This window comes from Halorussus lipolyticus, from assembly GCF_029338375.1.
Lineage (GTDB): Archaea > Halobacteriota > Halobacteria > Halobacteriales > Haladaptataceae > Halorussus > Halorussus lipolyticus.
The window spans coordinates 57,672-102,607 of sequence record NZ_CP119807.1; the positions used below are offsets into that span (position 1 = coordinate 57,672).

The 44,936-nt window shown below is 63.5% G+C and carries 30 protein-coding genes (1 of these 30 only partly in view); 16 read left to right on the forward strand and 14 right to left on the reverse strand.

What is annotated here, in order from left to right; all coding sequences use genetic code 11:
• Window positions 1-2,042 carry the 5' portion of a hypothetical protein gene (locus P2T57_RS19655; RefSeq protein ID WP_276302612.1) on the reverse strand. 1,957 nt of this gene lie to the left of the window's left edge, so 2,042 of the gene's 3,999 nt are visible here — the first part of the coding sequence; the start codon lies at window positions 2,040-2,042; its stop codon lies beyond the left edge, outside the window.
• On the opposite strand from P2T57_RS19655, the gene P2T57_RS19660 reads away from it, so the two are divergent.
• Entirely contained in the window at window positions 2,022-2,942 is a 921-nt protein-coding gene (locus P2T57_RS19660; RefSeq protein ID WP_276302613.1) for a hypothetical protein, read from the forward strand. The genes P2T57_RS19655 and P2T57_RS19660 overlap by 21 nt on opposite strands.
• Window positions 2,943-3,249: 307 nt before the next feature.
• Window positions 3,250-5,052: an SLC13 family permease gene (locus P2T57_RS19665; protein WP_276302669.1), complete on the forward strand. Its 1,803-nt coding sequence runs from the start codon at window positions 3,250-3,252 to the stop codon at window positions 5,050-5,052.
• Window positions 5,053-5,095: 43 nt separating this feature from the next.
• Here P2T57_RS19665 and P2T57_RS19670 read toward each other — a convergent pair whose 3' ends face one another.
• Window positions 5,096-5,278, reverse strand: a complete 183-nt coding sequence (locus tag P2T57_RS19670; RefSeq protein WP_276302614.1) for a hypothetical protein — start codon at window positions 5,276-5,278, stop codon at window positions 5,096-5,098.
• A 423-nt stretch (window positions 5,279-5,701) separates the two neighbouring features.
• Between P2T57_RS19670 and P2T57_RS19675 the strand changes: the two genes are divergently transcribed.
• Entirely contained in the window at window positions 5,702-6,115 is a 414-nt protein-coding gene (locus P2T57_RS19675) for an SRPBCC family protein (RefSeq protein ID WP_276302615.1), read from the forward strand.
• Window positions 6,116-6,396: 281 nt separating this feature from the next.
• Entirely contained in the window at window positions 6,397-7,644 is a 1,248-nt protein-coding gene (locus P2T57_RS19680; RefSeq protein WP_276302616.1) for an FAD-dependent oxidoreductase, read from the forward strand.
• 114 nt (window positions 7,645-7,758) lie between these two features.
• Here P2T57_RS19680 and P2T57_RS19685 read toward each other — a convergent pair whose 3' ends face one another.
• Together P2T57_RS19685 and P2T57_RS19690 are read right to left on the reverse strand one after the other, a co-directional pair.
• On the reverse strand, window positions 7,759-8,949 hold the full coding sequence (locus P2T57_RS19685) for an orc1/cdc6 family replication initiation protein (protein WP_276302617.1): 1,191 nt from the start codon (window positions 8,947-8,949) through the stop codon (window positions 7,759-7,761).
• A gap of 1,240 nt (window positions 8,950-10,189) precedes the next feature.
• Complete coding sequence (locus P2T57_RS19690; RefSeq protein WP_276302670.1) at window positions 10,190-11,158, reverse strand: transcription initiation factor IIB; 969 nt, start codon at window positions 11,156-11,158, stop codon at window positions 10,190-10,192.
• A gap of 261 nt (window positions 11,159-11,419) precedes the next feature.
• Here P2T57_RS19690 and P2T57_RS19695 point away from each other — a divergent pair, with 261 nt between their 5' ends.
• The 3 genes from P2T57_RS19695 to P2T57_RS19705 are packed head-to-tail and all read left to right on the forward strand — an operon-like array spanning window position 11,420 to window position 13,774.
• Window positions 11,420-11,614, forward strand: a complete 195-nt coding sequence (locus P2T57_RS19695) for a hypothetical protein (RefSeq protein WP_276302618.1) — start codon at window positions 11,420-11,422, stop codon at window positions 11,612-11,614.
• On the forward strand, window positions 11,607-13,061 hold the full coding sequence (locus tag P2T57_RS19700) for an APC family permease (protein ID WP_276302619.1): 1,455 nt from the start codon (window positions 11,607-11,609) through the stop codon (window positions 13,059-13,061). Before P2T57_RS19695 ends, P2T57_RS19700 begins: the two co-directional genes overlap by 8 nt.
• A gap of 59 nt (window positions 13,062-13,120) precedes the next feature.
• Entirely contained in the window at window positions 13,121-13,774 is a 654-nt protein-coding gene (locus P2T57_RS19705; protein WP_276302620.1) for a potassium channel family protein, read from the forward strand.
• Window positions 13,775-13,790: 16 nt separating this feature from the next.
• Here P2T57_RS19705 and P2T57_RS19710 read toward each other — a convergent pair whose 3' ends face one another.
• Window positions 13,791-14,543, reverse strand: coding sequence for an alpha/beta hydrolase (locus P2T57_RS19710; RefSeq protein ID WP_276302621.1), 753 nt, complete (start codon window positions 14,541-14,543; stop codon window positions 13,791-13,793).
• A 73-nt stretch (window positions 14,544-14,616) separates the two neighbouring features.
• On the reverse strand, window positions 14,617-15,906 hold the full coding sequence (locus tag P2T57_RS19715; RefSeq protein WP_276302622.1) for a YncE family protein: 1,290 nt from the start codon (window positions 15,904-15,906) through the stop codon (window positions 14,617-14,619).
• A gap of 534 nt (window positions 15,907-16,440) precedes the next feature.
• On the opposite strand from P2T57_RS19715, the gene P2T57_RS19720 reads away from it, so the two are divergent.
• From P2T57_RS19720 to P2T57_RS19730, 3 genes are all read left to right on the forward strand, one after another.
• A complete protein-coding gene (locus P2T57_RS19720) occupies window positions 16,441-18,792 on the forward strand; it encodes an AAA domain-containing protein (RefSeq protein ID WP_276302623.1) in 2,352 nt (783 codons plus the stop codon).
• Between the two features lie 273 nt (window positions 18,793-19,065).
• Entirely contained in the window at window positions 19,066-22,506 is a 3,441-nt protein-coding gene (locus tag P2T57_RS19725) for a glycoside hydrolase family 97 N-terminal domain-containing protein (protein ID WP_276302624.1), read from the forward strand.
• A gap of 237 nt (window positions 22,507-22,743) precedes the next feature.
• Window positions 22,744-23,361: a class I SAM-dependent methyltransferase gene (locus P2T57_RS19730; RefSeq protein WP_276302671.1), complete on the forward strand. Its 618-nt coding sequence runs from the start codon at window positions 22,744-22,746 to the stop codon at window positions 23,359-23,361.
• Between the two features lie 19 nt (window positions 23,362-23,380).
• Here the strand turns inward: P2T57_RS19730 and P2T57_RS19735 are convergent, their stop codons facing one another.
• From P2T57_RS19735 to P2T57_RS19745, 3 genes are all read right to left on the reverse strand, one after another.
• On the reverse strand, window positions 23,381-24,571 hold the full coding sequence (locus P2T57_RS19735) for a coiled-coil domain-containing protein (RefSeq protein WP_276302625.1): 1,191 nt from the start codon (window positions 24,569-24,571) through the stop codon (window positions 23,381-23,383).
• Complete coding sequence (locus tag P2T57_RS19740; protein ID WP_276302626.1) at window positions 24,564-26,321, reverse strand: DEAD/DEAH box helicase; 1,758 nt, start codon at window positions 26,319-26,321, stop codon at window positions 24,564-24,566. The genes P2T57_RS19735 and P2T57_RS19740 overlap by 8 nt, the downstream gene beginning before the upstream one ends.
• 180 nt (window positions 26,322-26,501) lie before the next feature.
• Window positions 26,502-29,252, reverse strand: coding sequence for a DUF1156 domain-containing protein (locus tag P2T57_RS19745; protein WP_276302627.1), 2,751 nt, complete (start codon window positions 29,250-29,252; stop codon window positions 26,502-26,504).
• Between the two features lie 172 nt (window positions 29,253-29,424).
• Here P2T57_RS19745 and P2T57_RS19750 point away from each other — a divergent pair, with 172 nt between their 5' ends.
• Complete coding sequence (locus tag P2T57_RS19750) at window positions 29,425-30,660, forward strand: AAA family ATPase (RefSeq protein WP_276302628.1); 1,236 nt, start codon at window positions 29,425-29,427, stop codon at window positions 30,658-30,660.
• Window positions 30,653-32,452, forward strand: a complete 1,800-nt coding sequence (locus tag P2T57_RS19755; protein WP_276302629.1) for a 5-methylcytosine restriction system specificity protein McrC — start codon at window positions 30,653-30,655, stop codon at window positions 32,450-32,452. Before P2T57_RS19750 ends, P2T57_RS19755 begins: the two co-directional genes overlap by 8 nt.
• Window positions 32,453-32,456: 4 nt before the next feature.
• Here P2T57_RS19755 and P2T57_RS19760 read toward each other — a convergent pair whose 3' ends face one another.
• From P2T57_RS19760 to P2T57_RS19770, 3 genes are read right to left on the reverse strand one after another with little or no spacing between them, the layout of a single operon-like run.
• Entirely contained in the window at window positions 32,457-32,852 is a 396-nt protein-coding gene (locus tag P2T57_RS19760) for a DUF8076 family protein (protein ID WP_276302630.1), read from the reverse strand.
• A 35-nt stretch (window positions 32,853-32,887) separates the two neighbouring features.
• Window positions 32,888-35,515 (reverse strand): DUF1156 domain-containing protein, encoded by a 2,628-nt coding sequence (locus tag P2T57_RS19765; RefSeq protein WP_276302631.1) that lies wholly within the window; start codon window positions 35,513-35,515, stop codon window positions 32,888-32,890.
• A gap of 39 nt (window positions 35,516-35,554) precedes the next feature.
• Entirely contained in the window at window positions 35,555-38,785 is a 3,231-nt protein-coding gene (locus P2T57_RS19770) for a DUF499 domain-containing protein (protein WP_276302632.1), read from the reverse strand.
• 28 nt (window positions 38,786-38,813) lie between these two features.
• On the opposite strand from P2T57_RS19770, the gene P2T57_RS19775 reads away from it, so the two are divergent.
• Window positions 38,814-39,062: a hypothetical protein gene (locus tag P2T57_RS19775; protein WP_276302633.1), complete on the forward strand. Its 249-nt coding sequence runs from the start codon at window positions 38,814-38,816 to the stop codon at window positions 39,060-39,062.
• Here P2T57_RS19775 and P2T57_RS19780 read toward each other — a convergent pair.
• Complete coding sequence (locus P2T57_RS19780; protein ID WP_276302634.1) at window positions 39,011-41,680, reverse strand: DUF1156 domain-containing protein; 2,670 nt, start codon at window positions 41,678-41,680, stop codon at window positions 39,011-39,013. The genes P2T57_RS19775 and P2T57_RS19780 overlap by 52 nt on opposite strands.
• A 403-nt stretch (window positions 41,681-42,083) precedes the next feature.
• On the opposite strand from P2T57_RS19780, the gene P2T57_RS19785 reads away from it, so the two are divergent.
• Together P2T57_RS19785 and P2T57_RS19790 are read left to right on the forward strand one after the other, a co-directional pair.
• Entirely contained in the window at window positions 42,084-42,995 is a 912-nt protein-coding gene (locus P2T57_RS19785) for a hypothetical protein (protein WP_276302635.1), read from the forward strand.
• Between the two features lie 153 nt (window positions 42,996-43,148).
• Window positions 43,149-44,159, forward strand: a complete 1,011-nt coding sequence (locus P2T57_RS19790; protein ID WP_276302672.1) for an aldo/keto reductase — start codon at window positions 43,149-43,151, stop codon at window positions 44,157-44,159.
• A 30-nt stretch (window positions 44,160-44,189) separates the two neighbouring features.
• Here the strand turns inward: P2T57_RS19790 and P2T57_RS19795 are convergent, their stop codons facing one another.
• The gene (locus P2T57_RS19795) at window positions 44,190-44,618 is read right to left on the reverse strand and encodes an OsmC family protein (protein ID WP_276302636.1); all 429 of its coding nucleotides are present in this window, start codon (window positions 44,616-44,618) and stop codon (window positions 44,190-44,192) included.
• Window positions 44,619-44,680: 62 nt separating this feature from the next.
• Between P2T57_RS19795 and P2T57_RS19800 the strand changes: the two genes are divergently transcribed.
• Window positions 44,681-44,848 (forward strand): hypothetical protein, encoded by a 168-nt coding sequence (locus P2T57_RS19800; RefSeq protein WP_276302637.1) that lies wholly within the window; start codon window positions 44,681-44,683, stop codon window positions 44,846-44,848.
• Window positions 44,849-44,936: the final 88 nt, after the last annotated feature.

Genomic DNA, 44,936 nt, shown 5'->3' on the forward strand with positions numbered 1-44,936 from the left:
CTCGACTTCGTATATCTGACAGTCCGCTTTTCGTTCGTTTCCTCGTAGTCGTCAAGTCCATCACCGTCAGAGTCCACCTCGGTCGGGTCGCTCTCCAACTCGAAATACCCGCCATCCACGTAGTGGGCGATGTGATCCGCAACTTCTTTCCCGTCTGAAATCCCGTCACCATCGGTGTCAGCATCGTACGGGTCGGTGTACACTCGGTCGCCATCACCGGTCTTGATACCCAACTTCTCCAACTCGTTCGTCAGGCCGTCGCCGTCGCTATCGCGCTTCGTCTCGACGTCGAGATACGGCAGGCTCGCGCCAGCAAGATTCTCCTTGTGTATCCAAACTTCTACCGTGCCGCCCGTCGGATTCTCGAACCTCTCGTCGATGTAGGTACTCCCGAACTTCCGCTCGCCGTCTTTGCCGTTGAGTTCGAGGACTCGACGCGTCTCACCACCGACTCGAACCGCGACGGTGACGCTCGCGTTGCTCTCCTCGGCGAACGCCGAGACTGGCCCTGTCACGGTCAGTTCGACTGTATCGGCGGGTATCGTCAGCGACTTACTGAGATTAGCAGAGTCGAGCGATGGCGGCGGAGACGGCGTCGATGAACCGTCATCGTCGTCGCTCTCGTTGTTGTCATCGTCGTCACTTTCGTCACCGTCGTCGTCACCACCGCTTCCGTTCCCCGGACAGTCGCCGGGATCAAACTCCTGTCTTATAATCGGCCCACTGCACTCGGCATCGGCCTCGTCGGAGAAGAACGCCGAGGAGTTCTGGCCGACTACCACCCGACCCTCGCCGGTCGAACAGTCGCCAGTGCAGTTCCAGCCGCCGAGGTCCGCGAACGACTCGTTCAGCGCGAACCGCGGTTTCGGCTTGGCCCGCGACTCCATGTACGCCTGCCACTCGCTTTTGTTCAACACCACGAACGTCGAGAAGTGCGGCGTCGTTCCTGTTACCGAGTCGTTCTCGGCATCCACCTCTGAGGGAAGTTTGCGGTACGTCTGGAGTTTCGGGTCGTAGGTGTAGACCGCCAGCGCCGACTCGTTTTCGACCTGCGTCTCGTCGTAGTCGATCGAGAGGTTCGCCTCCTCAAACTCGGCATCGGCCTCGAAGTTCAGAACCGCGGATGCCGAGGCGTTCGAGACGGTCTCGGTCTGAATCTGGTCGTTCGTCTCGTTCTGAATCGTGACGGTGTCGGCGACGTTGCCTTTGCCCGAGATGTTGACCGCCGCGCCCACCGTCTCGTTTTTCGTCTCCGTCGAGAACGTCTCGTTGCCGTCCAGCACCCCGTCTCCGTCGGTGTCGGCCACGGTTGGGTCCGTTCCGACCTCGTACTCGTCGGGGTCTGTGAGGCCGTCGCTATCGGTGTCGGGCGCGAGCGAGTCCGTCCCGTTCGCCAACTCCTCCGAGTCGTTCAGTCCGTCGAGGTCGGTGTCGGCCCGGACGGGGTTCGTACTCGCGTTCTGTTCACGGAGGTTCGACAGCGTGTCGTTATCCAAGTCCTCCGCGGCGTCTGAGACGGAATCGTTGTCGGTATCGTTGTTTGCGGGATTGATGCCTTGGAACTGTAATTCGAAGCCGTCGAGCAGACGGTCGCCATCGGTATCGTTGGCGAGTGGGTCGAGGCCGAAGCGGTAGGCCTCGTAGACGGTTTCGCCGTCGTTGTCGAGGTCCTCCGCGCCGTCCCTAACGTTGTTCGCAGACTCGTTTCGAGCAGTCTGGGTCGCGTTGCTGTCGGGATTGAGTGGGTCGGTCCCGATAACGTTCTCTTCGTAGGTGTCGGGCAGACCGTCACCGTCTAGGAGCAAACGACCTTCGCCAGTTGTCGCGTTCGCGTCTGGAGAGTCGGGTGCCCAGCGCCGATTCGGGTCGGTCGCCCTGACCTCGATGGTATTGATTTGCTGAGTTAGCGTGAGGTTAGTCTGGAAGGTGGCGACCTTGCCGGGCGTCGTCTCGGGCGTGGCATTCACGTCCAGCGCAAGCGTGCGGTTCGCGCCGTTCAGCGAAACGACCGCGGTGAGTTCGTGGCCGCGAACGTCGAACACTCGGCCCCGGAGTTCGTAGGTGATGTTCTCCTCGACTGCGGATTCATTGAACGAGACGTTTCGCTCGCGGAGCGTCTCCCGGACGCGCTCGGCGTCGGCGATGGCGGTCGCGGCGAGTTGTTCGTCGGAGCGCACGAGGAGTTTCGTGACGTTCGGCGCGAACTGCGGCGGGGTGCTGGCTTCTTTGTCGTGTTCGAAGAGGACTGCCGATGTGGTGCGGTTCGCGTCAAAGACGTGCTGGAGAGACTTGTTGAGGGCTTTGAGCGCGGCGGTTCGGTGGCGCTCGGCCGACCGACCCGGCCCGTAGAAGTCGGCCTGTTGGAGCGCGGCGATGGCGGCGAGGCGGTAGTCGGCGGCCGAGGCCTCATCTTGGACGGTGACGTTGACCGAGGCGTTAGCGAGGGGCTTGCTCTTGTTGGCGAGCGCCGAGCGATTGTGCGCGACGCTTGGCGGCGTCTCCGGGTTCTGCGCCCACTCAGGTGGACCGCGGTCTTCGGGCGGCCCCGCATCTTCGGGTGGGCCGCCGCCGCGGTCCTCTGGTGGGCCTCGGTCTTCAGGTGGCCCTTGCGTCTTGTTCCCCGGCGGTCCCGGATCTTCGGGCGGGCCTCGCGTTTTGTTGCCCGGTGGACCGGGGTCTTCAGGTGGCCCTTGCGTCTTATTTCCGGGTGGGTCTTGCGTTTTGTTCTCGGGCGGGCCCTGCGTTTTGTTGCGGGTGGTCGTTGGCGGGCCTTTTGGTGGTTTTGCAGTGGTGGTTTCGGGCGGTGTCGTGGTGGCTGTAGTCGCCGTCTGCGAGGTGTTTTTGCCCTTTCCGTTGCCGTTCCCATTTCCGTTGCCTGCGCCGAGTATCGCGGGAAATCCGTCGAACTCGGCGAGGGAATTCGTAACCGAGTCGGTGAGTGAACTGTCGGTCTGCGAGTGGTTCGGCGGGGAGAGAGTGGCGCTGGCAGGAGTAAGTGTGGGGTCGAGGTCGTCGATGATACTCGAATCGAACGACTCGTGATTCGAGAGGCACAGGAAATACAGGAGACGGACGACGAGTGAACTTCCTCGGGACTCCACCCCAAGGCAGTGCATGAAGTATCGCTCTAATCAACTCGCTCGTGTACATACCAGTCCTTATCCCGCGTCAGCGTCTCTGTTTAGTGTGGTCCTCTCTACCGTTTCGTTGGCAGTCCAGGGTCTCGGCTTCCCGTCAGTAACGGCCGAGATGCTCGTCGTCTTCGCCCTCATTCTGCTCGCGCTCGTGTTGTTCGCCACTGAGTGGTTTCCAATCGACGTCACCGCCATCTTGGTAATGGTGTTGTTGATGGTACTCGAACCGTGGACACAGATCTCTCCACGAGAGGGAATCTCGGGATTTGCGAATCCAGCCACGATCACCGTCCTTGCGATGCTCATCCTGAGTACGGGAATCAATCGAACCGGCATCGTCCAGTTGCTCGGTCGGAAGATGGCCGCGTTCGCGGGGGCCAACCGATCCAAGCAACTCGCGGCGACGATTGGCATCACCGGCCCCATCTCGGGCCTCGTCAACAACACGCCGGTCGTCGCGATTCTGGTCCCGGTGATTAACGACCTCGCACACAACGGGAAGACCTCACCGTCGAAATTACTGATGCCGCTGTCGTTCGCCTCGATGCTCGGCGGCACGTTGACACTCATCGGGACGTCGACGAACATCCTCGCGAGCGATATCGCAGCCCAACTCGGGGCGGAGTCTCCCGAACTTGGTCTGCACGCATTCGGGATGTTCGAGTTCACCAAACTCGGTCTCGTCGTGTTCGCGGTCGGCTCCCTCTATCTGATGACGGTTGGCGTTCGACTGCTCCCCGAACGGATTCCCGCCGACGAGGACCTCGTCGAAGAGTACGCCCTCCAAGAGTACCTCGCAGACGTCGCCGTGCCAGCGAACTCGTCGTTGATCGGGCAGACAGTCGAGGAGGCACTGGGAGACAACGAACTCGACATCGACGTGTTACAGCTGATCCGATACGGTGAGCGCTTTTCAGAACCGCTCGCTCGTAAGGAGATCCGCGAGAGCGACACGCTCCGACTCAGGACGAACCGGGAGACACTCGAACGAATCATGGACACGGAAGGCCTCACATTGTCTGGCGGTCCACGAACCGAAGACGACCTGCACCCCGGTGAGGAAGAACCGGTCCTCGTCGAGGTCGTTATCCCGTCGGGGTCGTTCCTCGTCGGCGAAACCCTCGCGAGTTCAACCTTCCGACAGCGCTACGACGCGAACGTCCTCGCCTTTCGAACCCGTGGTGACGTCGTCCGCGACCGATTCGAGGACATCCGTATCCGGGTCGGTGACACGCTCCTCGTGCAGGCACCGCCCGACAGTCTCACCCGCCTCGTCGAGAACGAGGACTTCATCGTCGCCCACGAGTTCGACGAGGTGACCTATCGGAGCGACAAGATTCCCTTCGCGGTCGGAATCATCGCCGGCGTCGTCGCACTCCCCGCACTGAACATTCTCCCAATCGTCGTCTCTGCGTTAGCAGGGGTCGTGGCGATGGTCTTCACTGGCGTCCTGAAACCGACCGAACTCTACTCGTCGGTCGAGTGGAACGTGATCTTCCTGCTCGCAGGCGTCATCCCGCTCGGTATCGCCCTGCAACAAACCGGGGCTGCGGCGCTACTCGGCGATGCCGTGGCTTCGACAGCGGTATTCCTGCCGCCAATCGGGGTCCTCTGGGTGTTCTACCTCGCGACCGGGTTGTTGACGAGCGTCATCAGTAATAATGCGAGCGTCGTGTTGATGATTCCGGTGGCTGCCAGCGCGGCCCAGTCGATCGGTGCGAACGCGTTCGCGTTCGTGCTCGCCGTGACGTTCGCCGCCTCGACGGCGTTCATGACGCCGGTCGGCTACCAGACGAACCTCTTTGTCTACGGGCCCGGCGGGTACACGTTCTCGGACTTCATTCGCGTCGGTGCGCCGTTACAGTTGCTCCTGTCGGTGGTCACCGTCCTCGGGATCGCGTTCTTCTGGGGAGTGTGAAATCCACAGATTCTGATTCCAGAGCGTTCTCTTCACCGTGTGACTACTCGTCTGTTATGACGTGCGGATCGTTCATCTGCACCGAATAGACGCGTTCTCTCGGGATGTACGTGAACTCATCGTCGCCGTGATGAATCTGCCAGTGGTCCTCCCGATAGTTCAGTTGCTCGTCGTCGACATCCTCCGAGACAGTGTCATCAACGCCTCGGTAGACAATTATTGCCATGACCTATTGTAGTTCGGTCAGGTGCATAACGTGGAGGGCCACCTTCACTAGAGAGCGTCGTGAATTGAAGCGTTCCTTCCGCCGACTGAGAAGCCATTGCTCCCGTCATACTCTGTTCAAGAGCGCGTGTCACGAGTCTACTATCATAGATCCTGCGGATAGCAATCGAACGGTCAGCTGTGTACCTAACGTAGACTCGTCGTCATCGTACTTGTCGCTCTGGTCCACCGTAGGAACGTTGATTGACCTGTCCGTCCCTCTAGAACTATGGCCGAGTTCCCAGACGAACGCCAACTCGTACTACGGGCGCGTTCCCAGTTGGACCAGTGGATTCGTCATCACGATAGACGAAACGACGTCCAGAGGACCACCGAACGACGACACGTCGAAGCGCTCATCCCGGTTCCACTCGGAACTTGAAGTATGGAAAGGGTAACGGTCACGCGGAATATCGAAGCATCTCCCGAGGCCCTCAAAGAACGTATCGAGGACGTGGAACCGTTCATGCGTTCCGCGGGATTCGACGAGGTGGAAGTAGAGGGCGATACCATCCACCTCGCAAACGCGGTGGGACTGTTCTTCGAAATCGAGTTGACGCTCGAAATCGTCGAGGACGACGACGCAATCCTCGCGTACGAACAGCGAGACGGTATCTTCGAGGAGATGACGACGAGGTACACCCTGCGAGAACACGACGGGCAGACGACGGTGAGGGCGACGACGGAGTTCGCAATCGACGTGGCGTACCTCGGACCCGCGTTCGACGCGACGGTCGTCACGCGCCAGCGCCGGGTAGAGCTAACTAAACAATTCGATTACCTCGAATCTGAATTGTGAGAGAAACATAATTATTTTGTAAAAGATTGTAGACGAGTCTGAAGCGCGAGCGACCGACTTCGCGGGCCAGCAGGCGAGACGGACGGTCAGACGCCGAGGCGGAAGATGCCGGTCGCGGCCTTTAGTCCAATATCGCGGAGTCGAGGACTCAGCGTCGGAAAGGCGAGGACTCATCTCATCATTGGGAAGCCAAGCACTGCGCGCGGAGCGGGGCCTCCGAAAGCGGCCGACAGCGACTCACGCCACCGTCAAGAACTTGTGTATGTACTCGAACCAACGGTATGGAGACGACCGTTCTCGTCGTCGGTGGCGGTGCGACCGGGGCCGGAGTCGCCCGTGACCTCGCGCTTCGCGGCGTAGACGTCACGCTCGTTGACCGAGGAGGCCTCGCCAGCGGAACGTCCGGCCGCTCGCACGGACTGTTGCACAGCGGCGCACGCTACGCCGAGGCCGACCGAATCGGGGCCGAGGAGTGCATCCGGGAGAATCGCGTCCTCAAGCGAATCGCCGGAGAGTGCGTCCGCGACACCGGCGGGTTGTTCGTCCAACTCGCCGGCGACGACCCCGCGTACTTCGAGGAGAAGCGCGAGGCCTGCGAGGAGGTCGGTATTCCCACGACTCTCCTCGACGGCGACGACGCCAGAGCGGTCGTCCCCGACCTCTCGGAGAGCGTCGAGCGTGCGCTCCGGGTCCCCGACGCCGTGGTCTACCCCTCCCGACTGGTCGCCGCCAACGCGGCCGACGCCCGCGACCACGGCGGGCAAATCCACCCCCACGCACCGGTCGAGGGGATGACCGTGGACGACGGGAAAATCGCCGCGGTGAAGGTCGGCGGGTCGATAGACGGCCGAATCGAACCCGAGTTCGTCGTCAACGCGACCGGCGCGTGGGCCGAGAAGGTCGCCGCGATGGCGGGCGTCGGCGTCGAGATGCGACCGACGCGAGGCGTGATGGTTTCGGTCGAGTACGACGGTCTCGGCCCGGTCCTGAACCGATGTCGCGCGCCGGACGACGGCGACATCGTGGTACCCCACGACTCGGAGGTCGTCCTCGGAACCACCAGCGTCGAAGTCGCGGACCCTGACGACTACGCGACCGAATCGTGGGAAGTCTCGGAGACGGTCGCCGAGTGCGCTGTGATGCTCCCGCCGGTCGCCGACGCGCCGGACGTTCGGACGTGGTGGGGCGTCAGGCCGCTGTACGGTCCCGACGAGAGAGAGCGGCAGGACTCAGATGGGGAGACTTCCGGCGGGCGCGGCATCTCGCGGGGCTTTTTCGTCCTCGACCACGCCGACGAGGGCGTCGAGAACTTCGCCAGCGTCGTCGGCGGGAAGTTGACGACCTACCGCCAGATGGCGGAAGCGACCGCGAATCTCGTCTGCGACCGACTGGGCGTCACCGCCGAGTGTTCGACCGCGGACCGGCGACTCCTCGGCGCGGACGACCCCGAGCGACTCGATTCCCTTGTCGCCGAGTTCGACGGGCAGGGCGAGACGGACGCCGACGTGGTTGTCGATTCCACGCCGTGAGACCGTTCGCTGACCCACGGCCTCGGTGGGTCGCACACCTCGTTTCCAGTGAAACGGACGGCGTGGTTCCAGTGAAACCGAGCAGGTGCTGGTCGAAAAACGCCTGCGGTGGGGTTACTCGTCGCCGAGGACGGCCATCACGACTGCGGGGTCCTCGACCAAGCGGTGTTCAGTGTAGTTTCCGTCCGCGCTCCCGCCGCTCCGGTCGGCCTGTTCGATAACGTCCAAGAACGCGTGTTCTCTGAGGAGGTCCCGGACGCGCCGCGCCGACAGCGGGTCGGTCCCCGCTCGGTCACAGATTCGCTCGTAGGCTTGATAGACCCGAGAGGTCCGATACGCGTCGTCGTCGTGTTTCATCGAGAGCATTGCGAGGGCGCGCAGGGTCCGCTTCGAGTGGGGCGTCGCGCCGCGGATGAGTTCCCGGAACCGGTCGTTCTCGGCCCGGTCGCGCGCCTGTTCGACGTACTCCTCGCGGACCTTCGCGTCGCCTTCCGACTGGGCGATTTCGCCGGCGTACCGCAGGATGTCGATGGCCTTCCGAGCGTCGCCGTGTTCTTGGGCGGCTTGGGCCGCCGCGAGGGGAATGGTTCCCGGTTCGAGGACGTCCTCTTTGAACGCGTCGTCGCGGGCGGCCATGATGTCGCGCAATTGGTTGGCGTTGTACGGTGGGAAGACAAACTCTCGTTCGCAGAGGCTAGATTTGACGCGCTCGTCCATCCGGTCTTTGTACTTGATTTTGTTGCTGATGCCGATGGTCCCGAGTTTACAGTGGTCGAGTTTCCCGGCCTCGCCGGCACGCGAGAGTTGCATCAGAATCTCGTCGTTCTCGAGTTTGTCGATTTCGTCCAGCATGATGATTACGACGTCGTATTCGGCGTCGAGGATTCGCCAGAGGCGTTTGTAGTACGTCGAGGTCGAGATGCCTTTGTCGGGGATGGAGATGTCGGTCGCTGGCGTATTGACCTCGCTGGCGATGGTCTGGACGGCTTGCGTCTCGGTGGTGTCTTGGGCACAATCGACGTAGGCGCGGCCGACGGCGACGCCTTCCGAGTCGGCCTCGCGGACGAGCTGGCGGGAGACGTGCTTGGCGCAGAGCGATTTGCCCGTACCGGTCTTCCCGTAGAGGAGGACGTTGCTCGGGGATTGGGCAAAGAGGGCAGGGTTGAGTGCGTTAGCGAGCGACTGAATCTCGTCGTCCCGGCCGACGATTCGACCGTCGTCGGGGAGGTGGTTGATTTCGAGGAGTTCCTTGTCGGCGAAGATGGGGTCGTCTCTGGAAAAGAGACTGTCGTTGGTGTCGCTCATCGACACCACGTTTCCAGTGAAAATCACTTAGTCCTGTCGCTGGGAGGTTTACCGCTCCAATTCTCGACGGGGGTGCTGTTCGATTGGTGAGACACACACACCACGTTTCCAGTGAAAGCGGTTTTTGGAGGGGTGGGGTGCAGACGAAGCGGGGGTCGAAGATTCGATAATGGTTGATTATCGGACCTTTGATGACGGGGTTCGATAGTAGTCGATGTCGATTCGATAGTAGTCGATGTCGGGATTTGGTACTGGGGTTCGATAGTTTTCGACGCCGAGAGCCGTTTGAAACACGGTGTCTCCTCAAGACGTAGTAAACGGTACCGAGACGCAGAATATTGGACCGAGACACAGAACAACCTCGTCTGGCTGAGTCGGGCGAGAGTGTCACTGAATCGGGCGAGAGTGTCACTGAATCGGGCGAGAGTGTCACTGAGTCGGGGCCAAGTCAGACAAGAGTTTTGCTGAATCGGAGGAGAGTACTTGTCGAACAGACGGAAGAACCGCTGAAACCACCGTTTCGAGTGAAACGAGCTGTAGCAGAGCTACAGCTATAGGAAATTAAAATCTATTCAATGGACTTTGACGAAAGACAGAATAATAAATCTATGGGAATAGTACGACAAATAGACGCAACTGACCACCGCTCAACCCCGCTACCCACTACCTCTCCCACCCACTACCTCTCCTACCCACTACCCCTCCCACCCACTACTCACGCGTTTCACTGGAAACGTGGTGTGTGTCCGACCCGGTATTTGGTTCCCCACAACCTCCAACGTTTCCGTCACCCCGTCACTTTCGTTACCTCCCTCGCCTTCATCGACCTATCTTCTCCGTCGTCCCTATCGTTCCGCTGTTCTCGTTGCCTCGTCTCTGTCGGCCCACCGTCCCTATCTCCCCACCGTCCCTGTCAGCCCGCCGTTCCTATCTCCCCACCGTCCCTGTCAGCCCGCCGTTCCTATCTCCCCGCCCTCCCCGTCCCCCACCATCCTTCCCGTTTCACTGGAAACGTGGTGTGTGTCTCTGAGAAAATATCGACAAACATCACTCACGATAGAACCGACCTCGGCGAAAAACGCTAGTTCGATAATCGCAATCAACCGCACACCGGTCGCAATCAACCCGAACGTTCACCGAGATTGGAACGTTCACCGAGATTGGAACGTTCACCGAGATTGGAACGTTCACAGAAACTGATGCACATCCGGCCCTGCGACGAATACCGGTCGTCCGAGCCTCAGTAGATGCCCATCGCTTCGATTTGCTCTTGGTACCGGTTGCGAATCGTCACCTCGGTCACCTGTGCGACCTCGGCGACCTCGCGCTGAGTTTTCTTCTCGTTACAGAGGAGCGACGCGGCGTAGATTGCCGCCGCGGCGTAGCCGGTTGGCGACTTGCCCGACAGCAGGCCCTGTTCTGCGGTCTCGTCGATAATCTGGTTGGCCTGCATCTTGACCTCCTCGCTCACGCCGAGTTCGGAACTGAACCGGGGCACGTACTCCTTGGGGTCTACCGGTTCCATCTCGAGGCTCAACTCCTTGGCGACGTACCGGTAGGTCCGCCCGATTTCCTTGCGTTCGACTCGGGAGACCTCCGAGACCTCCTCGAGGCTTCGGGGGATGCCCTCTTGGCGACACCCGGCGTAGAGACAACTCGTCGCAACCCCTTCGATGGAGCGTCCGCGGATGAGGTCCTCCTTGAGCGCCCGCCGGTAGATGACCGACGAGACCTCTCGGACCGACCGCGGGACCCCGAGTGCCGAGGCCATCCGGTCGATTTCCGAGAGCGCGAACTGGAGGTTGCGCTCGCCCGCGTCCTTGGTTCGGATGCGCTCCTGCCACTTGCGCAGGCGGTGCATCTGGCTTCGCTTCTTCGAGGAGATAGACCGGCCGTAGGCGTCCTTGTCCTTCCAGTCGATTTGCGTCGTCAACCCCTTGTCGTGCATCGTCTGGGTCGTCGGCGCGCCGACCCGACTCTTGTTCTGTCGTTCGTTGTGATTGAACGCGCGCCACTCCGGCCCGCGGTCGATAGTCTGTTCCTCGATGACGAGCCCGCAGTCCTCGCAGACGATTTCGTTACTGTCGCCGCTGGTAACGAGGTTGTCTGACTCGCATTCCGGGCACTGCTGGCCCTCTTTCTCGTCTTCTTGCGCTTCTTTCGCTTCTTGCGTACCGTCCCGTTCGCGCTGGCGATTTGGCCGGACCATCGAGTGAGTCATACCTAAGAGTTTGATTGTCTAATAAGCATGGTTCTGCGCGAGCGAGAATCGAGGCCGAAACGACCGGTCGCCGGGCGGTCGAAAATCCCGGTACGCCATCGGCAATACTCGATAGCGAGCGCCCAGCGACCAACGACACGGGCGAATAGACGAACGAAACGGACGAATAGACGAACAAGACGGACCAATAGTTGTCAGAATTTGGGAACGTCCCGAGGGTTTAACATCGACAACGGATTTTTTCGTCGTATGGAGACGGTGGAGAACAACGAGTCACGACGAGTGGCCTGCCTCGCGTCGCCGGGCATCACCGCCGGTGGAAGCGCACGGAAGGGCGTTACCGTCGGTGAAAGCGCACAGAACCCGGAGTACCACACCCGAGACAGCAACCGACGCGAAGGGTACCACACCCGAGACAGCAACCGACGCGAAGGCGATGAGTAGCCAGAATCGCGCCCCCGAGGCCGAACTCGGCCTGCTCGACGCCACCATGATAGGGATGGGGGCGATGATTGGCGCGGGCATCTTCGTCCTGACGGGACTGGCCGCGGAAATCGCCGGCCCGGCCGCGATTCTGGTGTTCGCGCTCAACGGCGTCGTCACCGCGTTCACCGGTCTCTCGTACGCCGAACTCGCCGCGTCGATTCCCAAGAGCGGCGGCGGGTACGCCTTCGTCCGGGAGGTATTCGACGACCTCTCGTCGTTCGTCATGGGGTGGATGCTCTGGTTCGCCTACATGATTGCCGGTGGACTCTACGCGCTTGGCTTCGCCCCGAACTTCCTCGAACTCCTCCACGTCTACGGTATGGTCCCGCCGCCGGAACAGGTCCAAGCGGTCGCGCTCCCCCTCGTGGACGCCGCGCTCCCGGTAGCGGTTCTGCTGGCGTTCGCGGCGGTCCTCCTGCTCGTGGCGGTCAACGCCGTCTCGACTGCCGCCAGCGGGAGCGTCGAGACGATTTTCACCGCGGTCAAGGTCTCGATTCTCGTCGTGTTCGTCGCGTTCGGTGCGGTTTCGCCGATGTTCTCGACCGCCGAGTTCCAGCCGCTGTTCCCGCAGGACGGAGGCGCGCTCGCCGTCCTCCCGGCGATGGGCCTGACGTTCATCGCGTTCGAGGGCTACGACCTCATCACCACCGTCACCGAGGAGGTCGAGAATCCTCGCGAGAACATCCCGAAAGCCATCTTCGTGAGTCTGGGCGCGACCGTGGTGGTCTATCTGGCCGTGGTGTCGGTCGCAATCGGGACTCTCGGCGCGGACGGACTCGCAGAGGCGGGCGAGGCCGGCATCGCGCAGGCGGCGACCGAGTTCATGCCGACCGGGATTCCCGTCATCCAGAATGGCGGCGCGGTCATCGTCTTCGGGGCGGTGTTCTCGACGCTGACGGCGCTCAACGCGGTCGTCATCGCCTCGTCGCGGGTCGCGTTCTCGATGGGGCGAGAGGGCCAACTGGTGTCGTCTATCGGACAGATTCACCACAAGTACGGCACCCCGTTCGTCGCCATCCTCGCCAGCGCGGTGGTGATGTTGGGGTCGGTCGCGCTCCCGACCAAGAGCGCCGGCAACATGTCGAGTCTGTTCTTCCTGCTGTCGTTCGTCGTGGTCAACGTGGCGGTGATACGACTCCGGCGAGAGCGCCCGAACATGCACCGCCCCTACGAAATTCCGTTCTATCCCGTCCCGCCCGCGCTGGGTATTCTGCTCAATCTGGTCCTGACGGGCGTACTTGTCGAGTACCTGATTCGGACCGACCCGCTGGCGCTGGGCCTCAGCGTCGGGTGGATTCTCCTCGGCGGTCTCACCTACCTCGCGCTCGACCGATTCCGGTCCGGAAGCGACCGAGACGACGAGCAGACGACCGAACTTGACGTGACGCCAGAGTCAGATGATTGAAATTCGACGTGACGCCAGAGTCCGATGAGTGAACAACGACAGAAGCTGACATTCGACCCATGACGAAAGACCTCAAAGTAATCGTCGCTGGCGGCGGCCGCGTCGGGTTCCAGACGGCGGAACTCCTCGCGGACCGCGGCCACGACGTGACGATAATCGAACAGCGAACCGACATCGTGGAACAGATAGCCGACGAGTGGGTCGCCACGGTCATCGAGGGCGACGCGACCAACCCCGACATCATCGAGCAGGCCGGCGTCGAGGACGCCGACGCCATCGCGGCGCTGACGGGCGTCACGGGCCTGAATCTCGCGGTCTGCATGGCCGCCAAGGAACTGTCTCCGGGCATCCGGACCGTGGCGCGCATCGAACGCTCCGCGGGCGAGTCCTACACCCGATTCGTGGACGCGGTGGTCTTCCCCGAGCGCGCCGGTGCCCGACTCGCGGCGAACGAAATCGTCGGGAGCGACGTGCAGACGCTCTCGGACGTGACCGGCGCGCTCGACATCATGCTAATTCGGGTACACGAGGAGTCCCCGGCCGCCGGGAAGCGCCTCGCCGACGTTCGATTCCCGTCGGGTGCGCTGGTCGTCTCGGACGCTGACGGCGAGCGCATCGCCGGGAGCGACACCACCCTGACCGCGGGCAAGCGGTACGTCGTCGCGGTCGAACCCGCGGTGGCCGATGAGGTCATGAACCTCATGCGCGGGTGAACAACTCGCGCTCGACTCACGCCGACGACTTCGGAGTTGCGGACCGGTTGGCTACCCACGGCACCAGCACGTCCGCGAGTCGGTCGTGGGCCTCGGCGTAGGAGCGCGGCGCGGGCGAATCGCCGCGTTGCCCGCGGTAGGACCCGAACTGGGTGTGGTTCATCCCCCGAATCTCGCGGACGGTTGCGGTCGGCGGGAGGCGGGTGCGGGCCGCGCGGTAGTTCTCGCGGTCGAGAACCGTGTCGGCGCTCCCGGTGACGCTGAGGACCGCTAACTCGTCGTCGCTCACGTTCGCGTTACAGTAGGAGGCGAACAGGACGAGGCCCCGCACGTCGTGGGAATCGGCGTACTGGCAGGCGGCCACGCCGCCCAGCGAGTGCCCGCCGACGAACCACGTCCGAACGGTGGGGTTATCTCGGCGAATCTGGTCGGCAGTCCCGGCGTCCAGCAGGGCGACGTTCAGGGGCATCTTCGGGACGAACACCGTGACGTTCGCTCGCGTCACCAGCGGAGCGAGGACGCCGTAGTAGGCGTCGGGAGCGACCCGAGCGCCGGGATAGAACACGAACCCGGTGGTTGCATCGGCGTCTGCCGGCGCGAGGACGTGGACGCCTCCGGTGGTCGTGACCGAGACGCGGGGGTCGTCCTCGACCGACTGAATCGAGGCGGGCGTCCCGTGATGCGGGAGCGAGAAGTAGACGACGCCACCGCCAACCGCGACGACCAGCAGGGCGACCACGACCAACGCGGCTTGCGTCAATCGGCGCATACCCGGACGTGGTGGGCAGGCCCCGAAAGCGTTGTCCGTTCGTCTCGGGTCGCTGGCAAAAAAGTCGAAAATCCTACAGCTGATGGCCGCAGGCGCAGTTGCCGATGCAGTAGGTGGTCCCCTCGTCGGAGAGTTCGACGCCGAGCGCAGACAGCGTTCCCAAGAGGTTCGCGGCGGCGTCCTCCTCGGGCCGGACCCTCGCGGCGGTCGCACCGTAGGGCTTCGCACCGACCGGAATCGTCGCGGCGACGCTCCGACTCGCGTGGTCCACGACCTTCACCTCGTCGTTCGTCTGGACCGACACGTAGAGGCGCTCACGGCTTGGTCCCCACGTCCCGGCGAACGCCGACCCGCCGAGGTCGAGGCGGTCGGTGATGACTCCCTCCCCGAGGTCGATGACCGAAATATCGTTCGACCCCGGCGTGAAGACGTAGCCGACCTCGGAGCCGGGACCGATTTCGCTCGTGAGCGGTCGCCGGCCGAGGCCGTCGTCGCCCGTCAGTCGCACTCGCTCGGTGGGGGCTGTGGGGTCGCTCACGTCCCAGATGCTCTCGGACCCGCCGCCCTCCTCGTTGTTCTCGACCAGCATGACCTCTCCGTCCCACCCTGCGGTCGCCATCCACGGCCGGGCGGTGTTTGCGTTCGCGCTCGGTTCGACTGGGACCTGCGTCACTATCTCGAAGGCGTCGATGTCGAGGACCGACAGCGTGTCGCCGAACAGGTCCGGGACGTAGGCGTAGTCGCCGTCGGAGTGCATCGTCACGTCGCACGGGCCGGGACCGTTTCGGCCGCCGCGTCCGTCCTCGTCCCTGCGGTCGAGTTCCGCCGTCACCTCGCCGAACGACGCCGAGGAGGGGTCGGCGTCGATGCGGTACTGAGCGTGGGCCGGTTCCCGCGCGCTGACGACGAGGTGGTTCCCGTCCGGCGTGAGTTCCTGCCAGTTGGCCCCCGAACCGGTCTCGACCGACGCGACTTCCGACAGCGACCCGACCGCGAACGCCCGGACTCCTCGGCCGACGTTGAGCCAGAGGGGGTCGTCCGGGGCGTCGGTAAGCCGCGGGGTGAACTGGTTCGACGGGAAGGAGGAGGTCGCACCCAGATGGGGCGTGGCCACCACCTCGTCGTCCTCGGCGTCGATGACGCTGACAGTCTTGTCGCCGGTGTTGAAGACGAAAATCGTCTCGCGCTCGGCGTCCGCTTCCGACTGGGCCGGCGCGGACGAACTGCCGGTACACCCGGCGGTGGCGGCGGCCCCCACAGCCATCGACCCCGACAGCAGGCGACGGCGCGAAACTCCGGGTTTCCGGGACTGCCGACCGCGATTCGGGTAGAGCGAGGAGGCCGCGGAGTCGTCGTCTGACATCGTTCTCCTCGGTACCACGTGACACAGTAGCATTAGCGTGCGGGTGGCGCTTGCGCCACCGACCACCGTGACCGGTGAGCGGCGAGACACTCCCGACGAGACGCCACCGACGAGGACGGACCGAACCGAGTAGGAATAGACATCCAATTATTTGTTTAATAAACTTCTACAATTCCGTAGAAATTGTGTAGTTGTGTTTAATCCCGGAACTCCTCGTGTTCGCTCCGGATGCCTGATTCGGACCCCGGCCCGGAGCGCGGGCGGTGGTGGCGGTACGGATGGTAGACGGTGGTGGCGGCCCAGAGAGCAGGCAGTGGTCCGGAGAGCAGGCGGCGTCGGTGACGAACGCCCCGAAACGCAGGGCCTATTACCGCCATCTCCGATACCTACGACACGACTTTCAGCGATGGCCCTGCACCCCACCTCCGAGACGACGCGACCTGTCACCCGACACTGCCGGGACCAGCAATATCGGGACCAACACTGCCGAGACCGCCACTACCGAAAAATCGACCGCGCGACCGAGAGCGCCAGATGACTTCGGACCGCCCCGCCGACGAGCGCCCGGCAGTCGAAACTCTCACCGAGGAGTGGAACGTCCGCGGCGCAACCCTCCTGCGAGCGAAGGGGAGTCTGGACGCGACCACCCGGTTCGAGCGCAACAACTCGCCCGCGGTCCTCGCGTCCGCACTCGACCGGGCGTCGCGGACGGTCCGAGAGACCCCGCCGAACCGGGACGGCTACGCCGTGCCGCTCCACGAACCCGGAACTCCCGTGACGACCGACGAGTACGTCCTCTGGCGGCCCGACTCCGAGCAAATCGGCTGGTACGACACCAGTTTCGGCATCGACGGGACGGTTCGGTTCGTCTCGGTCGAGGACGCCGCCGAGACCACCATCGGCGACCGACTCAAGTACTGGCACCCGGATTTGACCCCCGAGGCCGAGGAGCAACTCGAACGCTTCGAACTACCCGGTTCGGCGGTCGAACCCCAGTCCCGACTGTCGGACGACGAGCGCCGTGAGTTCTTCGAGGAGATGTACGAGTTCGTGAACGACGAGCGCGACGCCGAACAGCGCGCCAACCGGCAGAGACACGTCGAGACCGGTATCGAGACGCTGGTGGGGAATGGCCTCGCAGTGGGACCGTTCGTCTCGCTCGGGCGGGTGAGCCATCCCAACAGCGTCGGGCGATTCCAGTTTCAAATTACGGAGGGCGGTCGGCACGGCGGTCGGCAGAGCGGTCGAGACGGAAGCGACACGGACCTCTACCGAGACGAGGAGATATACCCGGATAGCGTCTTTCTCGTGGACACGCTGGACGACGCCGACCACTTCCCGCTGGCGGTGCGGACCACTTCGGTCGAAGGCTCCGTCCTGACGGTCAAAGCCGACAGGCGGTGTTCGCACAGTCCCTCGCTGGTCGAGGAGGCGCTGACCGGCGACGGCGAGTACTGGTTGACCCACTTGCTGAATCCGGTGCCCTTCGAGCGCCGGACCGAGGCGCTGGACCGGATACGCGACAACCAGTCGAAGCGCGACCTGCTGACCGGGAGTCGCCCCGCCGAGTTCTCTGCGGACCGCCTCTCGGTCCCGAGCGTCGAGATGGAACTCAACGAGTACCAACGGCAGGCGCTGAAGTGGGCCGACGACGCCGAGGACCTGCTGTGCATCCACGGCCCGCCGGGGACTGGCAAGACCCGGACGCTGACCGCCTACGTCCTCCACGCGGTCTGGCACGGCGATTCGGTCCTCGTGACCGCCCACTCGAATCAGGCCGTGGACAACCTGCTAGTGGGCGACAGCACGCTCGAAGAACCGGAACCCGGAACGCTCCACGAAGTCGCGTGCCGGGAGAGTGAGGGCGACGGGGGCGAGACGGACAGCATCAGCATCGCTCGCGTCGGCCACAACTCCACGAACGAGGTCGTCAAGCGAAATTACGAGAACCGGTCGGTCGCCGAGGCCGACGTGGTGGCGGCCACGACCAGCGGGTCTGCCCAGTTCGACACCGACCGCTTCGACGTGGGCGTGGTGGACGAGGCCACGCAGGCGAGTCGCCCCGCGACGGCCATCGTCCTCGACTGCTCGCGCAAACTGATTCTGTCGGGCGACCACAAGCAACTCCCGCCCTACAGCGCCGCCGAACCCGGCGCGGACGGGGCAACCAACGCAGACGACGAGACCGAGGACGAGCAGACTCACACCTCGCTGTTCGAGTACCTGCTGGAGCGATACGGCGACGACATCTCGGTCCTGTTGGGGTGTCAGTACCGGATGCACGACGACATCGCCCGGTTCCCCAACGAACAGTTCTACGGCGGGAATCTGGAGACCGCCGACCGAAATCGGAACTGGCAAATCGGCGACTTGGACCCCCTCGTCGGCATCGACGTGGGCGGCGAGGAGTACCGCGAATCCGGCGGCGACTCGCTCTACAATCCCCCGGAGGCCGAAGTGGTCGCGGAGGAAGTCCAAATCCTGACCGAGAACGGCGTCGCTCCCGAGGACGTCGGCGTCATCTCGATGTACCGCGGACAGGTCGGACAGATTCGCTCGCAACTGAACCGGGCCGGAATCGAGGACCCGGACCGAATCACGGTCGATACCGTGGACTCGTTTCAGGGCGGTGAGCGCGAGGCCGTCGTGGTCTCGTTCGTCCGGAGCAACGACGCGGGCAGTAGCGGGTTCCTCGAACTCCCCGACGAGGGGCCGCGCCGGTTGAACGTCGCGCTGACCAGAGCGCGCAAGCGCCTCGTCCTCGTCGGCGACTGGGAGACGCTCTCGCAGGTGGCCGACCACCGAACCCCGGAGAATAGCTGTGCGGGTCTCTACGACGACCTCCGGAAGCGATTGGCCCGAGACGGACTGCTGAAGTCCCACTGACCGCGGACGCTCTCGTCCTCGGAACTGCCGGACCATCCCGTCCAAAAAATATCATATTTTCAACTTTTATACGATGATATTTGCAAATACGATTAGTGCAATTTCGTGAGAGATTTTCTTAATACTCCTATTATACTTGCGTAGCCTTCCAACATCGTCGTTTATCTGTTTCCAACATTCGGTATTTCTAGTTGAAACTACCGTATGTCTCGGTCTCAAACCGCACAAAATAGAAAAAATTTATTGCGATATGAATTAAGGACTAAATAGCACATGGCAGACAATGACTCACCACTGGACGACAGCACGCTCAATCGGCGGGACTTCTTCGGCGGAGTCGGGGGACTCCTCGCGGCCGCCGCCTACTCGGCCAGCGTCCCCGAATCGGTCGCTGGGCAGGTCACGTCGGGCGATAGCGCCGACGTACAGACCGTAACCTCGCCCGACGGGTCCATCGAGGTCACGCTTGACGTCTCCTCGGGCGTCCCGAACTACAGCGTCGCGTTCGGCGGGACGACGTACATCGACTCCTCGCCCATCGGATTCAACTTCGCCGGGCAGGAGACGTTCGGCACCGGGATTACCGGGTCCGGGCCGGACATCACCGTCACGGGGAGCGAGACCGGGACTGCGACCGAAACGTGGACGCCCGAGTGGGGCGACTTCGATACGGTCTCGGAGGACTACGGCTACCTCACCCTCGGACTTGAGGAGACCAGCGGTCCGGGCCGGTCGGCAAACCTCCAAGTTCGAGTGTTCAACGACGGGTTCGGGTTCCGCGTCGTGTTCGACGACGAGTTCGGCGATTTCGTCGTCAGTTCCGAGAACACCGAGTTCAACTTCAGCGGGGACTACTCGTCGTGGTGGATTAAAAACGAGTTCGTCAACCCCCGGTTCGAGCAGGAGTACAACGAGTCGAACCTCAGCGATATTCCCGCCGGGTCACGAACCATCCGGCCGAACGACAACACCGTCCGAAACGGGGCGCATACGCCGGTGACGATGCAGGCCGGAGACGGCACCTATCTCAGCGTCCACGAGTCGAACCTCGACGATTACGCAACCATGTCGCTGGCCTCCCAGTCGGACAACGGCGGCAAGGAGATGGCCGTCGAACTCGCGCCGCTTCCGAGCGGAAACAAGGTCTCGGCGACCGCACCCCACGTCACGCCGTGGCGGACCGTCCAAATCGGGACGACGCCCGGCGACCTCGTGGAGTCCCAACTCGTGCCACTGCTGGCCGACGAGCGAGACGACTCGGTACTGCCGAGCGACGGAAGCGGCGGCGTCGATACGAGTTGGATTACCGCCCGGAAGTACATCGGCATCTGGTGGACGATGATAGCCGGGAGCGCGAAGTGGGAGTACAAGACCGACGCCGAGATTTCGAACAACGGCAACAACCCGGCCGAGTACATCCACGGTGCCAGAACCGAGCGGATGAAACGCTACCTCCGGTTCGCCAGCGAACACGGCATGGACAGCGTGCTGGTCGAAGGGTGGAACAAGGGCTGGGACACCTATCCCGGCGACGGGACCGGACTGGAGATGGGCGTCGGCGACTCCTACCCCGACTTCGACGTGCCCGCAGTCACCGACTACGGCGCGAACCTCTCGAACCCGGTCGAGATGACCATCCACAACGAGACGGCCGGGAACGTCGTCAACTACGAGGACGAGATTCGGAACAACGACATCTTCGGCGGGTACGAGAGCGAGGGCATTCGCTCCATCAAGAACGGCTACGTCTCGGACCCCGGCCTCGGCTTCGAGGGCGACGGTTCGACGGCCACCCACAACCAGCACTGCCAGACCGCGGTCAACCACCACCGGCTTGCGATTCGGGAGGCCGCCAAGGACCGCCAGATGCTCGAAATCCACGAGGGAATCAAGCCGACTGGAGAGATACGGACTTACCCGAACGTGGCGGCCCGAGAAGTCGTGAAAGCCCAAGAGTACGACGGGTTCAACGAACTCAGCACGAACGTCGGCCGGGACCACCACGTCCTCCTGCCGTTCACCCGGATGCTCGCCGGACCGACCAGCTATCAGCCCGGTATCTTCGACATCACGTTCAACGACAACTCCGACAGCCAGATTCAGACCACGCGAGCGAAGCAGTTGGCGATGTACCCGACCTACCTCGGGGGCCTTCAGATGGCGGCCGACCGCATCGAGGCCTACATCGACTCGTCGCTGTCGGTCGGCGAGTTCGTCCAAGCCCAAGCCGGTGACCTCGACGGGATGATTACCGCCGACAAGTGGCGCAACTGCTACGGCGGTCACTACGTGCCCGTAGACCCCAACCGCGAACCGGACGGCGCGACGGTCTCGTTCACGGTCGAGGACGTGCCGAGCGCCGGCACTTACGACCTCCACCTGCGGTACGCCTGCGACGCCGAGGAGAACGCCCAAGCCGTCAAAAACAACGGCGGTCCCGAGGCCACGCTGGTCGTCAACGGGTCGGAACGGACGATTACGCCGTCGTACACCGACTACTGGGACTCGTGGGAGATTCACACCGTCTCGGTGAACTTGGACGCCGGCGACAACACGATTGCAATCAAACTCGGGGCGAACGACGTTGGCGGGTTCAACCTCAACACGGTCGCGGTCAGCGAATCGGGTGCCGGTTCGCCGGTGTCCGCCGCCTTCGAGAACATCGACCCGAGCAGGGAGAACTACGACACGGTGCCGGAGTTCGACTTCATCGAGAACGTGCCCGCCGACTGGGACGAGACGCGCGTCCTCGATTCGGCCATCGGCGAGTACATCGTCGTGGCCCGGCGGTCGGGCGACGAGTGGTACGTCGGCGCGATGACCGACGACACGAGTCGGGACCTCAGCGTCTCCTTGGACTTCCTGTCGTCCCAGTCCGACGGGTGGGCCGTCACGGAGTACACCGACGCGCCCGGTACCGACGTGGATAACAACCCGACCGAGGTCACTATCAACGACTTCCTCGTCTCGGCCGGCGACACCCTACAGATTTCGATGGGTGCCGGCGGCGGGACTGCGATGCGACTTCGGCCCGCCGACTCGTCGGGGACTACGGTCGCAAGCCTTAGCGACGCCGCGGGCGACGATTCGGGTCCCGGTTCGTACACCTACCCGACAGATAGCTCGTTCCAAAACGGCGCGTTCGACCTGCGGTCGTTCGAGGTGGTCGAGACAGATTCGACCTACGACTTCCGGTTCGAGGTGGCGAACCTCTACGACGCCTACGACTCGGGCAACTTCTCGCCTCACTACTTCACGGTCTGGCTCCGCGACCCGTCGCTTTCGGGCGGTTCGACCGCGGAGAACGGCGACCTGAACGTCACCGCCGAGTTCGCCGACCCGTGGCACTACCGGGTCACGGCGAGCGGCTACGACACCAGCGTCTACGATGCTAGCGGGAACGACCTGAGCGCGCCGACGCTCGTGGTGAACCTTTCGGCGAACACGGCCACCGTTTCGGTCGATAAGAGCGTCCTGAGCGACGTGACCATCGCCGAGAGCGAAGTCGTGCCGGTCGTCGGGTCCGAGAACTACGGCGCATTCCGGAACGTCGGGGCCGACACGACCCAGTGGCAGTTCGGCGGTGCCAAGAACGGTGCCGAGGGCAACGCGCCCCGAATCATCGACCTCGTGACGCCCGAGGGCGTGAGTCAGTCCGACGCGCTGGCTTACGACGGGACGACGCTCGCGCAGTTGCCGTTCACGCCGCTGTAGGCGAGCGATTCCCGCCGCGCTCGGGCGGTCGGTCGGCGTCGCACCGAGCGCGTCGGACTCTCGCAAGCGCCTTCGAGACACCTAAATATTTCTTTACACCTTACTCTCCTGTCTTTCGAGAATCTTTACAATTGTTCTACCACCACCCGACGCGGCGTCCTCGCGCCCGCGGAGAACGACTCCGCGAACCCTTTACTCTCCGACCGCGTGGCTCCTCGTATGGAACCACCCGAGGACGTGCAACCGGAGGACAACCACGAGTACTGGGCCAATCGCTCCGACGAGTTCTCGCCGGGCTACTACGCCGAAATCGGCCAGAACGAGGTGACCGAAACCCTCTCTGCGGTCTTCGACCACTACGTGAACACCGACGCCGAAATCCTCGAAGTCGGTTGTAGCTCCGGTCGTCACCTCGCACACCTGCTGGACCGCGGGTACAAGAACCTGACCGGCATCGACATCAACGACGACTCTTTCGACGTGATGGAAGACCACTACCCCCGACTCGCCGAGACCGGAACCTTCCACACCGGCGCAATCGAGGACCTCGTGCCAGAGTTCGCGGACGGCGAGTTCGACGTGATTTACTCCGTCGAGACGCTTCAGCACGTCCACCCCGACAACAAGTGGGTGTTCGAGGAGTTAGCCCGCGTCTCCGCCGACCTGCTGATTACCGCCGAGAACGAGGGCAACAGTCCTCAGCGAGGCCGGGAAGGGTGCGAGGTAAGCATCGTCCACGACGATTTCCCGCTGTACCACCGCAACTGGAAGGACGAGTTCGCCGACCTGAACGCGGCCCAACTGCTCTGCGAACCCGGCAAGCGCGACACGGTGCGGGTGTTTCGGGTTCTCTGACCCCACTGCGGATTCGCTGTCACCGACAGGTCCGACACCCGAGACCGGTGGCGGTCACCCGAATCGGGTTCCGTGCGGTGAGTCGCTCTCCACAGCAGTCACACCGCACGTCGTCGGTCACTCCTGCACCGACCGCGTAGGGAGCGCGGAGGGTTTCGGACCGGCCGTCGTCGCGCACCGTCAGGTCGATTTCGCCACGCTCGTAGGTGACGACGGTTCCCGCGACGAGTTCGGTCGCTATCTCGACAGCGTGTCGGTCGTAGATTTCCCGGCGTTTCTCGGCGTACCCGCGCTCTCTCTCCCGGCGGGCCTCGTCGAGTGCTGTCTGCACGTCCTCCTTTTCGGCCTTGAGTTCTTGGCGTTCTTCGAGGACCGCCACCCGACGCTCGTCGGAGCGGACCCCCTCGGCCTCGGTCGCCACGTCCCGGAGGCGGTCGGCCAGCGAGCGCACTTCGTCTCGGAGTTCCTCGATGCGCTGTTCCCGGAGTCGGCGATACTCCTCGAACTCGGATTCGGCGGCGCGAGACGCCGACCGGCGGATGTCGTCTATCTCGTCCCGGACCGCTTCGAGTGCGGTTCGTTGCGCGGTGTCGGCGGCGTCGGCCAGTTTCTCGGTCGAAATCGGCGCGTCGTCGGTCTCGGTCGCTGTCGCCGCCCCGCGAGGAGGCCCCGATTGCAGTCCGTAGAACTCCTCGACCAGTAACTCCGCGACCCCCGGAAGCGGGTCCTCGGATTCGACGTCGAGCGCCACCGCCTCCAGCAACTGGGTCTGGTACTCGCTGACGGTCTCCACGTCGATTCGGACGAGCGCCCAGAGGCCCGTCCGGTCGTAGTACGGACTGAACGTCGCGTCCGCCACGTCGGCGCTACTCTCGGCGACCCACGAGGGGTACCGATAGTCGCCGTCGAGGAGGTCCTTCGTCAGGGCGACTCGACCCGCGGGAGCCATCTCGGCGGCCTCGGCGAGGAGTCGGCGGGCGAACTCGCTCTGTGGGGTCAGCGCCCGTTCCGACTCGTCGCTGGCCGGTCGGTCGGGGCCGACCGCGACCTCGAACTCCCGTTCGTCGGCGAAATCCACATCGACGTGCGCGGGCAAGTTCACCCGCCACCGGGCGTCCGATTCGCGGACCGACGCCCCGAGGCCCGTCAGGTACTCTCGGGCGAACGCCTCCAGCGCGGACTGGGTGACGGGATGGGCCGCGTCAGTCATCGCCCACCCCGAGGTCGAAACTCTCGAAGACGCCGGTGTTGAACCGCTCTACCTTCCGGGAGAGTTCGTGCTGTTCGCCGAGGTCTATCGCCATCTCCTCGAAGTCGTTTTCGAGTTCGACCTCGGAGTCGGCGGCGGTGAGACGCTCGAAAATCTGGTCTTCGAAGCTCGTGCCGGAGTCTTCGAGGCGCGTGAGGACGGTACTCAGTTCGCCGACCGTCTGCTGGAACAGGTCGATTTTGTGGTAGAGTTTGTCGAGGACGTACTCCTCGATGGTGTCTCTCAGTGCCATGTTGAAGACGTACACCTCGCGGTTCTGGCCGATTCGGTGGATGCGGCCGATTCGCTGTTCGACCGTCATCGGGTTCCACGGCAGGTCGTAGTTCACCATGACGTTGCAGAACTGGAGGTTGCGCCCCTCGTTCATCGCGTCGGTGGAGACGAGGACGCCGCCGTCGTCGCGGAAGGCCTCGATTATCTCCTCTTTCTCCTGACTCGAATGGCCGCCGTGGAAGGCGTGGGTCTCGTAGCCTCGTTCCGCCAGCGTTTCGACCACTCGGCGTTGGGTCGGCCGGAACTGGGTGAACACGATGACCCGACCCATCTCGACGTGTTCGCGGGCCTCCGCCACGATGTCGAGGAGTCGTCGTCGCTTCGTGACCGTCTCGATGTCGTCTATCCGGTCGAGAATCGCGTCCAACTTCTCGCGGTGGGCGGGGTCGGTCCGGTCGTCGAGTTGTTTGCGGACGGTGCCCTCCAGCGCGGCGGGGCTACTGACGACTTCCTTCTGGAGGAGCATCAAAACGAGTTTCTGCCCACTGCCGTCGTCGTAGGCGCTCCGAACGTAGTCCGAAACCGACTCGTAGAGGCCCAGCTCGGCGTCGGTGGGTTCGAAGCGTCGGGTGTCGATAACCCGGTCGGTGAAGTCGATGTCGGTGTCGTCGCGGCGGTTCCGAATCATCACCTGATTCAGTCGGTGCTGGAGTTCCTCGCGGTTGACCAGCGTCTCTTGGCCGTCGTCCACGAAGTAGCGGTGGAAGGTCTCCCGACTGCCGAACAGGCCGGGGCGCAACAGCGAGACGACGTTGTAGAGGTCCGTGAGTTCGTTCTGAATTGGAGTCGCGGTGAGGAAGAAGGCGTAGTCGTAGGTGAGACCATCGACCAGCGCGTACCGGTCGGTGTCCTCGTTTTTGACGTAGTGGGCCTCGTCCATCACCAGCACGTCCCAGTCCCGGCCGAGGACGGCGGCGCGGTGGCGGTCGCTCTTGGCGGTGTCGATACTGGCGATAACCCGGTCGTGGGCGTCGAACCCCTCGAACTCGCTGTCGTAGTTCGAGACGAACGGCAGGCCGAACTTCTCGCGGAGTTCGCCCTGCCACTGCTTGGCGAGTTGGGCGGGGGTCAAAATTAGCACCGAGTCGTCGGTCCGGCGGTAGTGCATCTCCTTGAGAATCATGCCGACTTCGATGGTCTTGCCCAGTCCTACCTCGTCGGCGAGGAGCGCCCGGCCGTCCATCTCGAACAGCGCGCGGTGGGCGGCGTCCACCTGATGTTCGAGGAGTTTGACCTCCTCGTCGTCCACGCTGGCGAGCGACCGGAGTTCGGCGTCGGGTTGGCCCGCGAGGAGGCGGTTGGCGACGACGGACTGGCGGTGGAAGGACAAGTCCGGCGTCCCGGCGTCGGCGTCCGCCACCACCGGGTCGGGGTCGTGGTGCGTGACCTCGACGGAAACGAGGTCTGGGTCGTCCATAGTAGCAGGCAATCGCCTACCTGTCAAATAGGTTGTGCAGTACGGTGGCGACGTATTAAGGATGGGAAAATATGTGTTTAGAAAACGTATTTATTGCTCAAATAAATGGTGAGTGATTTTTCGCGGGGAGTCGCTTCGACTGTCCAGCGTCCCGTCCGGCGCGGCGTCCGCCCGGCGGAGTTACTCGTCGCCGAAGGCCGCCAGCGACTCGTCCGCGCCGAGCATCTTGAGGTACGTCGCGTCGTCGGTGGCCTCGGCCAGTCCCTCGCAGAGTTCCTGCAACTCGTCGGTGTCCCACCGGTCGAGGTACTCGGCGGTGGACTTGCCGTGTTCGTAGCGGTACCGCAGGAAGTGCGCCCGGTCGAGGACCGTCGCGTCCCCGTCACCGGCCTCGATTGTGGCTTGGACGTAGGCCTGTCGCTGTTCGTCGCGCCAGTCGTAGAGTTCGAAGTCCTCGCCCTCGTCCTCCTTGCGGAACAGGTTCATCGTCTTCATCTGGGCTTCGGAGGCGTCGGACTGCCGGAGGAGTTTGTTCACGTCGTCGTAGGTCGGCGACCCCTCTCGGCGGAGGTCCAGATAGACGCCCGCCTCGCCGAGGGCGTCGTCTTGGAGGATGCCGTAAATCTCCTCGACGGCCTCCTTGGCGGTGAGTATCTCCCCGGAGCGCCGGACCTCGCCGTGGTGTTTGGAGTACTCGGCGAAGCAGGCCCCCATCTCGATGACGCCCATGTCGCCGCGCTTGAGGTCCTCGCGCTCGGCCAGCGCGCTCTGGAGGCCGTCGAGGCGGTTGATGATGTCGATTTTGAGCCGTCGCCAGCTAATCGGGGTTCGGTCGTCGGTTGGGCGGGCGACGATAACGATGTCGAACGACACCGAGTCGCCGCCGATGAACTTGTGGAGGTCGGAGTTGATGGGGTAGGTCGCGGTCACCTCGAAACCGGTCTCGCACAGCGACTGGAGGAGTTCGCCCCACGACTCCTCGTCGCTGTGGTGGTAGGTGAACGCCAGCACGCCGTCGTCTGTCAGCGCGCGGTTGATGACCTCCAAGGCTTGGCCCATCTCGTGTTCGAAGTCGTCGGCGGTCTTGTCGAGGTAGGGGTTGGTCACTATCGACTCCGTGCGGGGCGTGTGGTCCCGGTCGAATCCCGGATACACGTCTTCGAGGAGAATCTTCTGCCAGACGTAGAGGAAGTCCGCGACTTCCGAGTAGATGATGTTGTCGTAGTAGGGCGGGTCGGTAATCACCGCGTCGAACTCGTCTTCGGCCGTGAGGTTGCGCATGTCGCCCTGCCGGACCTCGGAGTTCAGCCCAATCGGTTGGGCGAAGGCCTTGGTTTCGATGGTCTCGCCGTCCTCGACGTAGCGGTCCGTGGGACTGTTCGCGTACTCGATGCCGGATTTTATCTTGTCGAACGTCTTCCGGAAGGTTATCATCCCGTACTTCGTCCCCCAGAGATTGTTCTCGGCAGGCGCAGTCGCCGGGTCGAAGGAGTTGTTTCGCCAGAGGTCGGAGATATGTCCGTTACTCGGTTGATACCCCGCTATCATCGAGTTCGTCCGGAGACATTCGGTGGCGGCCAGCAGAAGATAATCCTGCAAATTCCGGTCTTTCACACCCTCTATAGCCTGTAGCAGTTGTGCAAAACACAATAACTGTCGCTCGTTGAATAGCTCTTTCCACTCCTCGAACCCGTGCTGGAACACGTCGTTGCCGCTCACTTCTGAGGCCGCGGTAATCGCGCCCTCCGGAATCTCCTCGTCGGGCACGTACTCGTGGAGGTCGGTCCGGGTCCGCCACGTCCGCTTGGCCTCCTCGAACAGTCGCTTGTCCGCGGTTTCGGCCCGCTTGTACCCCTTGCAGGCGCTGTTGTCCCGGCCCTGCCGGTCGCACTCCTCGCAGTAGTACTCGACGGCGTAGAGGCGCATGTCCGGTTCGCCTTGGTCGGCGATGGCGTCGGTGATGGACTCCTTCTGGCCGCACTCCGGGCAGTTGTAGTACCCGCCGCGACTCACGTTGCCCTCCTCGGGCACCCACTCGTGACTGCACTCGTCGCACTCGCTGGCCTCGCGCCAGTCCTCGACCAGCGTGACCGCGCCGCAGTCCGGACAGAGGCAGTTGTACTTGTCGTCGTTCTCGTAGCGCCCTTCAGCGACTCGATAGTCCTTGAACAGCGGGACGGTGTGCCCGCAGGAGACACAATCGAGTTCCTTCACCCAGAAGTTGTACATCACGTCCGCGTCGTGCGCGCCGCCATTGCCGCCGTCGTGCCCGGCGTATCTCCGCTGGTCGTCCGCCGGGTCCTCGTCGGAACTCGCGTCGGGACTGGCGTTCGGGCACGGCGTCTCGTAGTACTGGGTAATCTCGTCGGCCACGTCGTCGCGGACTCGCTCGAAGGCGCGTTCCAACTCCTCGACGCTGGTCTGGCCCGCTTCGAGTTCCTTCTTCGTGACGAACCACGCCACCGGATTCAAGTCCACGCCCACGGTGTCCGCGCCGAAGCGCGAGGCTTCGACCAGCGAGGTGCCACCGCCCATGAACGGGTCCAGCACCTTCTTGTCGCTCACCCGCACGTCCTTCGGATAGAACTCCCACAGCGACTCGGGGTCCTCCATATCGACCTCCGAAATCTTCTCCGCGAGGTCCTCCCTGCTACTCCCGGTACTGCCGAGCGTCTGGTTCTGGCCCGGTTCGTACACCTCGAAGTCCCCTGCGTCCATCCCGTCGTTCAACAGCGCGTACAGCGAGATAGCTCGAAACAGGCATCCGGGTCGGCGCGCCCACCACTTGTGCATCGTGTAGATGGGCCGGTACCACTGCTTTGCGCGACTCTCCTTCTCGGCGATTTCGTTCACTCGCTCGATTGGAAACCCGCGCTCGATGGGTAGCACCGTCCGGTCCTCGGACTCCTCGTCCGACTGTTCCTGCGACATCGTAACTGTGTAGGCCAAAACGACTGGTGCGTATAAAGCTACGCGAATCGACCCACCGGGGTCCCGCGCCCGATTCGGGCCGGACGAGGACCTACGCCCGCGAGGGTCCTCGGTCGCTCCTCGGTCGGGCATACACGTCAATTTATAATACCCCCGTGACACCCAACAGGTAATGAGTAGCGGGAAGCCGAGGTTCAAGAACTACGACCGCGAGGAGGCCGAGGAGTACAGCGGGTTCATCCTCAGCGCGGTGGGGACCGCCGAGGAGTTCATCTCGAAGACCGACGACCCGAGCGCGCTGGAGTTTCTGGTGGAGGAGAAGAACATCGACGCCGACGTGCCCGGAAGCGGCGCGAAGTTGCGAGACGAGATTCTCAAGTCGTCGGTCGCACCCCTCGAAGTCAAACAGACCGTCGCCCAGCGAAACCAGAATCTGGGCGACCCGCTCGTCCCCGAGACTGTCGAGAAGAACGCCCGGACCGCAATCGAGGTGGGCAAGCCTATCGTCCTCTACGGCCCGACCGGAACCGGCAAGACGTATTTCGCCAAGCAACTCGCGCTCGAAACCTGTATCGACTACTCCATCCACACCGCGACCCCGACGTGGACGCCCGCCGACATCACCGGGAGTATCCAACCGCGGACAGACGACGGCGAGATAGAGTATCACCGGAAGGCGGGGTGTATCTCGCAGGGCATCCAGAAGGCCAACAAGTATCAGAACAACTGGGCGGTTATCGTGGACGAAATTACTCGCGCGGACATCTCGCAGGTGTTCGGCCCGCTGTACACCGCTATCGAAGACGAGGAGCAGGTCATCTTTCACGGGGACGACGGCGACGAACCGTTGACCCTCGGCGACGACGTGAAGATTATCTGTACGATGAACATGTCCGACCGGACGGTGAACGAACTCGACGACGCCATCACTCGCCGGTTTGCGATGATAGAACTGGCCCGGTACGGCGACGACGAGCGCGCGGCGCTGTTCGACCAGTGGCTTGGAAACCTCGGGTCGGAGGTGGACATCGACCGCGACGAACTCCGGACGCTCTTCGAGCGGCATCACCGAGGAGTCAACGAGGGGACGACCACGAGTAGCGAGGGCGCTATCATCGAGTTCGGGCCGATGCACTACGAGGACGTGACGAAGTTCCTCGGCCACGCCTGCAAGAGCGACGGTCCCTACGCCGGCGACGAGGCGACTGCGGTCGGACAGGCGTTCGCCACGTTCGTCGCGCCGCGCCTGCTGAACACCGCCGCACTGCCCCAGATAAACCGGTTGGCGAGTCACTACGAGACGCTGGACGACCAGTTCGAGGCCTTCGACCTTCGCCCGGCGGTGGACCTCGCAACCCGACAGGCCGAGGCCGAGGAGCGCGAGATGGGCATCAGCGCGTATGAGTGAGACGCCCCACTACGACTACGGGACCTCGCTGTGTTCGGTTCGGGAGAATCAGAAGCTAGTCGTCGAGGACTGCGACCCCGAGACGGTCGGCGACGAACTCCGGGCCGCGAACTTCGTCCGCGACGGGAGCAAGTTCGTCAAGCGACGGCCTCGGTTGCGGACCGCGGGCGACGGGAACGGCGATTCGAAGGGGCTACAGGTACTTTCGGCCCGCGTCGTGGACGATACCCTCCACGTCGAACCCGCCGATGTCGCGGGCATCGTGCGATTGGTTCCGGGCATGAGCGTCCAAGTCGAACCCAAGGTCGGGTGGGAACACGTCGTCCGGATGTTGCTCACGGTCTACGACATCGACAGAACTCAGTCGTACTACGGCGTCCCTCTCAAGGAGTTGACCTCCGGCGGCGTCGAGTCCGCCCGCATCATCGCAATTCTGGCGATAAACTACGTCCACGGCGTCCGGACGATTCGACGCGAGGGGTTCGTCCGGAACCACCACATTCGGCGTCGGAACGGGTTCGAGGGACTCGGGTCGGTCGATGTCGAGCGAACCTTGCTGAACCACGCTTCGGGCGACCCCACCCCGACGTGGATAGCGACCACCGTCGAGTACGCCAACCCGGTCAACGCCGCCATCCACATGGCCGGGAAGCTACTCCTCAGACTCCTCCAACAGGACCGCGACGACCGAGAGCATCCCCGGCGAGACGCCCTCCTCTCGCTGGTCCATCAGGAAGTAGAACACATGGAGGCGCTGGGAATCGAGAGTAGCCAGAAGCGCCTCGGGGAGTATCGCCGGGTGTCGCTCCGCGACCTGCCGCGACAGCGCCACTACTACCGGCGCGCGTTCCACACCGCCCAGTCGGTCCTCTCCTCGACGCTTCTGGGGCAGGCCGGCGGCGGGACCGAGGAGTTGCTCGTGGACTACGCGCTGGGCATGAACGCGCTGTTCGAGGACTACTCCCATCGGGTCCTCGCCCAGACGCTAGACGACGTGCGCGAACTCGACCACCTGCAACAGCTTTCGGCGGTTGAGTGCGAGCGCGAGCCATCTCTCGACCCCTTCGGGAAAGACACTAAGGCCCGCCACGAACCCGACCATCTGCTCCGCGACGACGCCGAGGTCCTCGCGGTGCTGGACTCGAAGTACTACCGGGACGGCAAGAACCCGGCGATGGAGTCGGGGTCTCGGTCCCGGATGTTCTCGTATGCCTACCTGACTGGCACCGACCGGATGGCGTTTCTCTGCCCGAACGCTCCGCCCGAGCGTCTGCTGGTTCCGGACACCGACGGGGAGGTTCGAGTCGTCTCGCCGGACGACGAGTTCACCTGTGACGACTACGAGCAACTGCTTCGGGAGTACGTCTCGGAGACGCTCGCCGTCGAGTATCCGGAACTGCGGGTGTTCGAGGCCGTGGCCGACGACCACCTCTGTCTCAGCGGGGCTTCCGAGCGGGACCTCACCAGAGTTCACGACGCGAACGGACCGTTCAGTATCAGTAATCCGACCACGTTTGCGGACCGCGTTATCGCCGCCATCACGTTCTCGGCTTACGCACCGAACAAGTCGGCGTTGGAAGACCAAGGTCGGTGGACGAAATCCCGGATTCGGCAAGCGTGTACGAAGACCGACGACGACGGTCATCCGAGGTATCCCCGCCACGAGACGACCTGCGTCCCCGTCTACGACCCCTCGGGGGACGACGACCACGGAGAGATTCGGCTCTACTTCCTCCGGGCGAGCGACGATGGGACCACCGTGACCGAGGAGGGACCGTGGTCGCTCATGTAATCGGCTACACGCGGAAGGGCGCGACAAGCCATCCCGACTCCCGTCGCTTCATCTGCCGGCCGAATATCGGCGCGAGGGAGTGAAACTCCCCGTCTATCTTCACGTCGAAGGAGTCGCCGGCACCCTGCACGTCGCCCTCGACGACGAACTGAATCGCCGGTAGCGGCCGCCTGCTGTTGAGATAGTCCATCTCCCGGCGCATCGCCGAGACCAACTCGTCGCGGAGACTGTCGTCGTCCGTGAGAACTCCCTCGATTCCGACGACGCAGAGTTCGTCGGGGAGGTCCCTGTCGTGGAGTTTCGTGAGGAACTCGCCGATGGGAACCCGGTGGTCGGCGCACTCCCGGTCGTCACTGACGACGATGTTGTACATCCCGGCGACTGCATCGGTGTCGGTCATCTCGCTCCCAACGTCTCGCGGGACCGTAAAATACGTTAGCCTCTGAACAGGCGACGGTACTCGTCGTCGCCGGTAACCGAGGCGAGTTCGGTCGCCACGTCTAGCAGTTCTCCCGTGGTCGCTATCTCGCGGGTTTCGGCTATCGTTTCGGTGTCGGGGTCGGCGTCGTATCGCAGAAGTTGCACGGTTTCGAGCGCCGACAACTCGCCGAGGTCCTTCCCGCGGAGATAGGCGAGTCGCTCGTCGTCGTTCCACCGCGTCAGTCTGAAGCCGTCTGTCGCGTCGAAAAGCGCCCGGTCGCGGAGGTCGTCGGGGTCCACTTCGGTCCCCCGACACAGGCGCTTCACGTCGGCGAGCGTCGGGTCGTCCATCGACAGCAGACTGCGGTAGATTTCGTCGGCCGAGACCTCTCCTGAAACGATGTCGAAGATTTCGCCGACCACGTCGTCGGTACTCATGACCTCGCCCTCGCGGTGGACCTTCGCGTGGTGTTTCGAGTACTCCCGGAAACACCGGCCGAGTTGGACGATACCCACGTCACCCTCCGAGAGCGTCTGGCCCTCGCGGACCTCCTCGGCGGTCCTGCCGGCGACTCTGTGAATCCGCCTCCGGAGGGCCGACCAGCTAATCGGTTCGCTCGTCTCGGCGGGTCTGGCGACGACGACGACGCTGAAGTTGAGTTCGTCGCCCATCACGAAGTCGGTGACGTTCGCCGAAATCGGGTAGGTCGCGGTCACGTCGAAGTCCTCGTCACAGAGCGTCTCGAGGAGCGCGCCCCACGACTCCTTCCCACCGTGTCGGTAGGTGAACACGAGGACGCCCTCGTCTGCCAGCACGTCTCGAATCCGCGAGAACGACTCGGCGAGTTCGGCCTCGAAGGTGTCGTCGTCTTTGCCGACGGCCGGGTTGGCGACGATGCTGTCGTCCCGAGGAGTCGTCTCGGGGGCGAAACAGTCGTACTCGTCGGCCAACAGCAACCGTTGCCAGACGTAGAAGAAGTCCGCGACTTCGGAGTAGACGACGTTGCCGTAGTAGGGCGGGTCGGTGACCACGGCGTCGTACGTCGCGTCCAAATCCACGTCTCGAACGTCGCCCTGATGGAGCGTGTACTCCCCGCCGACGCTCGTCTCGAAGGGGTCGGTCTCTTTGGGGACGCCGTCCTCGATGTACCGCTCGGTCGGCGCGCGAGCGAATTCGACCGCATCGACGATTTTGTCCCACGTGTTCCGGAATGTTCCCCGGCCCGCCCTCGTGCCCCAGACGTTGTTCTCGACGTATTCGACCCGCGGGTTGTAGGAGTTCTGCCCGAATATCTCCTCTATCTTCCGACCGTTGGGGTTGTAGCGGGAGAAGTTGGTCTGGTACATCAGCGAGTCGCTGAACGCGAGCAGGAGGTACTCTCTGGCCGCCCGATTCTCCACGTCGTCGATGGCCGACAGAAGCGTCGAGAGGCAGTAGAGTTGGCGGTCGTTGAACATGTCGCGCCACGTCTCGTACCCGTGGCGAAACACGTCGTTGCCGCTTATCGAGGACGCCGCGGTAATCGCGCCCTCCGGAATCTCGCCCCGTGGCGCGTACTCGCCGAGTTCGTCGTCGGACCGCCACGCCTCGCTGGCGCGCTCGAATCGGGCGCGGTCGTCGTCGGTGGCGGCCTTGTATCCCTTGAACGCGGCGCGCTCTCTGCCCTCGTCGTCGCACTCGGTGCAGTAGTACTCGACCGCGTAGAGTCGTTCGGCGTAGGATTGCCCGTCGGCGATGGCGTCCACGATGGGGTATTTCAGGCCGCACGACGGACACCCGTAGTTGCCGCCTCGCGTCACCGGTCCGTTCGCCGGCACGTACTCGTGCTCGCACTCCGAGCAGGTCGTTTCGGTGCGGTAGTCGTCGGTCCGGAAGACCGACTCGCACTCCGGGCAGAAGACGTTGTACTCGTCGTCGTGGTCGTATCGACCGTTTGCGACCCGGTAATCTTTGAACAGGGGAATCGTCTCCCCGCAGGAGGTACAATCTAGCTCGCGGACCCAGAAGGCGTACACGATGTCCGCGATGTGGTTGGAGTCGAGGGGACAGTCGGTCTCGTAGCGAGACCGGAGTTCGTCGGCGACGGCGGTTCGGACCTCCTCGAACGCCTGTCGGAGCGTCTCGGGTTCGACCTCGTGGGCCTCCAGTTCCTGCTTGGTGACGAACCACGCGACCGGGTTGAGGTCCACGCCGGTGACCGACGCGCCGAATCGAACGGCCTCCATGAGACTGGTTCCGCCGCCCGCGAAGGGGTCGAGGACCGACTTCCCATCGACGCGCACGTCCTTCCGATAGAGTTCCCAGAGGGCGTCGGGGTCACGCAAACTGACCGAATCGAGCATCCGAGCCACGTCCTCGGTCGTGTCGTCCTCGGATTCACCGTCGCCGAAATCGGCGAGGCTCGCGTCGTCGGGGCCGGGGTCCCGAACGTCGACTGTATCGGGCGCATCCACGAGCGAGTAGAGCGAGATTGCTCTGAAGACGCTCCCGAGTCGGCGCGCCCACCACTTGTGCATCGTGGACAAAGGTCGGTAGTGAAGCTTCGCTCGCCCCTCGCGGTCGGCGATGTCGTTTACCTGTTCTATCGGGAAACCGCGCTCGATTGGGAGCAGGTCCCGAGGGTCGGAGTCTCGGTCAGGCATGGGTGGGGTTGGCCGCTTCTTCGTATTCGAGTGTTCGCATCATTCGAACTGGATGGTCACGTCGATTCCGGTGGCCGACTCGGGGACGTTCTCCAGCAGGTCCGCGACGACTTCGTGGGACTGACCCAGTTCGAGTTGGAGGACGGTCTGGGCTTGCTGGAACTGGGCGGCCTCCTGTAGCGGACCGGGTGCCGCGCCGTTCCCGTCTGTGTTGAACGACAGCGACCCGTAGGCGACCGACCCGGATTCGTGGGACGCCTGCCACTCGGCCCGCATCTCCGAGGGACTATCGCCCTCGTACTCGAACGTCCACCCCTCCTCGGGCGGGATTCGGAAGCCAGCGCCGGGGAACCAGTCGCCGGGGTCGTCGGAACCGGTCGCGCCGACGACGTACTGGGGGTCGTCGTCGCCGAGGTGAGCGAGCAGGAAGTGTTCGACCGCAGACTCCGATTGGTCGGGCGCACACTCCCGGTGAATCGACTGGACTTGGAAGGTGGTCTCGCGTTCGAGGCCAGCAACGTGGTCCAGAATCCGGTCGCCCACGTCGTCGGGGACCATCGGCGCGACGACGACATCCGTCGGGTCCCGGTCGCCGAGGGTATTCACGTAGTTGCCGCCAGACTTGACTCGGTAGCCATCCGAGAGCAACGAACTCACGGCGGTCCGGAAGCCAGCGTCGGTGTCGCTGTGAGGGAGATAGACGCCGGTATCGTTTCGAATCGTGGTGAGGACCTGATTGGTGTCGGCCTCACCGGCAGACCGTATCGTCTCCTCGATTCGGTCGTGGACTGTCTTCGAATCGATAGTCTCGGCGTCCGAAACGTCCCGGAGCGTCGCGTCCGGGCGCACCTTGTCGAGGATTTCGTTCCCGCTCACCAGCACGTAGTGGTCGTCGTTCGTCAACCGCCCGGCGGCCATCTTGACCGCATCCTCGGGGTCCGTGTCTATCCGCACGTCGGTCCGCTGTCTGATGTCGAGTTCGAAGGTCCCGAGGTCCACCTCGCCGGTCCCCTCACTGAACCGACTCCGGAGTTCCGACTCGACCTCCTCGGTCGACCACGTTTCGACGTCGCGTTCGAGGACCAGTGTGGTGTCCCGACTCAGGCCCCGGAGTTCGTCCTCGAACCCCTTCCCGTCGTGGGCCAGAACCGGTTCGTCCGACAGTCCGTCCTCGACCGCATCGACCACCGCGCGGGCGTTTCCGGGGATGGGGTAGGCCGGTTCCATCAGGAACTGCTCGTAGATGTCGTCTATGGTCGTCTCCGAGCGAGTTTCGAGTCGGTCACGAACGAGGTCCCAGACGTGTCGCTGGAGGTCGAAGGGGTCGGCCTCGACGGCGGCCGCGACGTTGCCGGCGTCCAGTTTCGGTTCCGCAGGGACGAAGTTCTCCAGCGACATCTTGGCCGCGCGGTCGAACTCGTCGAGGAGGTCGTTCCCGTCGAGTATCGCGCCGTAGGCGCTGTCCAAGCGCTCTCCGAGGTCGTCGGTGTACTCGTCGTACAGGTCGTCTATCTTGTCCCGAATCTCGTCGGACAGATTCTCGTCGCCGCGGCGAATCTCCGCGCCGATGACCTCCTTGGCCTTCCCGAGGAACTTCTCCCGTTGGTCGGACTGGGAAATCGTCTTGTCGTTTTTCGGTTGGACGAACACGAGCGTGTTGCGCCACTGGCGACCGGCGGGTTGGTTCTTGATGACCTCGGCGACGCTGTTCTCGTCCCACGGTCCGTTCTTGACGACCGTCTCGATGTTCTGGTTGTCGGGGACGCTTTCGAGTTCGCCCGTGACGTTGAACCCGACTGCGTGGGACCCCGCGCCGAACAGGTCTTCGACGGCCTCGCCGATGAGTTCCAGCGCGTCGTCGTCGTCCACGTCGCGGGCGGCGTTCTTCACGAGCGAGCGCGGATTCTCGTCCTCGCGGATGACGTATCGGTCCTCGGTGCGCCAGAGGTGATACACCTCGCCCTGCAGGCGTTCGAGGTCCACGATGATGTCGTTGATTCGGTCGCCGACGTGGTAGGTGCCCAGAACGATGTCGGAGGTGGTCGCGCCCTCGGCGAGACCGGGGGTGAGCGAGTAGACGAGGACCGTGCTGAGGATGGGCCGACCGTAGTCGATGTCGGCGTCGGCGAGTCGCTCCACGATGTCATCGAAACACCGGTCGGGCCGGGAGTGTTCGACGTTGATGCGCGTGAGTTCGTCGTTGTACTCGACCGCATCGACTTCGCCGTGAGTCACGAGGTCGGTTTCCTGATAGGTATCGACCAGTACCTTCGCAAACAGATAGAGCATGCCGCGGGTCGCGCCCGACTCGGTTTCCGCGAAGTAGCGCGTCTTCAGCGAGTCGATGAGAACCGGGTGGAAGGGGTAGGTGTCGTACATCTCCTCGCGGAGGCCGTCGGGGAGGTCCACGTAGTCGGTGTCGGCGTAGGCGTCGATGTACTGGTCCACCAGCGAGCGCATCGCCGAGCGGTCGTCGATGGAGTCCACGAGGCGGTGGCGAAGCACGTCCCGAATGGCCACCTGATTCGACATGTTGACCTGCACGCGGCCCGGTTCCCGTGAGAGGATGTCGTGAACGTCCGACCCCTCGCGGAGGACCGAGACGAACGCGAACAGTTCGGTGTCGGGCCGAGAAGTGGTCTCGAACAGCGCCTGTAGGAACCCCCGGTTGGCGTCCTTGCGCCGACCGCTCAGCGACCCGAACCAGTCTTCGAGTTCGTCGGCGAAGAACGCGACGGTCCGGTCGCCGACGGCCTCCTGAATCACGTCGATGGTGGGATAGCCGCCCTCCTCGTCGTATCGCTCCTCGTCGGGTTCGTAGTCGAGGGCCTCGAACAGCGGTTCCCAGAGGTACTCGTACTGGGATTTCTGGAGCGAGACGACGACCGGGAGCGCGTCGTCCGACAGCGCGTCGGCGAGGCCCTCGATGCGACCGTCGGCCCACGACCCCACGACCTCGGGCGACTGGAAGCAGTGATAGAGCGCCACCATCTGGTGGGACTTCCCGGTACCGTAGGGACCGTACATCTCGTGGAGGCGATTGTTGTCCTCGCCCCGGAGGGTGTCGCGCAGTCGCTTCAGGGAGTCTTCGAGGCCGCCGGTCAGCAGGGTGCGGTCGAAGAACCGCTCGGCGTCGGATTCCAGCGTGTCCGAGTCGCTATCGACATCGTAGAGACGAATCTGCCCCTTGATGAGGCTGTCACCCTCGGTGAGTTCGGGGCTGAGGGTCAGCACGTCGTCGATAGCGTCGAGAGGTGCGTGGGTACTCATGTGCTTCGACACGAGGTCCGAACTCCTTATGAAGGTGTGGAAACGCGACGGCGACCCGGCGCTCGCCCCCGAGAGCGCCCGCCGACCGGCGACTCAGACGCTCCTCGCTGGCGAGGAGTCACCCCGAGGACGCCCCGCACGTCGGCACCCCGGCGCGGTCGGTCACGAGGCCGAGGCCCGACGCGAGGGACCGACGCCGGTCGGGCGACCCGCCTGCAAGCAGACTTACTCGGTGAACTCCGCGAGGGTCGCGTCGAGGCCGAGCATCTTGAGGTAGGTCCCGTCGCCGGTGGCGTCGGCCAGTCCCTCGCAGAGTTCCTGCAACTCGTCGGTGGACCACCGGTCGAGGTACTCGGCGGTGGACTTGTCGTGTTCGTAGCGGTACCGCAGGAAGTGCGTCCGGTCGAGGTCGGTCACGTCGCCGTTCCCGTCCTCGACTTTGGACTGGACGTAGGCCTGTCGCTGTTCGTCGCGCCAGTCGCCGAGGACGAACTCGTCGCCATCGACGCGGAACAGGCGCTTCTCGCGCAGTTCCTCCTCCGAGGAGTCGCTCCGGCGCAGGAGTTTGTTCAGGTTGTTGTAGGTCGGGTCGGCCTCCCGGAGGAGGTCCAGATACACATCGTCCTCGCCCAGCGCGTCGTCTTGGAGGATACCGTAAATCTCCTCGACGGCCTCCTTGGCGGTCATGATGTCGCCTGACCGGCGGACCTCGCCGTGGTGCTTGGAGTACTCGGCGAAACACGCCCCCATCTCGATGACGCCCATGTCGCCGCGCTTGAGGTCCTCGCGCTCCTCCAGCGCGTCCTGCAAGTCGTCGAGTTCGTTCCGGATGTCGATTCGAAGCCGACGCCAACTGATGGGCGTGCGGTCGTCGGTGGGTCTGGCGACGATAACGATGTCGAACGAGACGGCCTCGCCCCCGATGAACTTGTTCAAGTCGGAGTTGATTGGGTAGGTCGCGGTCACTTCGAAGCCGGTCTCGCACAGCGATTGGAGGAGTTCACCCCACGATTCTTCGTCGCTGTGATGGTAGGTGAACGCCAGCACGCCGTCGTCTTTCAGCGCGTCGTTGACCACCGAGAGGGCTTCGCCCATCTCGTGTTCGAAGTCGTCGGTGGTCTTGTCGAGGTAGGGGTTCGTGACGATGGATTCGGCCCGCGGGGTCTTCTCGCGGTCGAAACCGGGGTACTCGTCTTCGAGGAGAATCTTCTGCCAGACGTAGAAGTAGTCGGCCACCTCCGAGTAGATGATGTTGTCGTAGTAGGGCGGGTCGGTAATCACCGCGTCGTACTCGTCCTCGGCGGAGATGTTCCGCATGTCGTCTTGGTAGACCTCCGAATCGAGACCGATGGGTTGGGCGAACTCGTCGGTTTCGATGGTCTCGCCGTCCTCGATGTAACGGTCAGTCGGGGCGTTGGCGTACTCAACCGCACTTTTCACCATATCGTAGATGGATTCGAATGTACCACGACCAAACGTTGCCCCCCAAACGTTACCCTCACACGGGGTTTGTGGTGGGTCAAACGAATTAGTCTTAAATAGATGTTGTATTTTGTTATAGCTCTGGTCGTATCCAGTAAACTCGTTATTAGTGCAGAGCGTGTTGCTGAACGCAACTAACAGCAGTTCACGGAGGTTATCTGACGAAATGTCATTGATAGAACGAAGAAGTTTGGCTAAACTGAGTAACTGACGTTGGTTGAATAGGTCCGTCCACTCCTCGTACCCGTGGTCGAACACCGGATTCCGCTCCGAGGTCATGTGACCCGGCGGGATTTCCTCGTCGGGCACGTACTCGTGGAGGTCGGTCCGCGTCTGCCACTCGCGTCTGGCCTCCTCGAATAGTCGTTTGTCGGCGGCCTCGGCCTGCTTGTACCCCTTGTGGGCGCTCTTGTCCAGACCCTGTTGGTCGCACTCCTCGCAGTAGTATTCCACCGCGTAGAGTCGCAGGTCGTACCCGCCCTGCTCCTGAATCCCGTCCGTGATGGACTCCTTCTGCCCGCACTCGGGACAGTTGTAGTACCCGCCGCGACTCACGTTGCCCTCCTCGGGCACCCACTCGTGGCCGCAGTCGTCGCACTCGCTGTCGTCCTGCCAATCATCGACCAGCGTGACCGCGCCGCAGTCCGGACACAGGCAGTTGTACTTGTCGTCGTTGTCGTACCGACCCTTCGCCACGCGGTAGTCCTTGAACAGCGGCACCGTGTGCCCGCAGGAGACGCAATCGAGTTCCTTCACCCAGAAGTTGTACATCACGTCCGCGTCGTGGTCCTCGCGGGCCTCGTGGTCGCCGTTGGGACAGGGCGTCCGGTAGTACTGGGTTATCTCGTCCGCCACGTCGTCTCTGACCTGCTCGAAGGCGCGTTCTAACTCCTCGACGCTGGTCTGGCCCGCTTCGAGTTCCTTCTTCGTGACGAACCACGCGACGGGGTTGAGGTCCACGCCGACCGTCTCCGCGCCGAAGCGCGAGGACTCGACCAGCGAGGTGCCACCGCCCATGAAGGGGTCGAGGACTTTCTTGTCCGCGACGCGAACGTCCTTGGGGTAGAACTCCCACAGCGACTCGGGGTCCTCCATATCGACTTCCGAAATCTTCTCTGCGAGGTCCTCGCGGGTCCGCCCGGCGCTCCCGAGGGTCTGGTTCCGACCGGGTTCGTACACCTCGAAGTCCTCGGGGTCCATGTCGTCGTCCAGCAGTGCGTAGAGGGCAATCGCGCGGAACAGACACCCCGGTCGGCGCGCCCACCACTTGTGCATCGTGTAGATGGGTCGATACCACTGCTTGGCGCGGCCCTCCTTCTCGGCGATTTCGTTCACCCGCTCGATGGGAAACCCGCGCTCGATGGGGAGTTCCGTTCGCCCCTCCTCGTCGTCGGACTGGTCCTGCTTCGACATGGGTCGGACGTACCCGTCCCTTCCTGTAGAGAGTATTTAAAGGGTGCGCACCGCCGCCGGGCCGTCGCTCCACCGTGCGCGAGTCTCCGCCGTTCGGCGGAGCGGTTCGACGGGGCGGTTCGGCGAAGCGGGTCGAAGGGTGCAGTTCGACGGGTGGTGTCCCGACTGCTCCTCGGGCCGAAGAACAATCTCTACATTTCCTAAAGAATTGTATAGTTATGCGAACCGCGTCCGGGCGGTGACGGGGATTTCGGGTGCGTCGTCGTGACCGCACTCGCCGGTCTCCTTCGTGGTCGGACTCGTTGCTCGATTATTGCTCAATATGAGTTGTCCCGCTCGCGAGGCCCCGGTCCGACCGACGAACCGAAACCGTATCCACGCCCGTCGTGGCTACGAGTAACCGATGGACCTCCCGCTCGACCCGACCACGACCGACGCATCACCGCAAGCACTCGTCCGAGGCCTCGATTCGAGGTCCGCCCGCCGCCGCGTGCTTCAGTCGGCCGACATCGACATCGACACTGCCGCCCGCGGGTTCGCCGCGGTCCTCGACGAACTCTCTCGAATCGAACTCCGGCGCGCCGCCTCGCAACTCCGCTTCGCGGGCGCTCGGACGGTCTACTACTACCGAATCGACGGATTGCACCGCGTCTCGCCCGACGGCGCGACCGGTCGGGCCGGGGACGCCGACTCGGCGGGCGTGTACGGTTCCGAGGTCCGGACCGTCGTGAGCGACCACGGTCGAATCTTCGTCGTCTGCGCCGTCCCCGAGACTGGGACCCAGACCCAACTCGCCATCTCGGACGACGAGAGGCCGACGACCGTCGCCGTCTTCGAACCGACGACCCAACTTCTCGCCGTGCGCGCACCCGACGGCGACACCGCCGATGCGACCGTTAGAGCCGTGTCGGATTACTTCGAACTCGACGGCGGGACCCGCGTTTCGTTCCTCGACGGCGGATTCCGCGGCCGGTTCGAGGACGCCTGCGTCGAGGGCTACTCGACGCTCCGACTCCGGAACACCGACCGAGGAGACGACACGAGAGCAATCGAGGTCCGGTCGGAGGAGTCCGACGACCACGCCGACGTTCTCAGCGACGCCATCGTCAGGGACCTGCTCCGACGCCGTGACGCCGAACTCGACGCTGTGACGGGCCTCGTCTCGGTCCCGACCGACGTTCGGGCCGACGAGGACGACGGCCCCCTGCGCCCCCGAGTGACGATTGGCTTCCCCGAGGGGCGCGTGACCTTCGAGCAGTTCGTCCCCGAGAGCGTTCTCCTCGCGGTTGACGACGCGGTTCGCCGAGCGCTCTGAGAGGTCCTCGGCGAGGAGGCGCTCTCGACACCCCCGGCGCTCGGACCGTCGCGGATTCGGGGCGGGGAACCGACTCTACCGCCGTGCGGACACCGTACCTCCCTGCCGGTTGCTGAACCCTTTTCCGACCGTCGTTCGTACCCCCGACCGATGATGACCGACTCGGAAGCACTCGACCTCGATTTCGTACAACTCGGCGGGACCGGCATCCAGACCAGCGAACTCCAGTTTGGCACGTGGCGCTTCGGCAAGGAGACCGAGGAGGGTAACGTCGAAATAGACGAGGACCGCGCCTACGAACTCTTGGACGCCTACGCCGACGCTGGCGGGCGATACATCGACACCGCCGACGTGTACGGCAGAGGAAAAGCCGAGGAGTGGATAGGAAACTGGCTCGCAGACCGCCAGCGCGAGCGGTTCACCGTCGCGTCCAAAATCTACTGGCAGATTCGGGACGGCGACCCCAACAGTCGAGGTACCAACCGCAAGAACATCCGCCACCGAGTTGACGAGATTCTGGACCGCCTCGACACCGACTACATCGACGTGCTGTACATCCACCGGTGGGACGACCAGACCGACGCCCGCGAGATGATGAAGACGCTGAACGGTCTCGTGGAGGCCGGGAAGGTCCACTATCTGGGGGCCTCGACGCTCCGCCCGAATGCGTGGAAAGTGGCGAAGGCCAACCAGATAGCCAAGTCGGAAGGGTGGGAACCGTTCACGGTCCTCCAGCCGCGGTACAACCTCGTGGACCGCGAAATCGAAGGAGACTACTTGGAGATGGCCCGTCAAGAGAATCTGGCCGTCTGTCCGTGGAGTCCCCTTGGACAGGGCTTCCTGACCGGGAAGTACTCCCGCGACGAGGGCCTGACCGGCGAGTCGCGCGCTGTCGAATCGAGTCGCTTCGAGGAGTCGTACCTGACCGAGGAGAACTTCGACCTGCACGACGAACTCGACGCGGTGGCCGACGAAGTGGACGCGACCCCGGCCCAGACCGCGCTGGCGTGGCTTTCCCACCGCGACGGCGTGACCGCGCCCATCGTCGGCGCTCGCACTATCGAGCAGTTGGACGAAAATCTCTCCGCCGCCGCAATCGACCTCTCGGACGAGCAGGTCGAGCGCCTCACCGAGGCCAAGGGCGGCCCCTACGCCGGCCTCTGAGGTCGGCGACGGCGGTGCTTGCGGGCGAAATCAGCTCTCTAAGGTCGCGTCGAGCGTGATTTCCGGCCCGGCCAGCGCCTTCGACACCGGGCAGTTGTCCTTGGCGCGCTGGGCGAGTTCGTCAAAGGTGTCGTCGTCGATGTCCGGAACCGAGGCGTCGAGCGTCAGGTCGATGCGGGGAATCTCGAACCCGCCGCCGTCGGCCCTGTCGAGATGCACGTCTGCCGAGGTGTGGAGGCGCTCGGGTTCGTAGCCCTCGTCTTCGAGGAAGGCCGTCAGTTGCATCGAGAAACACCCCGAGTGGGCCGCCCCGATTAGCTCCTCGGGGTTGGTTCCCTGTTCGTCCTCGAACCGCGTCGGAAACCGAAAGGTCCCCTCGATTTGGCCGCTCTCGGTCTCGAAGTCGCCGCTTCCGTCCTTTCCGCCTTCCCACGTGGTTTCGGCCTGTCTGGTAGGCATCGTCGGGGCTACGACGAACTCGCTTAAGGAAATACCGGCAGGTGAACGACAGATTTGACGGAATGTTCTACGTTCTCTCCGAGGGTCCGACAATCGTCATCATGTCGTGGCACACGGCCCGGTTGGAGGACCGCTGGGAGCAGGTCGCGCCCGCCGATGGCGGCGTCCCGAGAACACGAACGTCCGTTCCCGCCAGTCGCCGCGGGCGACCGAGCGTCGGCCTCGCATGAACTCACGCCAGCAAGCGACACAATCAAAGCAGTTTCTGCGGCGCTCTAGAACCCGGTCGATATCGATGTGGTGCAGGACGCATGGCCG

What these genes read in the sequence shown, in the direction of transcription:
- P2T57_RS19780 (WP_276302634.1), bottom strand. Translation starts at nt 41,680, where the DNA reads ATGTCGAAGCAGGACCAGTCCGACGACGAGGAGGGGCGAACGGAACTC.
- P2T57_RS19785 (WP_276302635.1), top strand. Translation starts at nt 42,084, where the DNA reads ATGGACCTCCCGCTCGACCCGACCACGACCGACGCATCACCGCAAGCA.
- P2T57_RS19715 (WP_276302622.1), bottom strand. Translation starts at nt 15,906, where the DNA reads ATGTCAGACGACGACTCCGCGGCCTCCTCGCTCTACCCGAATCGCGGT.
- P2T57_RS19765 (WP_276302631.1), bottom strand. Translation starts at nt 35,515, where the DNA reads ATGCCTGACCGAGACTCCGACCCTCGGGACCTGCTCCCAATCGAGCGC.
- P2T57_RS19750 (WP_276302628.1), top strand. Translation starts at nt 29,425, where the DNA reads ATGAGTAGCGGGAAGCCGAGGTTCAAGAACTACGACCGCGAGGAGGCC.
- P2T57_RS19775 (WP_276302633.1), top strand. Translation starts at nt 38,814, where the DNA reads ATGAAGGTGTGGAAACGCGACGGCGACCCGGCGCTCGCCCCCGAGAGC.
- P2T57_RS19695 (WP_276302618.1), top strand. Translation starts at nt 11,420, where the DNA reads ATGGAGACGGTGGAGAACAACGAGTCACGACGAGTGGCCTGCCTCGCG.
- P2T57_RS19720 (WP_276302623.1), top strand. Translation starts at nt 16,441, where the DNA reads ATGACTTCGGACCGCCCCGCCGACGAGCGCCCGGCAGTCGAAACTCTC.
- P2T57_RS19735 (WP_276302625.1), bottom strand. Translation starts at nt 24,571, where the DNA reads ATGACTGACGCGGCCCATCCCGTCACCCAGTCCGCGCTGGAGGCGTTC.
- P2T57_RS19680 (WP_276302616.1), top strand. Translation starts at nt 6,397, where the DNA reads ATGGAGACGACCGTTCTCGTCGTCGGTGGCGGTGCGACCGGGGCCGGA.
- P2T57_RS19790 (WP_276302672.1), top strand. Translation starts at nt 43,149, where the DNA reads ATGACCGACTCGGAAGCACTCGACCTCGATTTCGTACAACTCGGCGGG.
- P2T57_RS19760 (WP_276302630.1), bottom strand. Translation starts at nt 32,852, where the DNA reads ATGACCGACACCGATGCAGTCGCCGGGATGTACAACATCGTCGTCAGT.
- P2T57_RS19675 (WP_276302615.1), top strand. Translation starts at nt 5,702, where the DNA reads ATGGAAAGGGTAACGGTCACGCGGAATATCGAAGCATCTCCCGAGGCC.
- P2T57_RS19725 (WP_276302624.1), top strand. Translation starts at nt 19,066, where the DNA reads ATGGCAGACAATGACTCACCACTGGACGACAGCACGCTCAATCGGCGG.
- P2T57_RS19705 (WP_276302620.1), top strand. Translation starts at nt 13,121, where the DNA reads ATGACGAAAGACCTCAAAGTAATCGTCGCTGGCGGCGGCCGCGTCGGG.
- P2T57_RS19710 (WP_276302621.1), bottom strand. Translation starts at nt 14,543, where the DNA reads ATGCGCCGATTGACGCAAGCCGCGTTGGTCGTGGTCGCCCTGCTGGTC.
- P2T57_RS19795 (WP_276302636.1), bottom strand. Translation starts at nt 44,618, where the DNA reads ATGCCTACCAGACAGGCCGAAACCACGTGGGAAGGCGGAAAGGACGGA.
- P2T57_RS19670 (WP_276302614.1), bottom strand. Translation starts at nt 5,278, where the DNA reads ATGGCAATAATTGTCTACCGAGGCGTTGATGACACTGTCTCGGAGGAT.
- P2T57_RS19685 (WP_276302617.1), bottom strand. Translation starts at nt 8,949, where the DNA reads ATGAGCGACACCAACGACAGTCTCTTTTCCAGAGACGACCCCATCTTC.
- P2T57_RS19690 (WP_276302670.1), bottom strand. Translation starts at nt 11,158, where the DNA reads ATGGTCCGGCCAAATCGCCAGCGCGAACGGGACGGTACGCAAGAAGCG.
- P2T57_RS19755 (WP_276302629.1), top strand. Translation starts at nt 30,653, where the DNA reads ATGAGTGAGACGCCCCACTACGACTACGGGACCTCGCTGTGTTCGGTT.
- P2T57_RS19700 (WP_276302619.1), top strand. Translation starts at nt 11,607, where the DNA reads ATGAGTAGCCAGAATCGCGCCCCCGAGGCCGAACTCGGCCTGCTCGAC.
- P2T57_RS19740 (WP_276302626.1), bottom strand. Translation starts at nt 26,321, where the DNA reads ATGGACGACCCAGACCTCGTTTCCGTCGAGGTCACGCACCACGACCCC.
- P2T57_RS19745 (WP_276302627.1), bottom strand. Translation starts at nt 29,252, where the DNA reads ATGTCGCAGGAACAGTCGGACGAGGAGTCCGAGGACCGGACGGTGCTA.
- P2T57_RS19800 (WP_276302637.1), top strand. Translation starts at nt 44,681, where the DNA reads ATGTTCTACGTTCTCTCCGAGGGTCCGACAATCGTCATCATGTCGTGG.
- P2T57_RS19665 (WP_276302669.1), top strand. Translation starts at nt 3,250, where the DNA reads ATGCTCGTCGTCTTCGCCCTCATTCTGCTCGCGCTCGTGTTGTTCGCC.
- P2T57_RS19770 (WP_276302632.1), bottom strand. Translation starts at nt 38,785, where the DNA reads ATGAGTACCCACGCACCTCTCGACGCTATCGACGACGTGCTGACCCTC.